The sequence below is a fragment of the Streptomyces sp. AHA2 genome (assembly GCF_036857595.1).
Classification (GTDB): domain Bacteria; phylum Actinomycetota; class Actinomycetes; order Streptomycetales; family Streptomycetaceae; genus Streptomyces.
The window spans coordinates 395,952-451,170 of the sequence record NZ_JAUQWJ010000001.1; the positions used below are offsets into that span (position 1 = coordinate 395,952).

Annotated in this window: 56 protein-coding genes and 1 pseudogene (2 of these 57 only partly in view); 23 read left to right on the top strand and 34 right to left on the bottom strand. The window is 73.8% G+C overall.

Annotated elements, in window-relative coordinates; genetic code table 11:
* Together Q5694_RS01865 and Q5694_RS01870 are read left to right on the top strand one after the other, a co-directional pair.
* A protein-coding gene (locus Q5694_RS01865) for a VOC family protein (protein ID WP_333930559.1) crosses the window boundary here: on the top strand, positions 1–118 show its final stretch. Its footprint begins 275 nt before the window's first position; the window shows 118 of its 393 coding nt (coding positions 276–393); its start codon lies off the left edge, out of view; it ends in the stop codon at positions 116–118.
* 55 nt (positions 119–173) lie between these two features.
* Positions 174–1,253 (top strand): adenosine deaminase, encoded by a 1,080-nt coding sequence (locus tag Q5694_RS01870; RefSeq protein ID WP_333930167.1) that lies wholly within the window; start codon positions 174–176, stop codon positions 1,251–1,253.
* Here the strand turns inward: Q5694_RS01870 and Q5694_RS01875 are convergent.
* Both Q5694_RS01875 and Q5694_RS01880 read right to left on the bottom strand, forming a co-directional pair.
* Entirely contained in the window at positions 1,235–1,750 is a 516-nt protein-coding gene (locus Q5694_RS01875) for a mycothiol transferase (RefSeq protein WP_333930168.1), read from the bottom strand. The two genes, Q5694_RS01870 and Q5694_RS01875, sit on opposite strands and share 19 nt — an antisense overlap.
* A 248-nt stretch (positions 1,751–1,998) precedes the next feature.
* Positions 1,999–2,916 (bottom strand): LysR substrate-binding domain-containing protein, encoded by a 918-nt coding sequence (locus tag Q5694_RS01880; protein WP_333930169.1) that lies wholly within the window; start codon positions 2,914–2,916, stop codon positions 1,999–2,001.
* 115 nt (positions 2,917–3,031) lie between these two features.
* Between Q5694_RS01880 and mgrA the strand changes: the two genes are divergently transcribed.
* Positions 3,032–4,024, top strand: coding sequence for an L-glyceraldehyde 3-phosphate reductase (gene mgrA, locus Q5694_RS01885; protein WP_333930170.1), 993 nt, complete (start codon positions 3,032–3,034; stop codon positions 4,022–4,024).
* Positions 4,025–4,218: 194 nt separating this feature from the next.
* Here mgrA and Q5694_RS01890 read toward each other — a convergent pair whose 3' ends face one another.
* The gene (locus tag Q5694_RS01890) at positions 4,219–4,503 is read right to left on the bottom strand and encodes a DUF1905 domain-containing protein (protein WP_333930171.1); all 285 of its coding nucleotides are present in this window, start codon (positions 4,501–4,503) and stop codon (positions 4,219–4,221) included.
* Positions 4,504–4,952: 449 nt separating this feature from the next.
* Here Q5694_RS01890 and Q5694_RS01895 point away from each other — a divergent pair, with 449 nt between their 5' ends.
* The 4 genes from Q5694_RS01895 to Q5694_RS01910 are packed head-to-tail and all read left to right on the top strand — an operon-like array spanning position 4,953 to position 9,620.
* Positions 4,953–5,363 (top strand): hypothetical protein, encoded by a 411-nt coding sequence (locus Q5694_RS01895; protein ID WP_333930172.1) that lies wholly within the window; start codon positions 4,953–4,955, stop codon positions 5,361–5,363.
* A 55-nt stretch (positions 5,364–5,418) separates the two neighbouring features.
* Positions 5,419–7,749 (top strand): FHA domain-containing protein, encoded by a 2,331-nt coding sequence (locus Q5694_RS01900; protein WP_333930173.1) that lies wholly within the window; start codon positions 5,419–5,421, stop codon positions 7,747–7,749.
* A gap of 9 nt (positions 7,750–7,758) precedes the next feature.
* The gene (locus tag Q5694_RS01905) at positions 7,759–8,619 is read left to right on the top strand and encodes a hypothetical protein (protein ID WP_333930174.1); all 861 of its coding nucleotides are present in this window, start codon (positions 7,759–7,761) and stop codon (positions 8,617–8,619) included.
* Entirely contained in the window at positions 8,616–9,620 is a 1,005-nt protein-coding gene (locus Q5694_RS01910; protein WP_333930175.1) for a serine/threonine-protein kinase, read from the top strand. The genes Q5694_RS01905 and Q5694_RS01910 overlap by 4 nt, the downstream gene beginning before the upstream one ends.
* Positions 9,621–9,755: 135 nt before the next feature.
* Here the strand turns inward: Q5694_RS01910 and Q5694_RS01915 are convergent, their stop codons facing one another.
* Positions 9,756–11,054, bottom strand: a complete 1,299-nt coding sequence (locus tag Q5694_RS01915) for a streptophobe family protein (RefSeq protein WP_333930176.1) — start codon at positions 11,052–11,054, stop codon at positions 9,756–9,758.
* 185 nt (positions 11,055–11,239) lie between these two features.
* Between Q5694_RS01915 and Q5694_RS01920 the strand changes: the two genes are divergently transcribed.
* Entirely contained in the window at positions 11,240–12,421 is a 1,182-nt protein-coding gene (locus Q5694_RS01920; RefSeq protein WP_333930177.1) for a DUF6777 domain-containing protein, read from the top strand.
* Between the two features lie 72 nt (positions 12,422–12,493).
* On the opposite strand, the gene Q5694_RS01925 is transcribed toward Q5694_RS01920, so the two are convergent.
* From Q5694_RS01925 to Q5694_RS01935, 3 genes are read right to left on the bottom strand one after another with little or no spacing between them, the layout of a single operon-like run.
* Positions 12,494–12,910, bottom strand: a complete 417-nt coding sequence (locus Q5694_RS01925; protein ID WP_333930178.1) for a PRC-barrel domain-containing protein — start codon at positions 12,908–12,910, stop codon at positions 12,494–12,496.
* Positions 12,907–13,491 carry a PRC-barrel domain-containing protein gene (locus Q5694_RS01930; RefSeq protein ID WP_333930179.1) on the bottom strand — a complete coding sequence of 195 codons (585 nt, stop codon included), beginning with the start codon at positions 13,489–13,491 and terminating at the stop codon, positions 12,907–12,909. The genes Q5694_RS01925 and Q5694_RS01930 overlap by 4 nt, the downstream gene beginning before the upstream one ends.
* Positions 13,488–13,628, bottom strand: a complete 141-nt coding sequence (locus Q5694_RS01935; protein WP_333930180.1) for a hypothetical protein — start codon at positions 13,626–13,628, stop codon at positions 13,488–13,490. The genes Q5694_RS01930 and Q5694_RS01935 overlap by 4 nt, the downstream gene beginning before the upstream one ends.
* A gap of 189 nt (positions 13,629–13,817) precedes the next feature.
* On the opposite strand from Q5694_RS01935, the gene Q5694_RS01940 reads away from it, so the two are divergent.
* Entirely contained in the window at positions 13,818–14,282 is a 465-nt protein-coding gene (locus Q5694_RS01940; RefSeq protein WP_333930181.1) for an ATP-binding protein, read from the top strand.
* 294 nt (positions 14,283–14,576) lie between these two features.
* Here the strand turns inward: Q5694_RS01940 and Q5694_RS01945 are convergent, their stop codons facing one another.
* Entirely contained in the window at positions 14,577–15,464 is an 888-nt protein-coding gene (locus Q5694_RS01945; protein ID WP_333930182.1) for an RNA polymerase sigma factor SigF, read from the bottom strand.
* 171 nt (positions 15,465–15,635) lie between these two features.
* Here Q5694_RS01945 and Q5694_RS01950 point away from each other — a divergent pair, with 171 nt between their 5' ends.
* Positions 15,636–16,046, top strand: a complete 411-nt coding sequence (locus Q5694_RS01950) for a helix-turn-helix domain-containing protein (protein ID WP_333930183.1) — start codon at positions 15,636–15,638, stop codon at positions 16,044–16,046.
* 18 nt (positions 16,047–16,064) lie between these two features.
* On the opposite strand, the gene Q5694_RS01955 is transcribed toward Q5694_RS01950, so the two are convergent.
* On the bottom strand, positions 16,065–16,667 hold the full coding sequence (locus tag Q5694_RS01955) for a ClpP family protease (protein WP_333930184.1): 603 nt from the start codon (positions 16,665–16,667) through the stop codon (positions 16,065–16,067).
* On the bottom strand, positions 16,667–17,308 hold the full coding sequence (locus Q5694_RS01960) for an ATP-dependent Clp protease proteolytic subunit (protein ID WP_333930185.1): 642 nt from the start codon (positions 17,306–17,308) through the stop codon (positions 16,667–16,669). Before Q5694_RS01960 ends, Q5694_RS01955 begins: the two co-directional genes overlap by 1 nt.
* A 207-nt stretch (positions 17,309–17,515) precedes the next feature.
* Between Q5694_RS01960 and Q5694_RS01965 the strand changes: the two genes are divergently transcribed.
* Positions 17,516–17,998 (top strand): VOC family protein, encoded by a 483-nt coding sequence (locus tag Q5694_RS01965; protein ID WP_333930186.1) that lies wholly within the window; start codon positions 17,516–17,518, stop codon positions 17,996–17,998.
* Positions 17,999–18,060: 62 nt separating this feature from the next.
* Here Q5694_RS01965 and Q5694_RS01970 read toward each other — a convergent pair whose 3' ends face one another.
* Both Q5694_RS01970 and Q5694_RS01975 read right to left on the bottom strand, forming a co-directional pair.
* The gene (locus tag Q5694_RS01970; protein ID WP_333930187.1) at positions 18,061–18,948 is read right to left on the bottom strand and encodes an aminoglycoside phosphotransferase family protein; all 888 of its coding nucleotides are present in this window, start codon (positions 18,946–18,948) and stop codon (positions 18,061–18,063) included.
* Between the two features lie 6 nt (positions 18,949–18,954).
* A complete protein-coding gene (locus tag Q5694_RS01975; RefSeq protein ID WP_333930188.1) occupies positions 18,955–19,875 on the bottom strand; it encodes an SGNH/GDSL hydrolase family protein in 921 nt (306 codons plus the stop codon).
* 197 nt (positions 19,876–20,072) lie between these two features.
* Between Q5694_RS01975 and Q5694_RS01980 the strand changes: the two genes are divergently transcribed.
* Positions 20,073–20,870, top strand: coding sequence for a VOC family protein (locus tag Q5694_RS01980; RefSeq protein WP_333930189.1), 798 nt, complete (start codon positions 20,073–20,075; stop codon positions 20,868–20,870).
* A gap of 41 nt (positions 20,871–20,911) precedes the next feature.
* Entirely contained in the window at positions 20,912–21,637 is a 726-nt protein-coding gene (locus Q5694_RS01985; protein ID WP_333930190.1) for a ribonuclease H family protein, read from the top strand.
* On the opposite strand, the gene melC2 is transcribed toward Q5694_RS01985, so the two are convergent.
* Positions 21,638–22,459, bottom strand: coding sequence for a tyrosinase MelC2 (gene melC2 / locus Q5694_RS01990; protein ID WP_333930191.1), 822 nt, complete (start codon positions 22,457–22,459; stop codon positions 21,638–21,640).
* A gap of 43 nt (positions 22,460–22,502) precedes the next feature.
* Entirely contained in the window at positions 22,503–22,868 is a 366-nt protein-coding gene (gene melC1 / locus Q5694_RS01995) for an apotyrosinase chaperone MelC1 (protein ID WP_333930192.1), read from the bottom strand.
* Between the two features lie 341 nt (positions 22,869–23,209).
* Between melC1 and Q5694_RS02000 the strand changes: the two genes are divergently transcribed.
* Complete coding sequence (locus Q5694_RS02000; RefSeq protein ID WP_333930193.1) at positions 23,210–24,421, top strand: FAD-dependent monooxygenase; 1,212 nt, start codon at positions 23,210–23,212, stop codon at positions 24,419–24,421.
* A gap of 97 nt (positions 24,422–24,518) precedes the next feature.
* Positions 24,519–25,502, top strand: a complete 984-nt coding sequence (locus tag Q5694_RS02005; protein WP_333930194.1) for an aldo/keto reductase — start codon at positions 24,519–24,521, stop codon at positions 25,500–25,502.
* A gap of 57 nt (positions 25,503–25,559) precedes the next feature.
* Here the strand turns inward: Q5694_RS02005 and Q5694_RS02010 are convergent, their stop codons facing one another.
* A complete protein-coding gene (locus Q5694_RS02010) occupies positions 25,560–25,907 on the bottom strand; it encodes a hypothetical protein (protein WP_333930195.1) in 348 nt (115 codons plus the stop codon).
* Between the two features lie 215 nt (positions 25,908–26,122).
* On the opposite strand from Q5694_RS02010, the gene Q5694_RS02015 reads away from it, so the two are divergent.
* Complete coding sequence (locus tag Q5694_RS02015) at positions 26,123–26,548, top strand: DUF6328 family protein (protein ID WP_443040808.1); 426 nt, start codon at positions 26,123–26,125, stop codon at positions 26,546–26,548.
* 132 nt (positions 26,549–26,680) lie between these two features.
* Here the strand turns inward: Q5694_RS02015 and Q5694_RS02020 are convergent.
* The 4 genes and pseudogenes from Q5694_RS02020 to Q5694_RS02035 all read right to left on the bottom strand — a co-directional run.
* A pseudogene (locus Q5694_RS02020) lies at positions 26,681–27,238 on the bottom strand (DUF2238 domain-containing protein); the annotation flags it as partial.
* A gap of 73 nt (positions 27,239–27,311) precedes the next feature.
* Entirely contained in the window at positions 27,312–27,737 is a 426-nt protein-coding gene (locus tag Q5694_RS02025; protein WP_333930197.1) for an SsgA family sporulation/cell division regulator, read from the bottom strand.
* 62 nt (positions 27,738–27,799) lie between these two features.
* The gene (locus tag Q5694_RS02030) at positions 27,800–28,840 is read right to left on the bottom strand and encodes a hypothetical protein (RefSeq protein WP_333930198.1); all 1,041 of its coding nucleotides are present in this window, start codon (positions 28,838–28,840) and stop codon (positions 27,800–27,802) included.
* A gap of 278 nt (positions 28,841–29,118) precedes the next feature.
* Positions 29,119–30,090, bottom strand: coding sequence for an LLM class F420-dependent oxidoreductase (locus tag Q5694_RS02035; protein WP_333930199.1), 972 nt, complete (start codon positions 30,088–30,090; stop codon positions 29,119–29,121).
* Positions 30,091–30,162: 72 nt separating this feature from the next.
* Here Q5694_RS02035 and Q5694_RS02040 point away from each other — a divergent pair, with 72 nt between their 5' ends.
* The gene (locus Q5694_RS02040; RefSeq protein ID WP_333930200.1) at positions 30,163–31,602 is read left to right on the top strand and encodes a serine hydrolase domain-containing protein; all 1,440 of its coding nucleotides are present in this window, start codon (positions 30,163–30,165) and stop codon (positions 31,600–31,602) included.
* Here the strand turns inward: Q5694_RS02040 and Q5694_RS02045 are convergent.
* The 5 genes from Q5694_RS02045 to Q5694_RS02065 all read right to left on the bottom strand — a co-directional run bounded on the left by Q5694_RS02045 (position 31,594) and on the right by Q5694_RS02065 (position 37,782).
* A complete protein-coding gene (locus Q5694_RS02045; RefSeq protein WP_333930201.1) occupies positions 31,594–33,240 on the bottom strand; it encodes a serine/threonine-protein kinase in 1,647 nt (548 codons plus the stop codon). The genes Q5694_RS02040 and Q5694_RS02045 overlap by 9 nt on opposite strands.
* A gap of 281 nt (positions 33,241–33,521) precedes the next feature.
* Positions 33,522–34,481: a threonine/serine dehydratase gene (locus Q5694_RS02050; RefSeq protein ID WP_333930202.1), complete on the bottom strand. Its 960-nt coding sequence runs from the start codon at positions 34,479–34,481 to the stop codon at positions 33,522–33,524.
* A gap of 103 nt (positions 34,482–34,584) precedes the next feature.
* Positions 34,585–35,511 carry a polyprenyl synthetase family protein gene (locus tag Q5694_RS02055; RefSeq protein ID WP_443040793.1) on the bottom strand — a complete coding sequence of 309 codons (927 nt, stop codon included), beginning with the start codon at positions 35,509–35,511 and terminating at the stop codon, positions 34,585–34,587.
* Between the two features lie 365 nt (positions 35,512–35,876).
* Positions 35,877–36,932 carry a tetratricopeptide repeat protein gene (locus Q5694_RS02060; protein WP_333930203.1) on the bottom strand — a complete coding sequence of 352 codons (1,056 nt, stop codon included), beginning with the start codon at positions 36,930–36,932 and terminating at the stop codon, positions 35,877–35,879.
* A 172-nt stretch (positions 36,933–37,104) separates the two neighbouring features.
* Positions 37,105–37,782 (bottom strand): AIM24 family protein, encoded by a 678-nt coding sequence (locus Q5694_RS02065; protein ID WP_333930204.1) that lies wholly within the window; start codon positions 37,780–37,782, stop codon positions 37,105–37,107.
* A gap of 356 nt (positions 37,783–38,138) precedes the next feature.
* Here Q5694_RS02065 and Q5694_RS02070 point away from each other — a divergent pair, with 356 nt between their 5' ends.
* Positions 38,139–39,389, top strand: coding sequence for an SGNH/GDSL hydrolase family protein (locus Q5694_RS02070; protein WP_333930205.1), 1,251 nt, complete (start codon positions 38,139–38,141; stop codon positions 39,387–39,389).
* A gap of 30 nt (positions 39,390–39,419) precedes the next feature.
* Here Q5694_RS02070 and Q5694_RS02075 read toward each other — a convergent pair whose 3' ends face one another.
* The 4 genes from Q5694_RS02075 to Q5694_RS02090 all read right to left on the bottom strand — a co-directional run bounded on the left by Q5694_RS02075 (position 39,420) and on the right by Q5694_RS02090 (position 45,947).
* Positions 39,420–42,353 (bottom strand): helix-turn-helix transcriptional regulator, encoded by a 2,934-nt coding sequence (locus tag Q5694_RS02075; protein ID WP_333930206.1) that lies wholly within the window; start codon positions 42,351–42,353, stop codon positions 39,420–39,422.
* Positions 42,354–42,475: 122 nt separating this feature from the next.
* The gene (locus tag Q5694_RS02080; protein WP_333930207.1) at positions 42,476–42,829 is read right to left on the bottom strand and encodes a UBP-type zinc finger domain-containing protein; all 354 of its coding nucleotides are present in this window, start codon (positions 42,827–42,829) and stop codon (positions 42,476–42,478) included.
* A complete protein-coding gene (locus tag Q5694_RS02085) occupies positions 42,826–44,274 on the bottom strand; it encodes an ATP-binding protein (protein WP_333930208.1) in 1,449 nt (482 codons plus the stop codon). The genes Q5694_RS02080 and Q5694_RS02085 overlap by 4 nt, the downstream gene beginning before the upstream one ends.
* Positions 44,271–45,947, bottom strand: coding sequence for an FAD-dependent oxidoreductase (locus Q5694_RS02090; protein WP_333930209.1), 1,677 nt, complete (start codon positions 45,945–45,947; stop codon positions 44,271–44,273). Before Q5694_RS02090 ends, Q5694_RS02085 begins: the two co-directional genes overlap by 4 nt.
* Before the next feature lie 182 nt (positions 45,948–46,129).
* On the opposite strand from Q5694_RS02090, the gene Q5694_RS02095 reads away from it, so the two are divergent.
* A complete protein-coding gene (locus Q5694_RS02095; RefSeq protein WP_333930210.1) occupies positions 46,130–47,023 on the top strand; it encodes a universal stress protein in 894 nt (297 codons plus the stop codon).
* A gap of 1 nt (position 47,024) precedes the next feature.
* Here Q5694_RS02095 and Q5694_RS02100 read toward each other — a convergent pair whose 3' ends face one another.
* The 3 genes from Q5694_RS02100 to Q5694_RS02110 all read right to left on the bottom strand — a co-directional run bounded on the left by Q5694_RS02100 (position 47,025) and on the right by Q5694_RS02110 (position 49,796).
* Entirely contained in the window at positions 47,025–48,257 is a 1,233-nt protein-coding gene (locus Q5694_RS02100) for a DUF4032 domain-containing protein (protein WP_333930211.1), read from the bottom strand.
* Between the two features lie 38 nt (positions 48,258–48,295).
* A complete protein-coding gene (locus Q5694_RS02105; RefSeq protein ID WP_333930212.1) occupies positions 48,296–49,042 on the bottom strand; it encodes an MBL fold metallo-hydrolase in 747 nt (248 codons plus the stop codon).
* Positions 49,043–49,163: 121 nt separating this feature from the next.
* Positions 49,164–49,796, bottom strand: a complete 633-nt coding sequence (locus Q5694_RS02110) for an alpha-ketoglutarate-dependent dioxygenase AlkB (protein WP_333930213.1) — start codon at positions 49,794–49,796, stop codon at positions 49,164–49,166.
* 113 nt (positions 49,797–49,909) lie between these two features.
* Here Q5694_RS02110 and Q5694_RS02115 point away from each other — a divergent pair, with 113 nt between their 5' ends.
* On the top strand, positions 49,910–50,551 hold the full coding sequence (locus Q5694_RS02115; RefSeq protein WP_333930214.1) for a TetR/AcrR family transcriptional regulator: 642 nt from the start codon (positions 49,910–49,912) through the stop codon (positions 50,549–50,551).
* A gap of 17 nt (positions 50,552–50,568) precedes the next feature.
* The gene (locus Q5694_RS02120; RefSeq protein WP_333930215.1) at positions 50,569–52,242 is read left to right on the top strand and encodes an FAD-binding dehydrogenase; all 1,674 of its coding nucleotides are present in this window, start codon (positions 50,569–50,571) and stop codon (positions 52,240–52,242) included.
* Positions 52,243–52,351: 109 nt separating this feature from the next.
* On the opposite strand, the gene Q5694_RS02125 is transcribed toward Q5694_RS02120, so the two are convergent.
* The gene (locus Q5694_RS02125; protein WP_333930216.1) at positions 52,352–52,702 is read right to left on the bottom strand and encodes a DUF488 domain-containing protein; all 351 of its coding nucleotides are present in this window, start codon (positions 52,700–52,702) and stop codon (positions 52,352–52,354) included.
* Between the two features lie 142 nt (positions 52,703–52,844).
* Between Q5694_RS02125 and Q5694_RS02130 the strand changes: the two genes are divergently transcribed.
* Positions 52,845–53,288, top strand: a complete 444-nt coding sequence (locus Q5694_RS02130) for a DUF6098 family protein (RefSeq protein WP_333930217.1) — start codon at positions 52,845–52,847, stop codon at positions 53,286–53,288.
* A gap of 23 nt (positions 53,289–53,311) precedes the next feature.
* Here the strand turns inward: Q5694_RS02130 and Q5694_RS02135 are convergent, their stop codons facing one another.
* Entirely contained in the window at positions 53,312–53,563 is a 252-nt protein-coding gene (locus tag Q5694_RS02135; RefSeq protein ID WP_333930218.1) for a WhiB family transcriptional regulator, read from the bottom strand.
* A 102-nt stretch (positions 53,564–53,665) separates the two neighbouring features.
* On the bottom strand, positions 53,666–54,883 hold the full coding sequence (locus Q5694_RS02140; RefSeq protein WP_333930219.1) for a saccharopine dehydrogenase family protein: 1,218 nt from the start codon (positions 54,881–54,883) through the stop codon (positions 53,666–53,668).
* Positions 54,884–54,996: 113 nt separating this feature from the next.
* On the opposite strand from Q5694_RS02140, the gene Q5694_RS02145 reads away from it, so the two are divergent.
* A protein-coding gene (locus Q5694_RS02145; protein WP_333930220.1) for a TetR/AcrR family transcriptional regulator crosses the window boundary here: on the top strand, positions 54,997–55,219 show its start. Its footprint extends 488 nt past the window's final position; only the first 223 of its 711 coding nucleotides appear in the window; it begins with the start codon at positions 54,997–54,999; its stop codon lies beyond the right edge, outside the window.

The window sequence follows — 55,219 nt, forward strand, 5'->3', positions numbered from 1 at the left end:
GATGTCCGCCGCCGGCGTGGTCTTCCTGGAGGAGCCCCGGCGCGAGCCGTACGGGACGGTCGCCGTCTTCCAGGACCTGTACGGCAACCGCTGGGACCTGCTCCAGCCCGCCGCCTGAACGCCCCCTCTTCACTTGAATTCACTCGAACCGCCCGAACAAGGAAAGTCCCGCCATGACTGCTACGCGCGTAGACGCCGATGTGATCCGCCGTCTCCCCAAGGCCGTGCTGCACGACCACCTCGACGGCGGCCTGCGCCCGGCCACCGTCGTGGAACTCGCGGACGCCGTCGGCCACACGCTGCCCACCACGGACCCCGACGAGCTCGCCGCCTGGTACTACGAGGCGGCCAACTCCGGCGACCTGGTGCGCTACATAGCCACGTTCGAGCACACGCTCGCCGTGATGCAGACCCGTGAGGGCCTGCTGCGCACCGCCGAGGAGTACGTCCTCGACCTCGCCGCCGACGGCGTCGTCTACGGCGAGGTGCGCTACGCGCCGGAGCTGAACACCCGGGGCGGGCTGACCATGGCCGAGGTGGTGGAGACCGTCCAGGAGGGCCTGGCCGCCGGTATGGCCAAGGCCGCCGCCGCGGGCACGCCCGTGCGGGTGGGCACCCTGCTGTGCGGGATGCGCATGTTCGACCGGGTGCGCGAGGCCGCCGATCTGGCGGTGGCGTTCCGTGACGCGGGTGTCGTCGGCTTCGACATCGCCGGCGCCGAGGACGGCTTCCCGCCCGCCGACCACCTCGCGGCCTTCGAGCACCTGCGCCGCGAGAGCGTGCCCTTCACCATCCACGCCGGCGAGGCGCACGGCCTGCCCAGCATCCACCAGGCCCTGCAGGTGTGCGGCGCCCAGCGCATCGGGCACGGCGTGCGGATCACCGACGACATCCCCGACCTCGCGTCCGGCAAGCTCGGCCGCCTCGCGAGCTGGGTGCGCGACCGGCGCATCGCCCTGGAGATGTGCCCCACCTCCAACCTGCAGACCGGTGCCGCCACGTCGATCGCCGAGCACCCGATCACCGCCCTGAAGGACCTCGGCTTCCGCGTCACCCTGAACACCGACAACCGGCTGGTGTCGGGCACGACGATGACCCGCGAGATGTCCCTGCTGGTCGAGGAGGCGGGCTGGACGGTCGAGGACCTGCGCACGGTCACCGTCAACGCCGTCAAGAGCGCCTTCCTGCCGTTCGACGAGCGCACCGCCCTGATCCGCGACGTCGTGCTCCCCGGCTACGACGCCGCGCTCTGAAGCAGTCCCCGCACGTACGCCGCCTGCCCGACGTGCTGGAGGTCGTCGGACAGGACGCTGACCAGCCGGACGCCCAGGGTGACCGGCGGGTCCCACCGCTCGTCGACGACGCGCTCCAGGTCCTTGGCGGTCAGGCCGCGCAGGGCCTGCACGCTCTGCTCGTGGACGGCGTCGTAGTACCCGGTCAGCAGCTCGCCCGAGTCGACCTTCACCTCGGCGACCTGGGCGGCGCTGTGGCCGTAACCGGTGTCGTGACGGGGCAGGCGCAGCCCGAAGCGCTCGTCCCACCCCTGGGACAGCCACACCTGCTCCAGACCGAAGGCGTCGGCGACGTGGTCGTCCTGGACGCGGGTGAGGTGCCAGACGAGCCAGGCGACGGAGTTGGCGCCCGGGGCGGGCCGGGCGGCCAGCTCCTCGGGCCCGAGTCCGTCGAGCGCGGCGTGGACCTCTTCCCGGATGCGGCTGTAGCCCTCGACGAGGATGTCCTTGGCATGCATACGTCCACCTTCGCGCATCGCCGGGGATCACGCGCCGGGAATCCGGCTCCCGTGGAGCCCCGGCGGCGCCCGCCCGGGCAGGTGGATCCGCGCCACCGCCTCCCCGGTGCGGCCCTGCGCCGCGAGGGTGAGGGGTCCGACACGCCACGGTCGGACCGTGCCCGCACGCGAGCGTGAAACCGTTGCCCTCGTGCCGCCGATCCGGACGGCACGTGACGTCAGGAGGCCGCGGCGCGGGACGGCTCGGGTCAGGAGGGGCGGACGCCCTCCTGGGGTGGTGTCGGACGACCTGTCTCGAGCAGGGCCATCAGGGCCCGGGCCGCCGGGCTGGTCGCCTGGGCCGGCGGCAGGAGGGCGACCGTCTCGTAGCCGGCGTCCCCGAAGCCCGTCACCGGCAGCGCGGTCAGCGAGGCGCGCTTGTGCCGGAAGTGACGCGGCACGACGGCGATGCCCAGGTCCTCGTCCACGAGGTCCAGCAGGCTGTGCACGTCGTTGACCTCCAGGGCGACGCTGCGCCGGACGCCCGCGGCGGCGAACGCCGCGTCCGTGGTGCGCCGGGGCCCCCAGTCCGGGTGGAAGTCGACGAACACCTCGCCGCCCAGGTCCTCCGGCGACACGACGGCCCCCGCCGTCGCGAGCCGGTGGCTCGGATGGCACAGCACGGTCATCGGCTCGCTCGACAGCGGCACGGCCCGAAGCTGGTCGGTCTCCTCCCGGGCGGTGCGCACGGCGAACGCCAGATCCAGCCGCCCGGCCGCGACCTCCTCCGCGAGCGCGCCCGACCCGGCCTGCCGCAGGCAGATCTCCACGTCCGGGTGTCGCCGCCGGAAGCCCGCCAGGAGCCCCGCCACGTTCACTCCGGCGACGCACTGCTCCGTGCCCAGGGCGAGCATCCCGCGCAGCACGCCCTGCACCGCCGCGACCGCCTCGTGCGCCGAGCGCACCTGAGCCAGGATCCGCTCCGCCTCGCCGAGCAGCGCCCGCCCGGCCGGGGTCAGGGTCACCCTGCGGGTCGTCCGCACGAACAGCGGCGTCTGCAGCTCCCGCTCCAGGGCCCGGATGGACGCCGACAGGCCCGACTGGGACACCAGGAGGCGTTCCGCCGCCCGGGTGAAGTGCTGGTCCTCGGCGACCGCGACGAAGTGCTGCAGGTGGCGCAGTTCCATGACTGAGAAGCGTAACCGCTGAATTCCATCGGATTCTTCTGTTGGACGCATGGGCGCAGGTCACGCCAGAGTGGACCCCGGTTCCCCCCGACCGAGCCAACCCCCTGGAGTCGCGTTGTACACCGCACATCCCGACCGCTACGCGGACATGCCCTACCGGCGCACCGGACGCAGCGGCCTGAAGCTCCCCGCGCTCTCGCTCGGCCTGTGGCACAACTTCGGCCCGGACCGCCCCGCCGAGACCCAGCGCGCCATCCTGCGCCGCGCCTTCGACCTCGGCATCACCCACTTCGACCTCGCCAACAACTACGGCCCGCCGCCCGGTGCCGCCGAGTCCGCGCTGGGCGGGTTCCTCAGGTCGGACTTCGGGCGCTACCGCGACGAGCTGGTGATCTCGACGAAGGCCGGCTACCTGATGTGGCCCGGCCCGTACGGCGAGTGGGGTTCGCGCAAGTACGTGCTGTCCTCGCTGGACCAGAGCCTGCAGCGGATGGGCCTGGACTACGTCGACATCTTCTACTCGCACCGCCCGGACCCCGACACCCCGCTCGAGGAGACGATGGGTGCGCTGCACTCGGCCGTGCAGCAGGGCAAGGCGCTGTACGTCGGAGTCTCCAACTACTCGGCGGAGCAGACCCGCGAGGCCGCCCGCATCCTGGGTGAGCTGGGCACGCCGCTGCTGATCCACCAGCCGCGCTACTCCATGCTCGACCGCCGCCCCGAGGACGAAGGGCTGCTGGACGCCCTCGACGAGCTGCAGACCGGGTCGATCGTCTACTCCCCGCTGGAGCAGGGTCTGCTCACCGGCCGCTACCTCGAGGGCATCCCGGAGGGCTCGCGGGCGGCGAGCGACAGCCCGTTCCTGAACTCCGACGCGGTCACGGAGGAGCTGGTCGCACGCCTGCGGGAGCTGAACGGCATCGCCGAGTCCCGTGGCCAGACCCTGGCCCAGATGGCGCTGGCCTGGGTGCTGCGCGGCGGCCGGGTGACCTCGGCGCTGGTCGGGGCGAGCAGCCCACAGCAGCTCCAGGACAGCGTCGGCGCCATCGCCAACCTGGACTTCGACGCGGACGAGCTGGCCCGCATCGACGCGATCGTCAAGCAGTAGGGGTCACGGTGTGCCCGGGGGCGGCCTCCCGCCTCCGGGCACACGCGCGTCCGCCGCGCCGCGCCGCGCCACGCCACGCCGCGCCGCGCGGGCACCCGCCGGGCGCCGGCCGGGACGTACCGCGCCGGCCGAGGCAGGCCGCACCCGCCGAGGCGTACCGCGCCGGCCGAGATACCCGCCGACGTGCGCCGGCGTCAGCCGAGGCGCTCCTCCAGGCGTACGGTCACCGTGTCGCCCTCCTGTTTGCCGACGGCCCTGCGGACGTCCGCCTTGACGGGGAGTTCGTGGGTGCCGTCGCCCAGGGCCATGAAGGAGCTGCGGAACGGGTGTCCGTCGATCGTGCCGCGGACCTTGACCAGGCCCCTGGTGCCGAAGAACGCGACGGACCGGGGCCGGACCAGGTACGTCCAGCCGCCTTCGGCGGGGCTCTTTCGCAGGACGGCGGTGAACTCGGCGTCCAGGGCTGTGGTGGCGGCCATCGGATCCTCCGGTGTGCGGCGGCCTTCTTCCCTCGTGCACACCGCGGTACGCGCGGGAACTCATCGCCCGGCAGCCCTCGATCCGGTCCAGGAAGCCGAGTACGGGCCGGGGAACTGCCGGCGGACCGCGGCGATCAGTCCGGCGATCGCTCGTGATCGGCAGCCGGAATCTCCCGGCGGTAACCGGCACGCACCACCCCGCCCGCCGCCCTCGCAGGGTCGATCACCGCCCGGGTCATGCCTTCCGGAACCGTCTCGCCGGATTTCGGCCAACTCGGGCGGTGAATATGCCAGGGAAGTGGCCAAAAAGTCATGGTGACAGTGTTTCAGCAGTGAACATACTGACACGCGAGAGCGCTTTCACGTCGAGCGACCGCGCCCTCACGCACAGCACGCGAGCCGCACGACACGAGGCCCGGCCGACGGGCGGGGCGACGGGGGAGGGTCACGTGCACGACGAGTTCCTGTGCCACGTCACCGCGTACGGGGTGTGCGACGGACGCCGCATCGGGGTGCCCCTGGGCACCTACCGGGCGCCCACCCTCGCCCTCGCCCTGTGGTGGCTGCGCGACCGGGCCTCCTGGATCGCGCAGCGCCTGGACCCCCGGCCCGAGGCCGAGCACTTACCCCCGGGTGCGCTCGTGCCGGTCGCCGACTCCGTGCCCGACGTGCCCATGCTGCTGCGCGCGTGGTGCGCCGATCCCGCCCAGCAGGAGCGGGTCGCCGAGGAGCTGGCGGCCGGACGGCTGGTGCGCATCGCCACCAGCGACGACACCACCGAGTACGAACTGCTCGCCGAGTCCGTGGACGCCTTGCGGATGCAGCGTGCCGCACCCCTGCTGGGCGTGCCCGTGGCCTGACCCTCCACCCCCGCCCGCCCAGGCGCATACCAGGCCGGATCGGTAGAATCTGACCATGGCGCAGCCATCGGTGGCACCGGAACTCGTCCTGAAGACGGAGACGGGCTCCACCGTGCTGATCCCGGGCCGCGACTACCACCTGGGGCGCGACCCACTGAGCGACATCGTCCTCGCCGACGACCGGGTCTCCTGGCACCACGCGGTGCTCCGGCCCGAGGACGGTCACTGGACCATCGAGGACGAGAACAGCACCAACGGCACCTGGGCCGACGGCGGCCGCGTCCACGCCCGGGACGTCGGACCCGGCAGCGTCATCCGCTTCGGCGACCCGGCCGACGGACCGCGCGTCGTGCTGACCGGCCGTCCCGCACCGGCATCCGAACGCCCCTCGGCGGTCTCCATGCCGGCCATGACCGGCACCTACCGGGCGCCCACCACCGTGCGGCCCCTGCCCTCCCGCACCGTCCGCATCGGCCGCGCCGGGGACAACGACCTCGTCATCGACGACCTCGTGGTCTCCCGCCGCCACGCCGAACTGCGCGCCCTGCCCGACGGCACCTACGAGATCACCGACCTCGGCAGCCACAACGGCACCTACCTCAACGGCAGCCCCGTCACGACGGCACCGGTCGGCCAGGGCGACATCGTCGGCATCGGCCACTCGGCCTTCTGCCTCGTCGGCGACGAACTGCAGGAGTACGTCGACACCGGCGAGGTCTCCCTCGACGTGCAGGACCTCGCCGTCACCGTCGACCGCGGCCGCAAGACGCTGCTGGACCACGTGTCGTTCCCGGTCGGCGAGAAGTGCCTGCTCGCCGTCGTCGGGCCGAGCGGCGCGGGCAAGTCCACCCTGCTGAACGCCCTCACCGGCCAGCGGCCCGCCGGCCACGGCACCGTGCTCTACGACGGCCGCGACCTCTACCGCGACTACGCCGAACTGCGCCAGCGCATCGGCCTCGTCCCGCAGGACGACATCCTGCACGCGCAGCTGACGGTCCGTAAGGCCCTGTCCTACGCGGCGGAGCTGCGCTTCCCGCAGGACACCGCCAAGGCCGAGCGGCGCGCCCGGGTCGACGAGGTGATCCGCGAACTGGGCCTGCAGGAACGCGCCGACCAGCCCGTGCACAGCCTCTCCGGCGGCCAGCGCAAGCGCGTCAGCGTGGCCCTGGAGCTGCTGACGAAGCCGTCGCTGCTCTTCCTCGACGAGCCGACCTCCGGCCTCGATCCCGGCATGGACCGCTCGGTGATGCACATGCTGCGCGGCCTCGCCGACGACGGCCGCACCGTCATCGTCGTCACCCACAGCGTGCTCAGCCTCGACGTGTGCGACCGGCTCCTGGTGCTCGCGCCCGGCGGGAAGATCGCCTACTACGGGCCGCCCGAGGACGCCCTGGCGTTCTTCGGCTTCGAGCACTGGCCGGAGGCCTTCGAGCACTTCGAGCGGGACAGGGAACGGGACTGGGCGGGGGAGTACCTGGCGTCCCCGTGGCACCGCCGGTACGTCGCGGACGCCTCCGCGCAGCCACGGCAGGACCGGTCCGGGCCGGTGGTCATCGCCCCGCCGCCCCGGCCGCGCAGCCGCGGCGCCCAACTCGGCACCCTCGTACGCCGGTACGCGTCGGCGCTCGCGGCCGACCGCACCTTCCTCATCATCATGATCGCCCTGCCGTTCGTGATGGGCGCCATGGCACGGGCCCTGGCCGGCGGCAGACTGACCCTCGACACGGCGATGAACGCCCTGCTCATCCTCTGCGTCGGCGCGGTCCTCACCGGGGCCGCCAACGCCGTGCGCGAACTGGTCAAGGAACGGGTGATCTACCAGCGGGAACGGGCGGTCGGCCTGTCCAGATCGGCGTACCTGATGTCCAAGGTCGTCGTCCTGGGCGTCATCACCGTGCTGCAGGCGGTGGTGCTGACCCTGGTCGCCCTGCTCGGTGTGGACGTCAACGCGCCCGGCGGCGAGGGGGTGCTCATGCCGCCCCTGGTGGAGATCACCGTCGCCGTCGCCCTGCTGGCCTTCACGGCGATGATGCTCGGCCTGCTCGTGTCCGCGCTGGTGCGCAAGGAAGAGGTGACGATGCCGCTGCTCGTGCTCATCGCCATCGTCCAGGTCGTCTTCTGCGGAGCCCTGCTGAAGCTGGCCGGCACCCCGGGCCTGGAGCAGCTGGGCTGGCTCGTGCCGGCGCGCTGGGCCCTGGCGGCGATGGCCGGGACGGTGGGACTGGCCCGCATCGTGCCCGGCGACCTGACCGAGGACCCGCTGTTCGAGCACGCGGCCGGCACCTGGCTGCTGGACGTCGCCATGCTCGTCGTGCTGTCGGTGTTCTTCGGGTTCCTGGTGTCCCGGCTGCTGCGCCGCCACGAACCCGCCGTGATGCGGAAGTAGGCACCGCCCGTGACCACCCCCGGATTCCGGCCCACGCACGTCGTCCCGCAGCACGGGATGCCGGCCTGGGAGGCCCCCGATCCGTCCCGGCCCACCGTGGACCTCGACCCCCTGCTGCCGGTGCAGCTGCTGGAGCGGCAGGGCGACTGGGGGCACGTGCTGTGCTTCAACGGCTGGTCGGCCTGGGTCGACGGGCGCCGCCTGGTGGCCGTGCCGCAGGACCCGCCCACCACCGATGGGCCGCTGACCCGCACCGCCGACCCGCGCCCGCTGCTGGGCCGGGCGCAGCAGGCCCTGGCCCGCTACCGCTCGGCGGTCGAGGACCTCGCGAACGGGCTCGACCTGGAGTCCTTCCGCACGCGCACCCGCGGCACCCGCATCGGCGTGGTCGTGGACGGCGAATCCGTCTGGTTGTACGACTCCGCGCACGGACGCTGGGTGTACGCCGACGGCACCCGCCTGACCACCTACGCCACGGACGACACACCCCGGGCCGACCGCCCGGCGCCCGTGGACGGCCCCGAGCCGTCCCGGCCGCACGCGGCCTCCGCCCACCCGCCGACCAGAGTCGTCGCCGAGACGCCCGCGGCGGCGCAGGACCCCCCTCGGGCCGCCACGGCACCGCCGCCGGCCGGCGCACCGCCGCCGCAGGAACCGACCCGGGTCGTCTCGCCGGGGGCGACGGCGGCGAGCCCCCCCGAACCCACACGCGTCGCCGGCCCCGAGGAGTTCCGGAAGTCCGAACAGCCCGGGCAGCCCGGGGAGGCCGACCAGGCGAAGCAGGCGCCGCCGCCGGCCGCGGCGCCGCCCACCCGGGCGGTCCGGCACCCGCCCACCCGCGTCGTCCCGCCCGAGGGTGACGGGCGGTGAACCGCGAGACCGGCCTCTTCTCGGGACGGCCCTCCGAACTGCTCGGACAGCAGATCGCCGGGTACCGGATCGAGCAGGAGATCGGCCGCGGCGGCATGGCCGTCGTCTACCGGGCCCGCGACCTGCGCCTGGAACGCACCGTCGCCCTGAAGCTGCTGGCACCGGAACTGGCCCGCAACGACACCTTCCGCCGCCGGTTCACGCACGAGTCCCGGGCCGCCGCAGCGATCGACCACCCGCACATCGTCCCGGTCTTCGAGGCCGGCGAGACCGACGGAGTGCTCTACATCGCCATGCGGTACGTCGCCGGCAGCGATCTGCGTCACCTCCTCGACCGTGAGGGCCCGCTGCCGCCGGCCACCGCCGTCCGCGTCGCCGCCCAGGTCGCCTCCGCGCTGGACGCCGCGCACGAGCACGGCCTGGTGCACCGGGACGTCAAACCGGGCAACATCCTGGTCTCCCCGGGCACCGACAGCGATCACCCCGAGCACGTCTACCTCACCGACTTCGGCCTGACGAAGAAGTCGCTGTCCCTGACCGGGTTCACCACGGTCGGCCAGTTCGTCGGCACCCTCGACTACGTCGCCCCCGAGCAGATCTCCGGCAAGCCGGTGGACGCCCGCTGCGACGTGTACGGCTTCGCCTGCGTGGTCTACGAGATCCTGACCGGCCACCCGCCCTTCCAGCGCGACGACGACATGGCCTTGCTCTGGGCCCACCAGTACGACGAGCCGCCGCCGCTCACCGCGGCCCGGCCGGACATCGCAGCAGAGGCCGACCCCGTACTGGCCAAGGCCCTCGCCAAGAGCCCGGACGACCGCTACCCGTCCTGCCTGGCCTTCGTGACCGCGCTGCGCGCCGCCACGACCGGCGCGGCCGCGGGGGCCGTCCGGACGTCGACGCGAGCGGAGCGGCAGGTGCCGGGAGCGGGGCAGGAGCTGCCCGAACCGCCGCCGCGCTGGGCCGAGCCGGTGTTCGTGGAGCGCACGCGCGGGCCGTGACGCGGAAGGGCCGGGCCTCGGCGCGGTCCGGCCCCGACCCGCCCGGGCGGATCGGCCCGGGGGTGCCGCCCGGCCGTCGATGCGGCTCACCCGCCCATCCGGCCCGGCCCTCCCTCCCGCCCGGCTCCGTCCCGGTCAGCTCTCGTTCTCGGGACGTACCTCGCCCCGCCGCCGCACGCGCCGCGCCAGCAGCGCCCCGGCGAACCCGGTCACCAGTCCCCACGGCACGGCCAGACCGATCGCCCCCCACAGCTTCGGCCTCAGGAACAACCGGCCCGACAGGCCGCCGCCGAGGTCGCCGATGCCGAGGACCGACAGGCCGAAGTGCGCGGAGATCCGCCCGACGAGGCAGATCATGAACACGGTCAGCACGAGTGCGACGGCCATGTGCACGGCGTGCTGCCAGGCCCGGATCCGGGCCGGTGACCGCGCCGCCATCACGAACGCGGCCGCCAGCAGCAGCACGACGTCGGCGACGAGCAGCCACCACACCCGCCCGTCGTGCTCGGAGAGCGTGCGCAAGTTCAGCTCGGCGACGTCCGGGGTGCGCAGCACCTCGTCCAGCACGTGCGGCATGGGCAGCCCGAACGGTCCCTCCACGCGCCCGTTCCAGGTGGCGCCGAGGCCGATCGTCAGCGCCAGCCACATCAGGTTCGGCATGCCGAGCAGGATCACGGCGAAGGTCTCGGCCGTGTGGCCCCGCGTCGCCGCGACGACCAGCGCGATCACCACACCGGCGAGGACCCAGGCCAGCAGCACCGCCACCGTCGCGTACGCGGCCGGGCGCACCGACGCCTGGAACCGCAGCAGCCCGCCGGGCAGCGGGGCCCCGCGCGCGACCAGCAGGGCCAGAACGAGCACACCGGCCAGCCACACCACGCCGACGAGCACCGACAGCGGGACGTCGGTGGTGAAGCCGACCCTCGGTGAGGTGCCGAACAGGTCCCCCAGATCCCCGAGCACGTCGTCGCCCAGGGAGATGTCGAAGGTGTGGCGGGCGGCGAGCGTCAGGCCGATCAGCGCGAGCAGCCACAGGACGGCCACCCGCCCGGCCCAGCCGGCCAGTTCCGCGGCACCGGCGACGGCGCGGTGCCGCAAGGGCCGCAGGAAACCCCACGCGATGACCAGGGCCCCGGTCAGCGTGACCGACAGGGGGATCACGGTCAGGCCCGCCTGTGTGTCGGCGAGGTCACCGGCGCTGCCGGAAAGCTCCACCGCGCCGCCCACGGCGGTGACCATCGTCGCCGCGACGACCGGCCCGAACGCACCGTCCGGGAGGTCCGCGGCCCCGGCGGCCCACAGACCGAGCGCGGCCACCACCGCCATCGCCAGCAGCCCGGCGAGGACCGTGAGGAGGGCGTGCACCCAGCCATGGCGGGCGGACGCCCGGCCGGCGAAGGGGCCGGCCCGGCCGGAGGGGGAGCGCGAAGTCACGCAGTCACGCTAAGCAGCACCCCGCCCGCACGCCCGCCGGGCAGGTCCGTCCGCGTCGGCTTGCGGGACACGCGGGGCCGGTGCACACAATGAAGGAGAGTGGAGAAAGGCGGCACGCCAGCACAGGCCGGGCCGAGTGCCCCGAGTGCGCGAGGGCCGCAGGCAAGCACGCGGAAGAAGAGATCGTGAGCGTCGATCCGCCGTCGTCCGGCCGTCCCACGGGTCCTCCGTCGGGCCCGCTGTCGGGTCCCTCCCAGCCTCCGCCGGGCGGCGGGCCGCCGTCCGAACCGCCCACCGGGCGCGGCGGCGGGGAACCGCCGGAACCCCGCCGGCCGTGGTGGGGTTCCATACCCCGGGTCGCCATCGTCGCCACGGCCGTCGTGGCCGCCGTGATCCTGGCCGTCGTGCTGTCCCGGCCCGGCGGCGGTGGCACCGAGGCCTCCGACGCCGGCACGAGCACGTCCAGCGGCGAGGTGTTCCTGGAGCCCGCGGCGGACACCGGCCCCGACCCCTTCACCGACTCCACCGCGAACGAGAAGAACTCCGCCTCGCCCGTACCGCCCTCCGGGGCCAGCGAGTCGGCGGCGCAGAACACCCTCCAGGGCGTGGAGGGTGACGAACCCGGCCTCTACGGAGGCACCCGCAACGTCGCCTCCTGCGACGTGGAGAAGCAGATCACCTTCTTCGAGCAGGAGCCGGACAAGGAGAAGGCCTTCGCCTCGGTCGTCCGCAAGGACCCGTCCGAGGTCCCCGCCTATCTGCGCTCGCTCACCCCCGTGCAGCTGCGGATGGACACCCGCGTCACGAACCACGGCTACAACGACGGCGCCCCCACCGGCTACCAGGCCGTGCTGCAGGCCGGCACCGCCGTCCTCGTCGACGAACGCGGCGTGCCGCGGGTGCGCTGCGCGTGCGGCAACCCGCTCGATACGCCGGTTGCCCAGAAGAACGCGAAGACCACCGGCGAGGCGTGGCCGGGTTACGCGGCCTCGCAGGTCGTGGTGGTCAAGCCCGCGCCGAAGCCGGTCGGCGCCTTCGTGATGTGCGAACCCGACGGCGAGTGGTTCGAGCGCCCCAAGGGCGACACGGGCAAGAAGGACCACAAGACCGAGAAGCCGGACGAGCCCACCCCGTCCACGACCGTGACCACACCCCCGTCACCGGGTGAGACGACCTCCGGTGAAGCGTCGACCAGCGAACCGCCGAGTCCGGGCACCGAGACCTCGTCGGAGCCGCCCACCAGCGACGAACCGCCGCCCCCGTCGTCGGGGCAGTCGGAACAGCCGCAGGCACCCGGCAGCGACAGCGGTTCCGGATCCGGCCCGGACAGCGGCGGCGGCACGACGGAGCAGCCCCCCGCGTCCTGACGGAGCAGCCCCCCGCGTCCCAATAGCGACCTGACGGGCCGAGCGGCCCGGGCCGCCGAGGCTTGACGCGGTTCAGCCGGCCCGGACCACCAGGGCGTAGTCGCCCAGTCCGAGCAGGCGGTCGGCCGGCAGGTCGCCCCGGGCGGTGACCACCGACTCCACCCGGCCCGTCTCCGGCTCGAAAACGACGTCCTGCACCGTGCCGAGCGCGTCGCCCGTGTCGGTGAGGACCCTCAGGCCCTGCAGCTCGTGGTGGGGCGGTGCCGCGGCCGGGGCGGCGGTCGTGCGCACCAGCACGGCGTCCGGGCCGACGGCGTGCAGGGCGCCCCAGGGCAGCACGCTCTCCTTGCGGGAGTGCCTGCCGCCCACCCGGACGTGGGTGACCACGCCGGACGCGGCGTCGACCGTGAGCGACTTCAGGACGCCGATCTCCTCGGCGTCGTCCAGCGTCAGCACGGGCAACCCCCGCGCCTGCGAGAACAGCATCATGACGCCGCCCCCCGGTGCTCCTGCCGGAAGGCGCCGACCCGGGCGGTGAACGCCGGCAGGTCGTCGGCGACGTAACGGGTGGCGTCCGCCGGTATGACCAGGGCCCGGCCGGACACGGCGAGCGTCTCCCCGCGCGGCACGTACACCCGTTGCCTCCTGCGCCGGGAGCCCTGCACCAGGGACTTGTCCGCGGCGATCCGGAAGCCCACCACCCGGCCGCTGGTGCCGCCCTCGACCACCACGTCGAGCACCGTACCGACCTCGGCCCCCTCGTCGGTCAGCACCTTCGCGTGCAGCACCCGGCCCTGCTGCGCCTCGCGCCGCGCCACCACGACGGACGTGTCCTGCAGGGCCTGCGCGTCGCGGACCATGACCGCGTGCGGGCCCAGCGCGTGCACCGCCGACCAGGGCAGGCTCTGCTTCAGCGGGCCCGACAGCAGACCGCGGCCGCTCAGCGTGAAGCCGGTGACGCGGCCGGCCGCGGCGTCGAACACGGTGTCCTTGATCTGGGCCACGGCATCGCCGCCCAGGGTGACCACCGGCAGGGTCGTCAGGCTCCGCGCGGCCAGCAGCTCGTTCATCGCATGCCCTTCCCGCCCGGCCGGCGGCGCACGGCGATGACCGTCCCCGACCGTCTGCCCGCCTGCACGGCGAGCGTCACCACGGCGAGGGCGGCGAGCGCCGCGATCACCACGACAAGCCATGTCCACCAGGCCACCGCGCACCTCCGGCCATCCGGTCCGGCCGCCCCTCGACCGGGCCCTGGTCTCCTCCGGGTGCCCCGTCGAAGGGGGACAATGCCCGGGCCCGCCGGAGGGGCCGGAAAACGTGAGGACTGTGAAGGCCGACTCGGGGTACGAGCACTCTGCAGAGCGTCCGGCCAGTCCGGCTTCCCAGAAAGAAACGTATGATCGACCACCTGGACGGGGCAGTGATACCGACTGGTTTCGACGTGCCCGTGGAACCGCTGCGGCGGGCGGCACACTACTCGGGCGAGCAGGGCTGCATCGCCGAGGCGCGGTCCTTCGCCGCGCTCTTCCTCGAGCAGCTGCGGACCGAGTGGTGCGCGAGCGTCGACGAGCGGGTCGACGGAGCGGTGCTGCTGGTCGTGAGCGAGCTGGTCACCAACGCCGACCGGCACAGCAACGGCCCCTACATCCTGGAACTCACGGGCACCGACAGCGCGGTGACGGTCTCGGTCTACGACAGCAGCTCCGCACTGCCCCGCATCTTCCCCCGCAACCCCGAGCGCATCGGCCGGCACGGACTGGAGATCGTCCACGCGCTCGCGGAGCAGGTCAGCGTCGAGCGGGTGCCGGTGGGCAAACGGGTGCGTGCCGTGCTGCCGCTCACCCGCGCGACCGGCGCGTGAACCGCCGGGCGGACGCGGGCCGTCCGACGGCTCCGGACCCGGCGCGTGGATCACGGAGCCGCGGCGGAGGCCCGGCACAGTACGAACACGGCGATGCACCAGAGCCGCCCGGACACCGGGCGGCTCTCAGTCGGTCGCGGACCCGTCGAGGGCCGAGGGTGGTGCAGCCGCTGGAGTCCGGGGGGAAGCGCGGCCGACCCCGTGCGGGCATGGCCGCCGAAGCCGAGCGGACATGGTCGCGGGTGCCGCCCCACTCCCGCAGGGGGACGGCACCCGCTGGTCCGGCAGGGCGTGTCAGGCGCAGCCCAGCTCGCCCAGCATGCCTTCGCGCAGCCGGGTGATGATCCGCTTGATCAGCCGGGAGACGTGCATCTGGGAGCAGCCCAGCCGCTCGCCGATCTCCGCCTGGGTGGCCTCCTCCACGAACCGCATGTGGATGATCTGCCGGTCGCGCTCGCTGAGCTCCGCCATCAGCGGGGCGAGCGAGTGGAAGTCCTCGACGAGCCGCAGGCCGTCCTCCTCGACGCCGATGAAGTCGGCCAGGACCGCCTCGCCGCCCTCCGGACCGTCCCCGGTGAGCGCGGCGTCCAGCGAGGAGGAGTTGTATCCGTTCGCCGCGATCTGTCCCTCGACGACCTCCTTCTCGGAGATGTTCATCAGGGTGGCCAGCTCGGCGACCGTGGGCTCGCGGTCCAGGCGGCTGGCGAGCTCCTCACGCGCCTTGGCCAGCTCCACGCGCAGTTCCTGCAGCCGCCGCGGCACGTGCACCGCCCACGTCGTGTCCCGGAAGAAGCGCTTGATCTCGCCGACGATGTACGGCAGCGCGAAGGAGGTGAACTCGACCTCGCGCGACAGCTCGAAACGGTCGATCGCCTTGATCAGACCGATCATGCCGGTCTGGACGATGTCCTCCATGTCGTCGCCGCGCCCACGGAACCGGCCCGCCGCGAACCGCACGAGTGACATGTTCATCTCGATGAGGGTGTTGCGCGCGTACTGGTACTCGTGCGTGCCCTCTTCGAGCTCCGTCAGGCGCTGGAAGAACTGGCGGGACAGCGCGCGGGCGTCCCGCGGGGCGACCGACCGCGGGTCCGCGAGACCCGGCAGCGCTCCGTCACCCGTGCCGACCTCGGCGTTCTCTGCGACGACCTCTGCCTTCGACCGGATCACAGCGGTCTCCATTACCTCTCCCGAACGTCGCGGCTGTCCTGTGCATGGGCACTCCCGGGTTGCGGGTACCCGCTCACGCGTGCACCATGCCCACTGATTTTCCGGAATCCTGCTTCCGGTCATTCTCCTCAGGGCGGAACGCCGGAGCCTTCCCCCGGCGTCCCGGATTCCTAGGCTGGGACGGTGAGCAACCGACTGCCGAACGACGCCCGTGTCCTGCCCCTGCGCCCGCCCGGCGGCCGACGCGCGGCCCCCTCGCGCCCAGGGCCGCCGGCCCCCGCCGCGAAGGAGCCGCTCTGGCGGCACCTGGTGGGAGACGTCCTGCGCCGGGAGCGGCTCGCGCAGGAGCGCACGCTGAAGGACGTCGCCGACGCGGCGCGCATCTCCATGCCCTACCTGTCGGAGGTGGAGCGCGGCCGCAAGGAGGCCTCCTCGGAGGTGCTCGCGGCCGCCGCCCAGGCCCTGGGGCTGGGCCTGGGCGACCTGCTGGCCCGGACGCAGGACGAGCTGGTGCGCGTCACCTCCCGGCACGCGGCCGTCGGGCGCCGCGGGGCGCCGGCGACCTCCCACGACGGGATGTGCCTGGCCGCCTGAGCCGTGCCGGCCGGTGCCTCAGGCCATCGCGAGGCGCCGGCTGAGCACCTCGTCGGCCAGCCCGTACGCCACCGCCTCCGGCGCGGTGAACACCTTGTCGCGGTCCATGTCGGCCCGCAGGGTGGACACGTCGTGGTGGGTGTGCCGCGCCAGCACCTCCTCCACCTGGCCGCGGATGCGCACCATCTCCTTGGCCTGCAGCGCCAGATCGGAGACCATGCCGCGCTGCCCGCCCGAGGCCGGCTGCCCGAGCAGCACCCGCGCGTGTTCCAGCACGAACCGCCGGCCCGGGTCGCCGCCCGCGAGCAGCACGGCGGCGGTGGAGGCCGCCTGCCCCACGCAGCACGTCGAGATCGGCGCCCGCACGTAGGACATGGTGTCGTAGATGGCCATCAGCGAGGTGAACGAGCCGCCGGGGGAGTTGATGTACACCGAGATCTCGCTCTCGGGCGCCGACGACTCCAGGTGCAGCAGCTGGGCGATGACGACGTTGGCCACGCCGTCGTCGATCTCGGTCCCCAGGAAGATGATCCGCTCGTTGAGCAGCCGGCTGAAGACGTCGAAGGACCGCTCGCCCTGCGGGGTCCGCTCGATGACGTTCGGGATCGTGTAGCTCCCCATCACTGCAGCCCCATCCTGCGTCGCGTGGTCGCCGGGCGGACGTCGGCGAGGGACTCCACGACCCGGTCCACCATGCCGTACTCCCTGGCTTCCTCGGCCGTGAACCAGCGGTCCCGGTCGCCGTCCCGGGAGATGGTCTCCGGGCTCTGGCCGGTGTGCTCGGCGGTGATCCGCTCGATGGTCCGCTTGGTGAACTCCAGGTTCTCCGCCTGGATCTCGATGTCGGCGGCGGTGCCCCCGATGCCCGCCGAGGGCTGGTGCATCATGATCCGCGCGTGGGGCAGGGCGTAGCGCTTGCCCGGCGTGCCGACGCTCAGCAGGAACTGCCCCATGCTGGCGGCGAAGCCCATCGCCAGGGTGGAGACGTCGTTCGGGACGAGCCGCATCGTGTCGTAGATGGCGAGCCCCGCGTGCACCCCCCCGCCCGGGCTGTTGATGTACAGGCTGATGTCGGTGTGCGGGTCCTCGGCGGACAGGATCAGCAACTGGGCGCAGACCCGGTTGGCGGAGACCTCGTCGACCTGGGTGCCGAGCAGCACGATGCGCTGCGCGAGCAACTGGGCGGCCAGGTGGTCGTCGAAGCGGGTGGGAGGGGTGTCCCCCTCCTCGGCCCGCGGGGCGGGAGTCGCAAGTGGAGTCATCGGTTCTCCTCGTCGTGGCGAGAGCGCCGCGGAGCTGCCGCGGACGTGCCGTCGAGTCCACTGTCGGCCTCCGGCGAGGCCCGCAGGCGGTTTCTCTGCCCTGGGCAGATCCGCTGCCGGCAGATCCGGGCGGGCGCCGGCCGATGAGTTTCGCCGCGCGGACCGGTCGACATGGATGACAGCGACGAACGCCCCCGGGAGGAACCCATGGCATCCGACGGCTTCACCACGTGTCTCTGGTTCGACGGCCGGGCCGAGGAGGCCGCGCACTTCTACGTCTCGGTCTTCAAGAACTCCGGCATCGGCGAGGTGGCCCGCTACCCCGAGGGGGCGCCGCAGCAGGCGGGCACGGTCATGACCGTCGAGTTCACGGCCAACGGCCAGCGGTTCCTCGCCCTCAACGGCGGACCGCAGTTCACCTTCACCGAGGCCGTCTCCTTCATGATCTTCTGTGAGGACCAGGAGGAGATCGACCACTACTGGGCCGAGCTGACCGCCGACGGCGGCGAGCCCGGGCCCTGCGGCTGGCTCAAGGACCGCTTCGGAGTGTCGTGGCAGGTCGTGCCCGACCGGCTCCAGTCGATGATCACGGACCCGGACCCGGCGAGGGCGGCCCGGGTGACCGAGGCGTTCATGGCGATGAGCAAGTTCGACCTCGCCGCGCTGGACAGGGCCTACGCCGGCGAGTGACGCCCCGTCCCGGGGGGCGGGCAGGCTCTCCGCGGGGAGCCCACGGCCCCCGGGCCCGCCCCCTATACCGGCTCGGCCAGGATCTCGCGGATCACATGCCGGGAGTTCTCGGCCACCGGCGGGTTGGTGTCCCAGTAGTACGGCAGCGCCATCACCGCGATCGACAGCGCCCAGCCCCTGCCGCGCGCCCACTCGTCCGCGCCGGCGCCCACCTCCTCGCGGAAGGCTCCCCGGGCCCGGGCGGGCAGCAGACACCAGGCACCGATCAGGTCCACGGCCGGATCGCCCACCCCGACCGTGCCGAAGTCGATCACGGCGCTCAGCCGTCCGCGCCGGACCAGCAGGTTCCCGGCCATCAGGTCGCCGTGCGCCCAGATCGGCGGCCCGCTGTGCCCGGGCGCCCCCAGGGCCTCCTCCCAGCGGGCGGTGACCGCCCCGGTGTCGACCCGGCCCGCGAGCCGTGCGAGCGCCCGGCGCACCTCGGCGTCACGGGCCGCGAGCGGCACGCCCCGGCCGGGAGGGCCGCCCACGGCGTCGACACGGCGCAGGGCCCTGACGTACGCGGCGAGGTCCCCGGCGAGCAGGTCCGGCTCCTCGAGCCGCCCGGGCACGGGGTTGCGGCCCTCCAGCCAGCCGTAGACCGCCCAGGGCCACGGGAAGTCCTCGCCCGGCTCCCCCTCGCCCAGGGGCTCGGGGGAGGCGGCGGGCAGTGCCGGGCCCAGCCGCGGCAGCCAGCGCAGCTCGTGCGTGATGGCGTCGACGGCCCGCGGATGCCGGGGAAGCCGTACGACCTTGTCCGCGCCGAGACGGAACATCGCGTTCTCCGTGCCGGAGGACGAAAGGCGCCTCAGGGGCAGGGAGGCCCACCGGGGGAACCGCCGGGCGATCAGCCGGCCGACGAGCGCGGTGTCGATGTCCCGTTCGTCCTCGTGCATGCGTGTGGCGCCCATGGCGCTCTATTGCAGCGGCCGGGCCGTGCCGTGTCGAACGGTTTCCGTGATCGCCCGGGCGATGCGCAGGATCCCGGGGGAGGGCACCGGGCAGGGCCTCGGCCGGGACGTGGTGGGGGCGAGGCAGAAGTGGAGGGGGTCGTCGGCGCGGTGCAGGGCGGTGCGGCCGCGCCCCGGCTGCGTGCAGTACCCGGGCCGGGCACGCTCCTGTGCCGTGCAGGGCAGGTACCGGGTCCAGGTGTGGCGGGCGCCGGCCGGACTCACCGCCTTCCCGGCGTCGGCGACCAGGTCGCCCGAGGTCCCCGCCCGCTCCTCGTAGAGGGCGTTGACGCGCCGCACGCGGTCGGGGGTGATCGGGTCGGGCCCCTGCGCCACCCACACGATCCTCGGGCGCCTGCCGGCCCCGGCCGCGGCGATCTGCTCGGTGAGCCTGCGCGCGTCGGCGGCGTACCGCGTGAAGTACCGGCTCCGGGACGCGGTGTAGGTGAGGCCGTCCATGCAGGGCGTGTAGCCCCAGGAGTTGCCCCAGAACTGCAGGACCACGACGTCGGGCCGGAGCCTGCGCACCAGGGCGGCGGCCTTGTCCGCGGCCGGGACCAGGGACCGCTCGCCCGTGCCCTCCAGATAGTCGCAGAGGGTGGTGCCGGAGTACGGGGCGCTGGTGTATTCCGCCTTCAGTTCCCGCCGCAGTTCCTGCCCGAGGACCTTCTGGGCCTCCATCGCCAGGGAGTCGCCGAGGTACAGCACCCTGGGCGCCCGGACCGCCGGCGGGCTCGGGGAGGCGGCGGGGGCACGCTGACGGGTGGGGGAGGGGGACGATGCCTGCGGTGCGGCCGGTGCCGGCTCCGCCGGCGCGGACCGCGGGTCCCCGCAGCCCGCGAGCAGTACCCCGGCCAGCACCGCTCCCACGACCCACAGTGTGCGCATACGGCGACTCCCGCCCCCGGCATCCCCGACGGCCGTCAGGCAAGCACAGCCGGGCCGCTGCCGGAAGGCGAACTCCGGACGTCCGGGCACGCCGCCCGGACGCGGACGTCCGGCGCCGCCGTCCGGCGCGCGGGTCCGCCCCGGGGTGACTAGCGTGGGGAAACGGACGCTCCACCCTGCCGGAGGGGGCCGCAGTCATGGCCGTGCAACCTGAGGGAACCCCCTGCTGGGCCGACGCGATGTCCAGCGACCTGGAAGGGGCCGAGAGCTTCTACGGGGAGGTCCTCGGCTGGACCTTCGCCCAGGCGCGCAGCGAGTTCGGCGACCGCACCGAGGCCTACGCCGACGGCCGTGCGGTCGCCGCCGTCGTCCCGCCCGTGCCGGGGCAGGAAGGGCGGTCCCCGTGGTGCCTGTACTTCGCGGCCGAGGACGCCGTCGCCACCGCCGAGCGGATCCGCGCCCACGGCGGCGAGATCCTCACGGGACCCGTGCGGGTCGTCGACCTCGGCAGCATGTGTCTGGCCCGTGACCCGGGCGGGGTCGTCTTCGGTCTCTGGCAGGCCGGGACCCACGAGGGCTTTCAGGCCGTGGCCGAGCCGGGTGCGTACACCTGGGCGGAGATCTTCACCCGCGACCCCGCGACGTCGGACGCGTTCTTCTCCTCCGTCTTCTCCTACCGGCAGCGGCACATGGAGGACGAGGAGGGCGACTTCCGGATCTACGACCTCGGCGAACGGACCGTGCTGGGCCGGATGGAGATGGGGGAGGAGTTCCCGCCCGAGGTCCGGCCCCACATCAACGTGTACTTCGGGGTGGGGGACTGCGACGAGGCGGTGGCGCGGGCGGTGGGGCTCGGCGGGGAGCTGCGCTTCGGCCCGATGACCACGCCGTTCGGCCGGTTCGCGGCGATCGGCGACCCGCAGGGCGCGAGCTTCTCCGTGATCGACACCGGCACGACCGAGGGCGAGATGCCGGAGCTGACCGACGTGTCCTGAGCTCCCCGCCCTCCCGGCGGGACGGTCCGTGCGGCCATGGCATGATCGAGCCCATGCGTGAACGTGTGGTGGCCGCGTGCGACGGCGCCTCGAAGGGGAATCCCGGACCCGCCGGCTGGGCCTGGGTCGTCGCCGACGCGTCCGAGGCGCCGCAGCGGTGGGAGGCCGGGCCGCTCGGCAGGGCCACCAACAACGTCGCCGAACTGACGGCACTCGAACGCCTGCTGGCGGCGACCGACCCGGCCGTGCCGCTGGAGATCCGCATGGACTCCCAGTACGCCATGAAGGCCGTCACCACCTGGCTGCCGGGCTGGAAGCGCAACGGCTGGAAGACGTCCGCCGGCAAGCCGGTCGCCAACCAGGAGCTCGTCGTCCGCATCGACGAGCTCCTCGACGGCCGCTCGGTCGAGTTCCGCTACGTCCCCGCCCACCAGGTCGACGGCGACCGGCTCAACGACTTCGCCGACCGCGCCGCCAGCCAGGCCGCCACCGTCCAGGAACCGGCGGGCAGCGGCCTCGGTTCGCCGGAGCCGCCCCCCTCCCCGGACACCCCGGCCAAGGCGCCGCGCGCCCGGGGCGGTTCGTCCCGCACGGGCAGGACCTCCGCCGCGAAGGGAACCGCCGCGAAGGGCGGCTCCGCGCGCACCATCAAGGCCAAGTTCCCCGGCCGCTGCCAGTGCGGCCGCCCCTACGCGGCAGGCGAGCCGATCGCCAGGAACGACAGCGGCTGGGGCCACCCCCAGTGCCGTGCGGGTGCCGGCGTCTGATCAGACGTCGTAGGTGTAGTGCGGCGTGTGGTCCAGCAGGTCCGCCGGGCTCATGTCGTGCCACGGCCGCATCGTCTCGTTCAGGTCGATCACGTTCGGCGTGCCCGCGGCCGGCAGATACCCGGAACGGGGGTGCCGGCGCTGCCAGTCGGCCCACAGCTTGTCTATGTAGGCGTGGTGCAGCCAGAACACCGGGTCGTTGGGGGAGGCGCCGGTGGCCATGTGCCCGCCGACCCAGACGTGGACCCGGTTGTGCAGATTGACCCCGCGCCACCCCTCCAGGTGGTTGCGGAAGCCGTCCGAGCCGCTGTTCCAGGGCGCCATGTCGTAGGTGGGCATCGCCAGCACGGAGTCGACCTCGGCGCGGGTCGGCAGCTCGCGCACCCCGGCGCCGAGCGCGCGCCGCAGGAACGTACGCCCGTCGACGCGCACGTTGATGGGCCAGTTGCCCCCCGACGCGGAGAACGGCCCGTCCGTCACCCGGCCGTCCCGGTCCCGGCCGGTGCCCCCGAGGAAGTCGGGTGCCCACAGCGAGGCACGCGGCGTGCGGTCGACGGTCCAGTCCCAGTAGGGCAGGGACACCGACGCGTCCACCGACTGCAGGGCCCGCTCGAACTCCAGCAGGAATCTTCGGTGCCAGGGCAGGAACGACGGCGAACGGTGCCCGGTCCGCTCGCCGTTGTCGGTGTCGGACACGATGAACGAGTTGTGTGTCGTGACGAACTCGTCGTACCGGCCGCTGCGCTTCAGCTCGATCAGCGCGGCGAGGAAGCGCCGCTTCTCGTCGGGGGTCAGGGCGGACTGGTTCTTGCGGACTGCCATGTGCGGGTGCTCCAGGTGCCGTGCTGGCGGGTCAGTTGGCGGGTCAGTTGGCGGGGAAGGGCAGCAGCGGTGCGCCCTGCAGTTCGTCCACCGCCGCCCGGGCGGCGGCGCGCGGGGTGGGCACCGGGGCGTAGTGGCTGACGACGCTGATCCAGCTGCCGTCGGCGTTGCGCATCACGTGCAGCTCCACGCCGTCCACGAACACCGCGTAGCCGGCGCCGTGGTGGTGGTGCCCGGACCCGCCGGCCGGTCGGCCCTGTATCCGGCGGCCCTTGTAGACCTCGTCGAAGCTGCCGGGGGCGTCGTGGTGCCCGGCGGCCTGCGCCGGTACGGCGGCCGGCAGGGTCGTCACCGCGGTGGCGAGGGCGGCCGCGGCGGTGAGCGCGCGGCGACGGCTGAGTTCCGGCATACGGACCTCCTGTGATCGGTTCGGCTGCTGACCCCGCATGCCTACCGGGCCGCCCGGGAGCGGGAGAAATCCCCGGGAGCCGGTTGGCTGCGATCCGGGCAATTCCCCTCATGTCATGCAGGATTGAACGAAGATGATCTTGCTCTCGGGGTGTGCGGCCGTACGCACGGAGGGGGAAATTCCGCCCGCGGCGGGTGGCGCGCCTGATGTTTCTCCCCGCGCCCCGTGCGGCCCGTGGCGCGCGTCACGCCGTCAAACTGGCGCGATCCGGCCGCCCCGTCACCGACTCCGCCGACTGCTACTCTGCGTCCGCAATCGACAGCTCTCAGTGATTCCCAGGGGTGTGCGTGAAGGTCGCCTGTGTCGGCGGCGGGCCCGCCGGTCTGTATCTCTCGATCCTGCTCAAGCGGCAGGACCCGTCCCACGACATCACCGTCCACGAACGCGACCCGGAGGGCTCCACCTACGGCTGGGGCGTGACCTACTGGCGCGGACTGCTCGACCGCCTCCACGAGGAGGACCCCGAGTCCGCGCGGGCCCTCGGCCAGGGCTCCGTCCGCTGGCGCGACGGGGTCGCGCACGTCGGAGACCTGACGACCCGGCACCGCGGCGACGAGGGCCACGGCATCGGCCGCCACCGCCTGCTGGAGGTCCTCGCCGCCCGCGCCCGCGCGCTCGGCGTCCGCCTGGAGTACGCGCGCGAGGTCACGGCCGGCGACCTGCCCGGCGACGCCGACCTGGTCGTGGCGGCCGACGGCGTCCACAGCGCCCTGCGCGACCAGCACGCCGCGCACTTCGGCACCCGGCTCACGGCCGGGCGCAACCACTACGTCTGGCTCGGCACCACCAAGGTCTTCGACGCCTTCACCTTCGCCTTCGTCGAGACCGGCCACGGCTGGATCTGGTGCTACGGATACGGGTACGGCCCCGGCCGCAGCACCTGCGTCATCGAGTGCGCGCCCGGGACCTGGACCGGCCTCGGCCTGGACCGGGCGAGCGAGGCCGACGGACGGGCCCTGCTGGAGAAGATCTTCGCCGCCGTCCTGGACGGCCACCCCCTGCTGGGCCGCCCCGGCGGCAGCCCGTGGCAGACCTTCCGCACGCTGACCAACCGCACCTGGCACCACGGCAACCTGGTCCTGCTCGGCGACGCCGCCCACACCACGCACTACTCGATCGGCGCCGGCACCACCCTCGCCCTGGAGGACGCGATCGCCCTGGCCACCGCGCTGCGCGAGCACACCCGCCTGCCCGAGGCCCTCGCCCGTTACGAGACCGAGCGCAAGGCCGCCCTGCTCCCCGTGCAGAGCGCCGCCCGCTACAGCGCCCAGTGGTACGAGAACCTCCCGCGCTACATCCACCTGCCCCCCGAGCGCATGTTCGCCCTGCTGGGTCAGCGCCATTCGCCGCTGCTGCCCCACATCCCGCCGCAGGTCTACTACCGGCTCGACCGGGCCGCCGGACAGCTGGAATCGCTGCGGCGCTTCAAGCGCTGGCTGGGCCCGAAGGTGGCCCGGACCGTGCACGCCCGGACGCTGACCACCCGCGACTGACGTCCCCCGCCCGGACCCGAGGGGGCGGGGGACGAGGGCGACCGGGCCGGAGCCCTCGGTTCCGTGCCCGGCGGGGACAGGTGACAGACTGACGCCCATGGACGAGCGCACATTCGACAGATCGGGCCGGCACGCCTCCGTCATCGGCCTCGGCACATGGCAGCTGGGTGCCGACTGGGGAGACGTCGACGACAAGGAGGCCCTGGCGGTGCTGGAGGCGGCGGCCGAGGCGGGGGTGACCTTCTTCGACACCGCCGACGTGTACGGCGACGGCCGCAGCGAGCAGACCATCGCGGCGTTCCTCAGCGGACGCCCGGACCTGCACGTGATGGTGGCCACCAAGATGGGCCGCCGGGTCGAGCAGATCCCCGAGAACTACGTCCTCGACAACTTCCGCGCCTGGAACGACCGTTCCCGCCGCAACCTCGGCGTCGACCGGATCGACCTCGTGCAGCTGCACTGCCCGCCGACGCCCGTCTACTCCACGGACGAGGTGTTCGACGCCCTCGACACCCTGGTCGAGGAGGAGCGGATCGCCTCGTACGGCGTCAGTGTGGAGACCTGCGCGGAGGCGCTGACCGCCATCGCCCGGCCGAACGTGGCCAGCGTGCAGATCATCCTCAACCCGTTCCGCATGAAGCCCCTGCGCGAGGTGCTGCCGGCCGCGCGTGAGGCGGGCGTCGGCATCATCGCCCGCGTCCCCCTGGCCTCCGGACTGCTCTCGGGCAAGTACACCAAGGAGACCGTCTTCCCGGAGAACGACCACCGCGCCTACAACCGGCACGGCGAGGCCTTCGACGTGGGCGAGACCTTCTCCGGCGTCGACTACACCACCGGGGTCGAGGCCGCCGCCGAGTTCGCCGCGCTCGCACCCGAGGGGTACACCCCGGCCCAGCTGGCCCTGCGCTGGATCATCGAGCAGCCCGGTGTCACCACCGTCATCCCCGGCGCCCGCTCGCCCGAGCAGGCCCGCGCCAACGCGGCCGCGGCCCGGCTGCCGGAGCCGCCCGCGGCGACGCTGGAAGCCATCCGGGACCTGTACGACCGGCGCATCAAGGACCAGGTCGAGCACCGCTGGTAGCCGGGCCCGGGCGCCGGGGTCACGCCCGCCCGGCACCAGCCGCTCGCCGGGCCCGCGTCACGGCATCAGGTGCAGCTCCCTCTCCTGCTCCTGGTCGCCGGAGGCGGCCCCGTCGTCTCGGGCCGTGAAGACCCGGGCGAGCGTCTCGCTCGCCCGGCGCACGGCCTCCGGGCTGCCCTGCACGGTGACGGTGACCGGCGCGGACAGCCGTCCCGCGCCCTCACCGCCGCCGTCGGCGGCACTGCCGTCCGTCTCGCCGGCGAAGGTCGCGGTGTGCACCGTCGCATTGCCGTCGCCCGGGCGTTCGTCGGGGGCCCCGAAGGTGCCCTCCAGGGCCCGGACGACCGTGCGCGCGTCGTCCGCGCCTCCGCCGCTGAGCGTCACGGTGGGCTGCGTACCGGACATGCGTCCACGACCTCCTCGGGATGTGCTGCGTTCGAGCCGTCCGTGTAACCGTCACCCGGTGGTTCAAACCGGCGCGACCGGGGACGACGGCTCGCTACGGGGCACACGGGAGGGAGGGCCATGTCGACCACCGGGAGGAACCTGTGCCGGACACGTCCGAGGGCGCGGCCCCGCGCCGCGGGCGCAACGAGACCGAGGAGGAGCGCGCGGACCGGATGTGGCAGGAGCTCATCCAGGAGGTCCGCGTCGCGCAGATGGGCGTGCAGATCCTGTTCGGCTTCCTGCTCACCGTGGTGTTCACCGACAAGTACGACGATCTGTCCGGCACCGACCAGACGATCTACCTGGTCACGGTCGTCCTCGGCGCCTGCGCCACCGGGGCGCTGATCGGGCCGGTGTCCCTGCACCGCCTGGTCGCCGGGCGGCGCATCAAGGCCCAGGCCGTGCGGGTGGCCTCCCGGCTGACCCTGCTCGGCCTCCTGCTGCTGCTCGCCACGACGACCGCCTCACTGCTGCTGATCCTGCGCGTGGCGACGCACGACGGCTTCGTGCCCTACCTGGTCGCCGGGGTGGTCGGCTGGTACCTGCTGTGCTGGTTCGTCCTGCCCCTGTGGACCCGGCACCGCTACACCGCCCGGTGACGGCGACCGCGCCGCGAGTCGCCGGTCGTGCAGCCGGCCGAGCAGCAGCAGCGAGACGGTCGCGCCGATCAGCGCGCAGAACATGTCCCACTGGGTGTCCCACACGTCGCCCTGCGTCGCGAGGAAGGCGTCGGCCGCGTGCCCCCCGGCCACCGCGGCCGCCCACTCCAGCATCTCGAAGACGGCGCTGAAGGCCAGGCACGCGCACACCGTCAGCGGTGCGAGCCAGCGGCTGCCCCGCAGCGGCGAGGTCCGCACCAGCAGCTCACGCACCAGCACGGCCGGCACGAAGCCCTGCATCAGATGCCCGAACCGGTCGTACGGGTTGCGGTCCAGGCCGAAGGCGTCGCGGACCCAGTCGCCGAGCGGCACCTCGGCGTAGGTGTAGTGGCCGCCGACCACCAGCACCACCGCATGGGCCGCCAGCAGGCAGCACAGCAGGTCGGTGAGCGGGAAGCGCCGCCACACCAGCACCAGCAGCGGCAGGCCGGCGATGACCCACACGGTCTCCAGGAACCAGGTCATGCGGTCGTGCGGGTTCCAGGCGGACAGCGCCAGCACCGCGACGACGCCCAGGGCGAGCGCGGCGGGCAGGGACGGGCGCGGACCGGAACGCACCTCGGACAGGGCGGACATGATGGGCTCCTCTCGTGGCAGCCCATCGTCGCGGCGCGCAGCGCGCGGTGCCATGAGTACGGCTACTCAGCCCGGCACCGGTTGTTCGACTCCTACGGCCCGGCTCCCGTGGCCGGGGCGCCGCGGTTCAGCTTCCCGCGAGGATGTCCGCCAGGAAGTCGTCGACGCGGACCTCCTCGCGGCCCGGCGGAACCAGCTCGTGCGTCTCCCGCAGGAACGCCGCGAACGCCGGGGCCCAGGCGAACACCACCGCGTGGTGACGGCCGCCGTCGGAGCGGACGTCGCCGAGGAACTCCATGCGCAGCTCCTGCCACATGCCCCGGGACTCCGGGCGCATCCGTACGTCGCCCAGCCCCACCGGGCGCCGCAGCGCGTCCGCGAGCATCTCCCGGTCCAGCTGCCACCGGGCCAGAACCCGGCCGTCGTGGCTGAAGACGACGGTGACGGCGAACGGGTCCCCCGCGTCGTAGCTGAGGTGGGCGAGCACGGAGAAACGTTCCGTGTCACCCGACTGCAGCTGCACCACCACGGTCTTGTGGACGAACGAGTTCACGAGAGGGCCTCCGGGAAGAACCGACGTAGAGCCCTCTTGTACCCCCGATTCCGCAGTGATGCTCAGCTCAATGGGTGATTCCCGCGAGCACCGCGCAGCGACTCGATGCATACGGCAACGGCCCGCTGGAGCTCCTCGAGCCGCTGCACCATGTCGTCCTCGTAGAACTCGCCGGCGTCGTCGAAGGTCAGCTCCTCGAAGACCTTGGTCGCCTTCTCCAGGCTGCTGTAGAACCTGGTGCGCCGTTCCTGCACCCGCAGCCCCGGGTCGGCCTCCACGGCCCCGACGACCAGCGACTTCATGGTGCCGTAGGCCTCGGCGGCCCACTCGCCGGCGTCCTCGCCCTCGTCGAGCTCGTCGATGAGCGACAGATGCCGTTCGGCTTCCTGACGCAGGTCGGCGGGCGCCTCCACGGTCTGGCCGGCGGGCGTCCTGATCTGCCCCGACTCGGCGATCTGGCGCACGTAGCCGATCCGGTCGGCCGCCCTGCTCTCCCCGGCGACGGCCTTCTTCAGCTCATCGGTGCGCACCACGTCACGGGCCAGCTCGGACTGCAGCTCCGGGTCCTCGCGGACCCGGTCGAGCAGGGCCTGGCGGGCCGCGCGGGCGGTGGAGGGGTCGGCGAGGATCGCGGCGCGCAGCGCCGTGGGGTTCTCCGCGACCTCCAGCGCCTTCGTGGGCCGGATGCCCTCCGCCTCGGCGGCCTCGGCGATGGCGGTGCCGCGCTCCGAGCCGGCGCTGCTGCGGGAGACGTAGTAGGACGGCCACGCGTCCGCGTCCGGCAGCTGCACCTCCTCACCGGGCGTCAGGACCTCGAAGTGCGGCACCAGTCCGTCGTCGGCCGCCCGGTCCCACGCCTTGTAGTAGCGCATGACCCGCTCCGGGGAGCACCCGGCCAGCTCGGCGAACTCCTTCGCGGACACCTTCGGCGTCTCGTCCGCCGCCTGACCGCCGGGCCGCACGCTGCGCGCCACCTTCAGCCCGAAGGCCCACCCCCCGGTCCGGGCGTATGCGCCGAACTCCCGCGCGTCGCGCGCGACGAGGTCGGACACGGGCTCCGGCGACGCGGGGGACGTCTCGGGCGGGGTGAGGGCTACGGTCACGGACGACTCTCCCGGGTGGGGGGCGGGCTCCTGCGGACGGAAGCCTATCGGCACCCGCGGACGCCGCCGCTCCCCGCTGCCGTCGCCCGCCCGCTGCCGCCGCGGCGGGCATCCGCTTTTCCGCGCACCGCGTCCGGGCGCCGAGAAACGCACCCCGGCCGCCGCGGTCGTGTCCGGGAAGAGACCGACACGGCTGAGCGCGCCTACGAGAAAGAGCCCCCCTGGGCGGAGGGCTCGACTCGTCGAACAGGCCGGCCGTGCGCAACCGGCGCCGGACCTCAGGCGAACGCGTCGCGCAGTGCCGGCAGGAGCGTCTTCTCCGACCAGTCCAGGTACGCCGGCTGCGACTCGCCGCCGATCTGGACCAGGGCGACCTCGGTGAACCCGGCCTCCACGTAGGGGCGGACGGCCTCGACGAAGGCCTCCGGGTCGTCACCGCACGGGATGGCCTCGGCCACGTCGTCCGGGGTGACGAACTGGGTCGCCGCCTCGAAGGAGTCCGGGTGCGGCAGTTCCGCATTCACCTTCCAGCCGCTGCCGAACCAGCGGAACTGCGCGTGGGCGCGCTTGACGGCCGCGTCCCGGTCCGGGTCGTAGCAGACGGGCAACTGGCCCACGCGCGGCTTGCCCTCGCCGCCGTGCCGGTCGAACGCCTCCAGCAGGCCCGCCTTGGGCTCGGTGGCGATCACCAGGTCGCCGAGCCGGCCCGCGAGTTCGCACGACCGCTCGCCGGAGACCGCGATGCCGATGGGCGGCGCCTCGTCCGGCAGGTCCCACAGCCGGGCCGACTCCACGTCGAAGTGCGTCCCGCGGTGGTTGACGTGGCCGCCCTGGAAGAGGGCCCGGATGATCTTCACGGCCTCCTCGAACATCTCGTGCCGCACGTCGACGGAGGGCCAGCCGCCGCCCACGACGTGCTCGTTCAGGTTCTCGCCCGAGCCCAGGCCCAGCCGGAAGCGGCCCTCGGAGAGCAACTGCACCGTCGCCGCCTTCTGCGCCACCACGGCCGGGTGGTAGCGGAACGTCGGGCACGTCACGTACGTCATCAGCGGAATACGCGACGTGGCCTGGGCGGCCGCTCCGAGCACGGCCCACGCGTAGGGCGAGTGGCCCTGCGAGCGCAGCCACGGGAAGTAGTGGTCCGAGGTCACCGAGAAGTCGAAGCCCGCCTCCTCGGCGCGCACCACGTGGTCCACGAGGTCGCGGGGGCCGGCCTGCTCGGTCATCATCGTGTATCCGATTTGCACCATACCCACCGGGTCCCCGGGGAGCGGCTCCGGAAACGGGCGATCACCGGCCGGGGACGCGGGCAGGATGCCCCCATGAGTCCTGTCCCGCTGTCCCCTTCCGACCCCGCGGCCCAGGGCGTCGACGCGTCCGGCGTGCACGCCTTCCTCGACGCGCTCGAGGCCGCTCCCGAGATCGAGCCGCACAGCCTGATGATCGTGCGCCACGGCCGTGTGGTCGCCGCCGGCTGGTGGGCGCCGTACACCCCCGACCGCCCCCAGCTGCTGTACTCGCTCAGCAAGAGCTTCACCGGGACCGCCGCCGCCCTGGCCGAGGCCGAGGGCCTGCTCGACTTCGACGCCCCGGTGCTCTCCTACTTCCCCGAGTTCGAGGCCGACATCACCGATCCGCGCAGCCGGGCCCTGCGCGTGCGGCACGTGGCGTCGATGGCGAGCGGCCACGACCACGAGACCCTCCAGGAGGCGTACGCCCGGGACCCGGTGGAGCCCGTGCGCGGTTTCCTGCTGGTGCCGCCGGACGCCGATCCCGGCACGGTCTTCGCCTACAACCAGCCGGCCACGTACACCCTGGCCGCCATCGTGCAGCGGGTGACCGGGCAGCCGCTCACCGCGTACCTGAGGCCCCGGCTGCTGGATCCGCTCGGCATCGGTGAGGCGGTGTGGCGGCGGGACCGCACCGGCCGCGAGATCGGCTTCAGCGGCCTGCACGCCACCACCGACGCCGTCGCCCGGCTCGGGGAGCTGTACCTGCGCGACGGCGTCTGGGACGGCGAGCGGCTGCTGCCGGAAGGGTGGGCCGCCCGGGCCGCGCATCCGCGGACACCGACCGCCGGAGCCATGGGGACGGCGGACCGCGACGACTGGGACCGGGGTTACGGCTACCAGTTCTGGACCTCCCGCCACGGCTACCGGGGCGACGGCGCCTACGGTCAGTTCTGCCTGGTCCTGCCCGAGCAGGACGCCGTGATCGCCACGACGGCGGCAACCGAGCAGATGCAGCGGTACCTCGACCTCGTCTGGGAGCACCTGCTGCCGTCCTTCGGCCCCGGGCCGCTGTCCGGTCGTGAGGGCGCCGACGCGGAGCTGCGCGAGCGTCTGGCCGGCCTCGCGCTGCCGCCCGCCCCGGGCAGGGCCGCACCGCCCGGCCCGGCCGGTCACCGGGACGCCGCGGAGTACCGCGCGGCCGACGGGACGGGCCCCGTCCGGGCGGCCTCGGTGGCGCGGGACGCGCGGGGCTGGACGCTGTCCCTCACGGGCCGCGACCACGACGACCGGCTCGACCTGCGGATCGGCGAGCCGGGGTGGGCGGTCGCCGGGGGGCCGGTCCCCACGGCGGTCAGCGGCGGCTGGAGCGACACCGGCACGCTCGCGGTGGAGGTGCAGTTCCTGGAGACCCCGCACCGCCTGGCGGTGACCTGCTCCCCGGCGGACGGGACGGTCGTCTCGCGCTGGCGGACACAGCCGCTGCACCCGGGGCCGCTCACGTCCCTGCGCGCCCCGCGCGACTCAGGCTGAACCCGGCCGGAAGGTCCTGAGGAAGGTGCGCAGGGCCTCCTGGTTCTCCCCGTCGCGCCAGTCGGCGTCCGGTGTCGTCCAGCGCAGGGAGAAGCTGCGGCCGCCGCCCAGCAGGAAGCCCCGGCCGAAGGTGTGGAACCGGGTGCCGTCGGCGTACGCCGTCCACTCCATGTCGGCGGCCCGCCGCCCCTGGTACGTGGTCGCGCGGATCTCGCCGATCCTCCGGTAGCGGCCGGACTCCTTCAGGTCCGGTTCGACGTCCTCCCGCCACACCGCCACCGGGTCGGGCCCGACGCGCGCGCTGTAGGTCACGGCCAGGGTGCGTCCGGCGCCGTCGGCGCCGAAGACGATCCGGTACGCCAAGTCGCCCTGCCGGTCGGTGTCGAGCCGCTCGAAGTCCTCGGGCAGCGCGACGGAGAAGCCCTCCGGTGCCCGGTAGCGGTGGAAGCCGGGCGGCAGGGCCGTGGCGGGAGCGGACGGCGGGGGCGGCGCGGCGGACGAGGACGGCGGGCTCGGGGTGGGGGAGGGGGGCCGCGTCGGGGCGGGCGTCCCGCCCGGGGCGGTACCGGCCGCGCCGTCGCCGGGCGACGCGGCCGAGGCCGGCGGCCCGGCGGGCGCGTCGGCGGCGTCGCCGCCCGCGCCGGTGCCGGGCAGCCCCTGCGTGGCGGCCAGCACGGCGACCGTGACGGTGACGACGGCCAGGGCCGTGCCCGCGACCATGGTCCGTCTGCTCCAGGGCGGCCCCCCGGGCCGCACGGCCGCGTACACACCGCGCAGCCGGGGAGCCGGCACGGCCGCCGTCGCCGCGTCGGAGCCGCCGCCGAGCGCGCGGGTCAGCGCCTCGCGGACCACCGGGCGGGTGAGCCGCTCCCGCGAGTCCTTGCGCAGCAGCCCCTGCACGACCTGCGTGAGGGGACCCGCGCGCACCGGTGTGCGCAGCGGCAGCCGGTCCACGGCCCGGAGCGTGGTCTCCGGACGTCCCCGGTCCCGGAAGGGCGGACGTCCCTCGACCATCGTGTACAGCAGCGCCCCCAGCGTCCACAGGTCGGCCGCCGGTCCGATGCGCTGGTCGCGTGCCTGCTCCGGGGAGGCGTACGCGGGGGCCGTCAGGCGGGGGGCGAGGGTCGCGCCGGCCAGTCCGTAGCCGGTGACGACGACCGACTGGTCCTCCCGGACGAACACCTGGCCGGGGCTCAGTTCCCCGTGGGTGATGCCCTCGGTGTGTGCCGCGTCCAGCACGTCGAGCAGTTCCAGCCCGATGCGGGCGGCGCGCACGTAGTTGAAAGTGCCCTGCTCGGCGAGGAGTTCGCCGAGAGGGGTGCCGTCGATCCACTCGTTGACCGTCCACAGGGTGCCGGGTTCCTCGACGGCGTCGACGACCGCGGCGATCCGGCCGGGACACAGCACCGCCATGGTCTCCGAGGTGCGCAGCAGGCGGGCGGCGGCCCGGCGCCCCGTGTCGGGCGTCCCCTGCGGGAGCCCCGTCCGGGTGACCAGACAGGGACGGGAGATCTCCCCGGCGCCGAGGTCCTCGGCGTACCAGCAGATGCGGTTGGTCTCGCGCTGGATGATCTCGAGCAGTCGGTAGCGGCCGGCGACCGGCTGGTGTGTGGAGACGTGCGCCCTGCCCATGGCCATCCCTCGCTGGAAACCCGGCTCTCGCCTTTTCCAGGGGTACGGGAAGCGGGGCCGCCGGTGTTCAATCCGATCGCAACTCCGGCGCTGTTTCCGTCTTCTGTTCACATGGTCGAGCAGGCGTGCGAAATGCGGCCGTCGGGGGCCGCCTCGACGCGGTCCACCTCGGGCGACGGCGGCCCGGCACCGGGGCCGGAATTCCCCGGTGCCGGGCCGCGGATTCGGCGAAACATCTCCGGCCTTGCGGTAACCGCCGGTAAATGCCGGGGCCTTCGTGCCGGATCTCAGCGCAGGCCGAAGCGTTGCGACCAGGCGATCATGTCCTGCGTGGTCGCGTTGCCCCCGCACACCACCAGTCCCAGCCGGGCGTCCTGGCCCACCCGGTCCAGGACCTGCCGCGCGGCGGGCAGCAGACAGCCGGCCGCCGGCTCGGCCCACACCTTGGCGTGGTCGGCCAGATCCAGCGAGCCGCGCACGGCCTCCCGGTCCGGAACCACCAGCACCTCGGTGACCAGGGCGCGGACATGGTCGTACGTCAGCTGCGACACGGCCGGGGCGCTGAGCGTGGAGACGATCGACGACAGGGCGACGGGCAGCGGGCCGCCCGCCCTCAGCGCCTCGGACATCGCCTGCGCGCCCTCGGTCTCCACACCCCACACCCGCACCCCGGGCCTCAGCGCCCGCAACGCGGCGGCCACCCCGGAGATCAGCGCCCCGCCCCCGACGCTGACGAGGACGTCGGTGAGGTCGCCCGCGTCGGCGGCGAACTCCAGGCCCACCGTGCCCTGCCCGGCGAGCACCACCGGGTCGTCGAAGGGGTGGACCAGGGTGAGCCCCTCCTGCTGCAGCCGGGTCATGAGGGCGAAGGCGCCGTCCATGTCGTCGGTCAGCCGCACCGACGCCCCGGCCTCCTCCGCGATCTGCACGGCCCGGGCGGGCGCCGAGCGCGGCATCACCACCGTGGCCTTCACGTGCAGGGCGGCCGCCATGACCGCGAGTGCGATCCCGTGGTTGCCGCCGCTGACCGCGACCACCCCGGCGGCCCGTTCGGCCTCGTCCAGCGACAGCAGTTTCGCGGCGGCACCGCGCGCCTTGAACGAGCCGGTGCGCTGGAGCAGTTCCAGCTTCGCGGTGACCGGGACACCGAGCAGCGCCGACAGCCCCGGGCTGTCCACCGTCGGGGTGTGCACGACGTGCCCGGCGATCCGGTCGGCCGCGGCTTCCAACTCCGGGATGCCGATCACGGCAGCCATCCTTCCGGCGCGGGTTGCGAGAACGCGCCGTGACGCACCCTGACCCGCGAAGGTGCTCCAGGTCAACGGGGTCGGGTGCGCCTGCCGTGCTGCCTCAGAGGTCCCGGCGCACCAGGTGACCGAGCAGGGCCCGCAGGTCGGCTGCCGCCCCGGCCGCCAGCGGCACACCGGCGAGGGACGTCTCCACGGCGGAGACCTGCCGCCGTGCCTCGGCCAGGGCCGCCGTGCGCCCGCCCGCCTCCTCGATGAGCGCCGCGGCCGCTTGGGGCGCCTCGCCCGTTTCCAGCAGGGCGGCGAGGTGCCGGCCCTGCGGTGAGCCGAGCGCGACCAGCACCGGGAACGTCTTCTTCCGCTCACGCAGATCCCCGTGCACGGGCTTGCCGGTGACCTCCGGGTCGCCCCAGATGCCCAGCACGTCGTCGACGATCTGGAAGGCGACACCGAGGTGCCGCCCGGCGCGGTCCAGGGCGGCCGCGGTCGCCGGATCGCCGCCGCCCAGCACGGCACCGAGCGCGGCGGCGCAGCCCAGCAGCGCACCCGTCTTCCGCTCGGCCATCACCCGGTACTCGTGCGGGCGCACCCGGTCCGGACCGGTCCAGGGCCGGCCGGTGAACAGCAGGTCGTCGGCCTGCCCGCACACCAGGTCGCCGAGCGCCGCCGACAGGGCCCGCACGCCCCCGGCGCCGCCCGGCCGCGTGGCCAGCGTGTCCACCGCCAGGGCGAACAGGGCGTCTCCTGCGAGGACGGCCGGTCCCGTGCCGTACGCCTTCCACACGGCCGGGCGGCGTCGCCGGTGCGCGTCGCCGTCCATGATGTCGTCGTGCACCAGCGAGAAGGCGTGCACCAGTTCCACCGCGACCGCCGCGGCCACCCCGTCCCGCCCGTCGGCGCCCGCCGCCTCGGCGCCCAGCACGGCCAGGGCCTGCCGTACGCCCTTGCCGCCGGGGGCGGCGACGGGCGCGCCGCCGACCTCGCACCAGCCGAAGGAGTACGCGGCCATCTCGGCGACCCAGGGATGCATCCGGCCGACGGCCTCGCCGAGAGCGGGACGCACCAGCGCCCGACAGCGACGGAGGATGCCGGGGGCGTCCGCGGGCCGGGCGGGGGGATCGAATCCACGTTCCGGAGCGGTGCCGGGAGCGACCGCGGCCGGACTCGGACCCGGACGCGGGGAACCGGGACCGGCCCACGTCCAGGGCGGGGGGCCCGCCTGGGCCGCCGGACCGGTCGGCATCGGGCCCGGCCCGGCCTCCCGGGCCGGTGAGTCCGGCCCGGCCTGCTCAGCCGAAGGGCCGGTCACCGGCGGGCCCGGCCGGCCCCCCGGGGCTGCGGGGGCGGTCACCGGGGCGCCGGGGGACCGGGTGTCGGGCCGGGCCGGGAGGGTCGTCACCGTGTCGCCTCCGTCGAAGCGGCGTGCGCCGGTATGCCGAGTTCCTCGTGCGCCCGGGCCACCATCGCGCGGGCGTGCTGGAGACCGATGCGCTCCAGCGTGGCCGCCAGATCGGCGAGTTCCGCTGCCGTCCCGGCCCGGTCGCGCCCGAGCCGGGCCAGGGACTTGGCCAGGCCGAGGCGGGCCAGGGCCTGCCCCCGCGGCTCGCTCATCTCGCGGAACCCGGCGAGGGCCCGCTCGTACCAGGCCCGCGCCTGCTCGTAACGCCCGGCCCGGTAGAGGACGTTGCCGCGCATCTTGTGGTTATAGGCCAGCGCGCTCGACAAGCGCATCGCCCGGCAGGTCGTCTCCGCCTCGCTCAGCAGCGCGAGGGCCCGCTCGGTGTCCCCGTCCCGCGCGGACACCACGTCCGCCAGTCCGCGCAGAGCCCAGGCGTGGCCACGCCGGTCCTCGGCGCGTGCCGCGATCTGGGCGGCCTCCGCGAACAGGGCGTACGCGCGATCGTATTCGCCGGTGTTGCGGTGCATCTGCGCGATGCCCTCCAGCGCCCAGACGGTGTGCCGTGCCTCGCCGCGCCGCCTGGCCTCGGCGAGCAGTTGCTCGTGCAGCCGGCCGACGGCCTCGTAGTCGCCCTGGATGCGGCCCGTCTCGGCCAGTCCGGCGAGCGAGTAGCCGCGCACGACGACGTCTTCGCCGCGTTCGCCCAGCTCGGCGGCGAGCTGCAGGAGCCGGCGGGCCAGCGGGAACGCGCCCCGCTGGCGGGCCAGGGTGCCGCCGCTCCACAGGGCCCACGCCATCGCCGCCGCGTCGCCCGCCTGCCGGGCCGCCCGGTAACTGGCCTTCCACGCCCGGTCCGCCTCCTCGACCCGGCCGAGCCGGCGATGGGCCTCGGCCACCGCGAGTCCGGAGCGCGCCGCCTCCCGGGGCTTCCCGGCCCGCTCGGCGGCCTCCAGCTGCTCGGTGCCGGCGGCCAGCACGTCGGTGAGCGAGGAGTTGACGGACAGGGTGGTGAGGGCGCCCTGGTACTCGGGGGCGAATGCCTTGCCGTACATCGATGCCTTTCGGTCCGTATGCACACCGTCTCTACACATTGCGTATACACGGTGCGTATAGAGGGGTGGAAAGCAGCCCTGGCCACCAGGGCCAGGGCATCGTCTGTCGCCGGTCAAGACGTCGGCGGAGCGGACCGGGTTGTCTGTGAGGCGCAGATCACTTCACGCGCGATCAGTGCTGCCCCGCCTTCTGCGGTGTCGCTTCGCTGGGCCGCACGACCACGAACCCCTCGCCCTGCAGCACCAGTTGCACGGCTTCGCCGGAACCGCCGCGCAGCATCGAGCCGATGGACTGCGAGCGGTGCAGGGACGTCTGCAGTCCGTTGGTCCACCCCACCACCGCGTCGGTGTCGACGTACACCGGGTACTGCGGCGACACCGGGATGACCAGCGGGCTGCCCTCACAGACCAGGCCCAGCTTGCCCTGCCCGGTGAAGACGCTGTTGAACAGGCCGCCGCCGGTCATGCCGGCGCCCTTCACGGTGGAGATGCGGTACGACAGTGTGGCGTCGAAGCACAGGACGTTGCGGCCGTTGACCGTGAACTCGTCACCCGGCTCGACATCGACGATGAAGCAGTTCTGCGCCTCGTGCGCGAACCACGCCTCGCCCTGCCCGCGTACCGCCATCAGCGGCAGGCCCTCGCCGGTGACCGCGCGCTTCAGCATGCCGCCCACGCCCTGCCCCTTGCGCTCGAACTGCAGATTGCCGCGATAGGAGATCATCGCGCCCTGACGCGCCAGCATCTCGCCGTTCACCGTGTAGCGCAGGCACTTGGCGTTCTCCACCGTCATGCCCGGCGCCACGGCCGGCCGGACCACGTGCTCACTGGAAAAGAGGTCACCCTTCATCCCGGCATCCTCACCCGGACCCTCCCGCTCCGCCAAGATCGCGGAGATCGGCCCGGAAATGCTGCCCGCCCCCCCGCAGACCTGGGCGGACCAGGTCGGCATCCGCGGGGCCGGCGTGCGCGGCGGTCCCCTCCCCGGCCCGAACCGGCGGCAGGGGGCCCGTCGGGGCCACCCCGCACAGCGTCGGCGGCCGTACCACTACGGTGGCGTACGCCGGGACGACCCGGCAGGTCCGCCTCACTCCCGGCGGCTCGGTGACCTTGCGGGACCTCGCCCCGTGAGCCCGTCCGCACGCACCGGCCCGAGGCCGTCCACGTCCTCGCCGGCGAACCGACCGGCCCGAAGGAGCTCCGACGATGCCCCGCACCGCACGCCCCCGCCGCCCAGGTGCCGCCCTCGCCGCCCTGTCCTGCTGCGTCGCGCTGGGCTGCGGCACGGGCACGGTCCCGGCGGGCGCCCGGCCGACCCAGCCACCCGGCGTGCCGGCCGGGTCCGGCCAGGACGTCGTCACCTGGGCGGCATCCGCCGACCGCGTCGGTGAGGCGGCCCGCGCGGACCGCGGCTACCGGCTGATGGTGCGCACCAGCGTCGGCGGGAGCGGCCTGAGGGTGCGGCTGTCGAACGCCTTCGGCGACCAGCCGGTCACCTTCGGCAGCGTCCGCGCGGGCCTGCGACGGGACGGGGCGGCCCTCGTCCCCGGCAGCAACCGGCCCGTGACCTTCGGCGGCGCGACCGGCGTCACCGTCCCGGCCGGCGGCCTCGTCCTCAGCGACCCGCTGCCCGGGCACGTCCCCGGCGCAAGCGACCTCGCCGTGAGCCTGTACGTCACCCGGGCCGGCGGCACGCTCACCGGGCACGGCATGGCCCTGAAGACCTCGTACATCAGCGACGGCGACCACACCGCCGAGGAGGGCGCGACCCACTGGACACAGCGCACGGGCTCCTGGTTCCACCTCGACGCCGTCACCGTACGGCCCCGCAAGGGCACGGCAGCCGTGGCCGCCCTCGGCGACTCCCTCACCGACGGCCGGCAGTCCACGGCCGAACGTGACCGCCGCTGGCCCGACTACCTGGCCCGCCGGCTGGCGAAGTCCACCTCCGGCACGGTCGAGGGCGTCGCCAACGAGGGCATCTCCGGCAACCGCGTCCTCACCGACGGCCCGGAGCAGAGCGCCCTCGACCGCCTGAGCCGGGACGTGCTGTCGCTGCCGGGCGTGCGCACCGTCTTCCTCTTCCAGGGCGTCAACGACATCAAGGCCGACCCCGCCCCCACGGCGGCCCGGCTGATCGCCGGGTACCGCACCCTCATCGACCGTGCGCACGCGGCCGGCAGGTGCGTGGTCGGCGCCACCATCGCGCCCTTCAAGGGCTGGCCCGAGTGGGACCCCGCGGCGGAGGCGGTACGCCGCGAGGTCAACGCCTTCATCCGCGACGGCGGCGCCTTCGACGCCGTCACCGACTTCGACTGCGTGCTGCGCAGCCCCTCCGACCCGGAGCGGATGCTGCCCGTCTTCGACGGCGGTGACCACATCCACCCCAACGACAAGGGGATGCGGGCGATGGCCGACGCGGTCGATCTCGACAGTCTCGAATGCCGCCCCGGCTGACGCGGCCCCGGGCCGGCGGGAGCGCGGCCCTCACCCCGGCGAGGACGGCTCCGGGGTGATCAGGCCCTCCCGGTAGGCCACCGCCACCGCCTCGCCGCGGCTGGAAGCGCCCAGCTTGGCGAGGATGTTGGAGACGTGCACGCTCGCCGTCTTGCCGCTGATGAACAGTTCCTCGCCGATCTGCCGGTTGCTGCGCCCCCGGGCCAGCAGCCGCAGCACGTCCTGCTCCCGGGCGGTCAGCGCACCGGCCCGGTCGCCCGCTTCCGGAGCGTGCGACAGCCGTCCGCGGCGGACCAGGGCGTCCACCTGCTCGCGCAACGGCACCGCACCGAGCCGGTCCGCACTCTGCCGCACCTCCCTGGCCTGCGCGACCGCCTCCTCGCGTCGCCCGGCCGCGACCAGGGCCTCGGCGTGGCGCAACCGGCACCGCGTCCGCTCGTACACGTCGCCGTAGCCGAACGCCGCCACCGCCCGCGACCAGGCCGCCGGATCGGGCCCGGACGCGGCGCGCAGCCACTCCGCCTCGGCGCGTGCCAGCCAGGCCTGGCCCTCCGGGCCCTGCGGCGCGGCGTCCTCGCCGTGACCGGCGATGTCCCGGGCCAGTTCCACCAGTTCCGTCGCCGTGGCCACCCAGCGGCGCTCCCCGGCCGCGTCACCGGTGAGCCGTGCCTCGGCGGCCGCGTCGGACACCGCGGCCAGTGCCAGGGCGGCCAGCCGGACCGCCGCATCGGGACGGGTGCCCGCCTCGTCGGTCAGGGCCGCCACCGTGGAGCGGGCCCACCGCACGGCCTCCTCCGGGTCCCGGCGCAGCGCCGCGGCGTCGGTCAGCACGATGCCCGCGACCAGGGTGGCCATCCAGTCGAACGGACCCTGAAGCAGGGCGTGCGCCCGGTCGGCGGCCGAGAGATCGCCGCGGGCCAGGGCCACCTGCAGCGCGGGACCGACCGTGTACCCGCCGGCCGCCGGCAGCACCTCGGCGTCGGCGGCGGCCGCTCGCACGCACTCGTCCCAGCGGCCCAGCACCTGTAGCACCACCAGCCGCAGGTACCGCATCTCCAGCGGGTACGGCGACGACAGCAGACCGGCGCGCCGGGCCCGGTCCAGACCCTCCGTCAGCCAGGGCAGGCACTGCGCGAGGTCCCCGTTCTCGTAGCAGCCCATGGCGAGGTTGAACAGGGCCCGCAGCTCCACCGCCGCGTTGCCCGAACGCGCCGCCAGGTCCCGGGCGGCCAGCAGCCGCTCCCGGCCCGGTGCCCCCCGCCGCCCGCCCGGGTCGAACCCGGCCAGGGAGATCAGCAGGTCCGCCTGCGCGTCGGTCACGTGCAGCCGCTCGGCCACCTCCACCGCGCGCCGGGCCACCTTCAGCGCGGTGTCGTTCTCCCCGACGTAGCGGGCGGCCATGACGTGGGTGGCGGCCGCCCACACCCAGGTGCGCGACGGCGGGTCCTGCGGGATCATCGCCAGGGCCTCGCTGCTGTAGGCGAACGCCGCCGTCAGGCTGTCCACGCTGAGCAGGTTGCCGGCGAGGGTGTAACGCACCCGCGCGGCCAGTTCGGAGTCCGCGTCCTGGCCCAGCTCCGCCAGCGCGGACCGGGTGAGCGAGACCGCCCGGTGCAGCTCCCCGGCGTGCGCGGCCGCCGCCGAGGCGCGCAGGGTCAGCGGCACCCGGCCCACGGCCGCGCCGGCCGGCCGCGCCTCGGGCGGCACGGCCGGCCACAGGTCCAGGGCCGTCTCGAGATGCCGCTGCTCCTCGGCCGGCGCCCCCACCCGCTGGGCGTGGTCGGCGGCCTCCAGCGAGGCGGCCAGCGCCTCGGCCAGGTCGTGGCTCTCCCGGTAGTGGTGGGCCCGTTCGGCGGCGCTCCCGGGCCGCCCGCGCCCGGCGAGCAGACGCGCGAACGCCCCGTGCAGCCGGGCCCGTTCCCCGGGCAGCAGATCGGCGTAGACGGCCTCGCGGGCCAAGGCATGCCGGAAGGAGTAGGTGTCGTCGTCCCCGGCGACGAGCAACTGCCGTCCCACCGCCTCCCGCAGGGCGGACTCCAGCTCCGCCTCGGGCAACCCGACCGCCTCCCGCAGCAGGTCGTGCTCGACCCGGCGCCCGGCGACGGCGGCGGTCCGCAGCACCTGCTGCGCGGTGTCGGACAGCTGCTCGAAGCGGATCAGCAGCACGTCGGCGAGCCCGCTCGGCACCCCGCCGGAGCCGGTGTCGGTGGCCGCGAGCAGTTCCTCGGCGTAGAAGGCGTTCCCCTCGGCCCGCTCCACGATCCGCCGGACCGTGGCCTCCGGCAGGGGCCGGCGCTCCAGGGCCCGCACCAGGCGGCTCACGTCCGGGTCGGCCAGCGGGCGCAGCTCCAGCCGTTCCACGGCGGGCAGCCGGACCAGCTCCGCGAGCAACGGCCGCAGCGGGTGCCGGCGGTGCAGGTCGTCGGCCCGGTAGGAGGCGAACACCGCGAGCCGCCGTCCCAGCACACCGCGGCCGAGCAGGAAGCGCAGCAGATCCCGCGACGACTGGTCGGCCCAGTGCAGATCCTCCAGCACGAGCAGCAGCGGGGCGGCGTCGGCCACGTCGGCGAGCAGGGACGCCATCTGCTCGAACAGCCGCAGCCGTCCGTCCACGTCCCGCGCGGAGTCCGTCCCGGCGCCCAGCAGCCGCTCCACGACCGGACGGGCCGCCAGGGCGTCGGAGAACCGCGGGTCGGCGGCGAGCACGCCCAGGACCTCGGTGAACGGCAGGTAGGGCAGACCGACGTCACCGAGGTCCACGCAGTGCCCGGTGACGACGGTCATGCCCGCCTCGGCGGCCCGCTTCCCGGCCTCGTCGAGAACCCGGGTCTTGCCGACACCGGCGTCCCCGGCGAGGAGCACCGCCCGTGCCTCACCGGCGCGGGCACGCTCCAGCACACCGGAAAGGCGCGCGAGTTCGGCGTCCCGCCCGACCACGGGCGCGACCGATGAAGCCTGGGACACACGACCAACTTTCTCTTTGCTGCGGGGTGCGGGGTTGTGGGTCCGTGGAGCGGGGGTGTGCGGCCGTGCCGCGAGACGCGAACGGCCACGGACGGTCCCGGCCGCCGGCGGGTCCCGGCCGGCTAGCCGCGCAGCACCTTCGCCCAGTCCGCCGGGACCCGCCCGGCCGGGCCCGGCGCGGGCTGGTCGTCCGGGTGGCTCACCGGCGCGGCCAGTTCGGGCCCCTCCTCGTACAGCTCGTTCGTCTCGAAGTTCCAGAACCAGGTCTCACCCGGCTCGTAGCTCTGCACGAAGGGGTGCCCGGTCTGCCGGAAGTGGGCCGTGGCGTGCCGGGAGGGGGAGCTGTCGCAACACCCCACGTGCCCGCACTGCGCACACCGCCGCAGGTGGAACCACCACCCCCCGGCCGTGTCGCACTCCGCGCACCCGTCGCCGCTCGGCGGCACGTTCGGGTCGATGCCGTTCGCCTCGCTCATGCCGGCTCCTCCTCCTCCGCCGCTGTCAGCGGCAGCAGCACCTGAAATCGCGTGTCCCCCGGTTCCGACTCCACCTGGATGCTCCCGTGGTGCTTGTCCACCACGATCCGCCAGGAGATGTCGAGTCCCAGTCCGGTCCCCTCACCCACCGGTTTCGTCGTGAAGAACGGGTCGAAGATCCGCTCGCGGTGCTCGGCCGGGATGCCGACGCCGGTGTCCCGGAACTCCACCAGCAGCCGGTCGTTCTCCCGGGCCGTGCGCACGGTCAGCGTCCCGCGCCCGCCCGCGCTGTTCATCGCGGCGACCGCGTTGTCGACGAGGTTCGTCCACACCTGGTTGAGCTCCGCCGGGTAGGCCGGGATCCTCGGCAGGGTCCGGTCGTAGTCCTTGACCACCTGGATGTCCCGCCCGATCTTGCCCGAGAGCATCACCAGGGTGGAGTCGAGGAGTTCGTGCACGTCGGCGCGGCGGAAGGGCGCCCGGTCCAGCTGCGAGTACTGCTTCGCCGCGTCCACCAGGTGGGAGATGCGGGTGGTCGAGTCGCTGATCTCGTCCATCAGCAGCTCGGTCTCGACGGTGTAGCTGAGCCAGCCGACCGCGCTGGGCAGCATGTCCTCGTCCACCGCCGTGACGACCTGCTCCAGCCAGTCCATGTCCAGCCCCGCCTGCACGAACGTGGGCGCGATCCGCCAGCCCTCGGGGATCCCCCGGTCGTCGAGCCAGTCGGTCAGTTCGTCCTCCCGGTCGGCGGCCTCCAGCGGGCTGAGCGTGGGGGCCTTGGCGACGCGTTCGGCGGTCCGCTCCTGGATGTCGATGAGTTTCGCCATCACCTCGGGGGAGTACGAACCCTGGGCGATGACCGCCAGCTTGTGCCGCATCTTGCCGACCCGCTCCCGCAGGGTCGCCGTCGCCCGCACCGCCGCGGCCGCCGGGTTGTTCAGCTCGTGCGTGAGACCGGCGGACAGCGAGCCGAGCGCCAGCAGCCGCTCGCGCTGGCCGATCATCCGCTGGGTGTTCTTCGAGCCGAAGAACAGCCCCTCCAGCAGGTGCACCGCCATCGGGAACCACTCCTGCATGACGCCCGCGAAGGTGTCGGCGGGCAGCACGAAGAACCGGGTCGGCTCCGTGACGCGCATCGAGTTGTTGTAGACCTGCCGCACCCGGTCGCCCAGGTACGCCTGCATGGACCCCGCGTACACCCCGCGCTGGGAGGTCCGGCTGACCTCCACGTCGTCCCCGCCGACCCGCCGGTACAGCACGACCGTGCCTTCGAGCATCACGTAGAAGCAGGTGGCGGGCTCACCCTCGGTGTACACCGGTCCGGGTTCGAACCGCTCCACCCGTCCCTCGGCGCACAGCCGGCCGAGCTGTTCGGGTGTGAGCTTCTCGAACAGGAACAACGCCCCGATCTCCGCGGGGTTGCACGGCAGGCACTCCCCGCTCACGACTGCTCCAGGTACCGGTGGACGAGCATCACGGCCATGGCTCCCTCTCCGACGGCGGACGCGACCCGCTTCGCGGACTCCGAGCGGGCGTCGCCCGCCACGAACACCCCGGGCACGTTGGTCTCCAGGTGGTACGGCGGCCGGTCCAGCTCCCAGCCCTGCGGCGGCCGCCCGTCGGGGGTCAGGTCCGGCCCGGCCAGGATGAACCCGCGCTCGTCGCGCAGCACCGTCCCGTCCAGCCAGTCCGTCAGCGGGGCCGCGCCGATGAACACGAACATCCACTGCGCGTCGACCTGTTCGGACGCACCGCTGTCCACGTCGCGCAGGGTCAGCCGCTCCAGGTGACCGTCGCCGTGCGCCTCCTCGACGACCGTGCGGGTGCGGACCTGGATGTTGGGGGACTCCTCGATCTGCTGGATCAGGTAGTGCGACATGGACGCCGTCAGCGACTCACCGCGCACCAGCAGCGTCACCGACTTGGCGCCGCGCGAGAGGTACATCGCCGCCTGCCCGGCGGAGTTGGCGCCGCCGACGATGTACACGTCCTGGTCCTGGCAGGCGGGCGCCTCCGTCAGAGCCGATCCGTAGTACACGCCGCAGCCCGTCAGGTCCGCGCAGCCCGGTGCCGCCAGCTGGCGGTAGGAGACGCCGGTGGCGAGGATCACGCTGTGCGCGGCGACCGCCGAGCCGTCGGAGAACCGGACGATCCGCGCGGCGCCGCCGGCCTCCAGCGCCGTCACCTCGCGTGCCGTGAGGATCTCGGCGCCGAACTTGGCCGCCTGCCGCCGGGCCCGGTCGGTGAGCTGTGCGCCCGACACACCGTCGGGGAAGCCGAGGTAGTTCTCGATGCGGGAGCTCTGTCCGGCCTGGCCGCCCGTCGCCGACCGCTCGACCAGCACGGTCCGCAGTCCTTCGGAGGCGCCGTAGACCGCGGCGCCGAGGCCGGCCGGGCCGCCGCCGATCACGACGAGGTCGTAGAACTCGGCGGCCGGCGTGGTGGCCAGCCCGACCTTCGCGGCCAGGTCGACGGCCTCCGGCTCCACCAGTGGCGTCCCGTCGGGGGTGACGACCACGGGCAGCCGCAGCCCGTCCTCGCCGGCCGCGGCCAGCAGCCGCCGCCCCTCCGGCTCGTCGGCGGAGTACCAGCGGTAGGGCACCTGGTTGCGTGCGAGGAACTCCCGCACCTGCGAGGAGCGGGCCGACCAGCGGTGCCCCACGACCTTCGTGGCAGGCACCGGCCGGAAGTCGCTGGAGCGCCACGCCCGGAGCAGGTCGTCCAGCACCGGGTACAGCTTCTCCTCGGGCGGGTCCCACGGCTTGAGGAGGTAGTGGTCGAGGTCCACGACGTTGATCGCGTCGATCGCCGCGCTGGTGTCCGCGTACGCCGTCAGCAGCACGCGCCGGGCGCCCGGGTAGACGTCCAGGGCCTGTTCGAGGAACTCAATGCCGTTCATCTGAGGCATCCGGTAGTCGGCGAGGATCACGGCGACCAGGTCGCCGCGCAGCTTCAGCTCCCGCAGCGCCTCCAGCGCGGACTCGCCGGACTCCGCCCGCACGATCCGGTACGTCGCGCCGTAGCGCCGCCTCAGGTCACGGGCCACGGCCCGTGAGACCCCCGGATCGTCGTCCACGGTCATGATGACGGTCCGCGCCGTTTCGGCGGCCTGTGTCATGCGTCCCCCAGCACCGGGCGGTCGACTCACGGCACGGCGACCCGGGGCACCGCGCCGGCCTTCGCCCATCGTATGTTCGATCGCCGCCTTGCGCTCCGATACCGAGATCCGCTCCACGCGGCCACGGCGGGGTGGGGGAGACTGATCGCCATCGTCCGACGCTCACCCCAGGAGGCAGCCGCATGACACGCCCGATCACCGCAGGGCTCGACGGATCGCAGGAGAGCCTGGCCGCCCTCGGCTGGGCGGCCCGCGAGGCGGTACGGCGCGACCGGCCGCTGCACGTGGTGCACGCCTGGCGGGTGGAGGACCGGGAGGCGCTCCCGGCGGCGATCCAGGGTGACGCGGACCGGCAGGCCCGGTGGGTGCGCGGCGCCGTGGACGAGGCGGTCGCGACCGTCACCGAGCGCCATCCCGGCCTGAAGGTCACCACGGACGTCGTCCAGGGCGAGGCCGTCGGCACCCTGGTCGCCGCCGCGTCGGGCGCCGATACGCTGGTGCTCGGCTCGCGCGGGCACGGTCCGATCGTCGGCTTCCTGCTCGGTTCGGTCGGCCAGCAGGTGATCGCCGAGGCCACCCGCCCGGTGGTGCTGGTCCGGGCCGCCGACCGGCCCGCGGGCGAGGCGGCCGGACGCGAGATCGTCGTCGGGCAGCAGGGCGACCCGCAGGACAGCGCCGAGGTGCTGCGCTTCGCTTTCGAGACGGCCGCCGCGCGCGGGGCGACCGTGCGGGTCGTCCGCGCCTGGACGCTGCCGCCGCTGTTCACCTACAGCCCCGGCTCGCTGAAGCTCCTCGACGAGGCCGGTGGGCTGGAGCCGTACGAGAAGAAGGGCCTGGCCGACGCCGTACGGCCCTGGCGGGAGCGGTTCCCCGAGGTGCACGTGGTGGAGCACGTGGAGATGGGCAGCGCCGGCCAGGTGCTGCTGTCGGTGGCCGGGACGGCCCAGCTGATGGTCGTCGGCCGCCGGGCGCGCCGCACTGCCGTCGGCGCGCGGATCGGCTCGGTCGCCCACGGGGTGCTGCACCACGCGGACTGCCCGGTGGCGGTGGTGCCGCACCCCGCGTCGGCGCGGTAGCTCAGTCCCGCGCCGGCTGCAGGGTCCCGCCCGTCCCGGGCAGGACGTTCTCGATGTAGTCCCGGACGGCCGTGTCCAGGCCGATGTCGTGCTGGGCCCGCTCGGACAGGTACCAGCGGTGCTCCAGGAGCTGGTGGTAGATCTCCGCCGGGTCCATGGCACCGCGCAGTTCGGGCGGCACGGCCCGCACGGTCGGCCGGAACACCTCCCGCACCCAGCGGTGGGCGAGCACCTCCGGCCTGGCGGCGAGGGGATCCGCCGGGTCGTAGTCGTCCTGGGTCGCCATCCAGCTCTCCAGGTCGTTCAGCAGCCGCCGGGCCTGGTTCTCCTCGGTGTCCAGCCCGGTCAGGCGCAGCAGCTGGCGCTGGTGGTGGCCCGCGTCGACGACCTTGGGCACGAAGGTGACGGTGTCGCCGTTCGAGGCGTGCTCGATCTGCATCTCCGCGACGTCGAAGCCCAGGTCGTTCAGGCGGCGGATGCGGCGTTCTATGTAGTGGTACTTGCCGGCCGGGTACACCGAGGTGCGGGTCAGCTCGTCCCACAGGCCGCGGTAGCGGGCGCAGATCTCCGTGCCGAACTCGATCGGGTCCACGGACGGGTGCAGCGCCCCGGAGGCCTCCAGGTCCAGCAGCTCCCCGCTGATGTTGACCCGGGCGAGATCGAGGTCGTACTCCCGCTGCCCCTGGCTCAGTTGCGGGTGCAGGTCACCGGTCTCGGCGTCCACGAGGTAGGCCGCGTAGGCACCCGCGTCGCGCCGGAAGAGGGTGTTGGACAGCGAGCAGTCGCCCCAGGCGAACCCGGCCAGGTGCAGCCGCACCAGCAGCACGGCGAGGGCGTCCATCAGCCGGTGCATGGTGGCCGGGCGCATGGTCGTCTCGAACATCGAGCGGTACGGCATCGAGCCGCCCAGGTGCCGGGTGACCAGGACGCTCTCCAGCGGGGCGCCGTCCGCGTCGGTGCGGCCGGTGACCACGGCCAGCGGGTCCACCGCCGGGATGCCGATGCGGTCCAGGTCGCGCAGCAGCTCGTACTCGCGCAGCGCGGGCCGCTCGGCCAGCTCCTTGACGGCGATCACCTCGTCCCCGGCCCGGGAGTAGCGCACCACGTGCCGGGAGATGCCGCGCGGGAGGGGGACGAGGTACTCCTCGGGCCACTCCTCCAGGGGTAGGTCCCACGGCAGTTCCAGCAGGAGCGCGGGGTGCTCCGGGTTGGTCGCGCTGATCTGCAGTGCCATGGGCCGGTCGTCCTCGTCTCGCCGATCGTCGCCTCACTCTAAAGGGCGCGTTCCCGGGCCCGGAGCGCGGCGTCGCGCACCGGACCGCGGTGCACCGGGCCATGCCCGGGCAGCAGCACCTCGGCCTCCAGGACCGCCAGCGCGTCGAGGGAGGCCGCGGCGCGGGAGCGCTCGCGGTGGAACATGTCCGGCAGGAGCTGCGGCCCCTCGGTGCGCGAGGTGGGGTGTCCGGTGACCAGGGCGTCGCCGGAGACGAGCACGCCGGTGCCCGGCAGGTGGTAGGCGCAGTGCCCGTCGGTGTGGCCCGGGGTGTGCACCGGGACGGGCCGTCCGGGCACGTCCAGTGCGCCCGGCCCCGGGAAGGCCAGCGGAGCGGTGACGGGGACGTGGGCGGTGCCGCCCGAGCGCAGCGCGTGCACCGCCCACGGCAGCACGCCCGGCCGCCAGCCGTTGCGCAGCACCGTGCCGACGGACACCTGGTGCAGGAACTCCCGCCGGGCGTGCGGCACTTCGGCTTCGTGCAGGTACACGGGAGTGCCGTGGGCGGCGCTCAGGTGCTCGGCGGCTCCCAGGTGGTCGTTGTGCGCGTGGGTGATCAGCACGGCCGTGACGGCCTCCGGCGCGCTGCCCACCTGCGCGAGGGAGGCGAGGACCTGTTCCCGGTCACCGGGGTAGCCGGTGTCGATCAGCGTGACGGCGTCCCCTTCGGTGAGGATCACCCAGTTCGTGTGCGAACCGTGCACCAGATAGGTGCCGTCCGCGACGTGGTGCACGTCCGCCTGCATGATCGCCTGCCCAGTGTCCGTGTGATCGCTGCTCCCGACGGGGACAGGAAAGCAGACAGCGGCGGGGGCGCGGGCGGCGGGTCCGGTCGACGGGGCCGGGGCGGCCGCCGGCGGGCGTGAGTCAGCGCACGCCGTGCGGGCGGAACTGGATGCTGATGCGCGGCCCCGTCGCCCGGGTGCTCTTGGGGATGGCGTGCTCCCAGGTGCGCTGGCAGGAGCCGCCCATCACCACGAGGTCGCCGTGGCCGAGCGGGCGCCGCACGGTGCCCCCGCCGCCGCCCAGCGGCCGCAGCAGCAGGTCCCGGGGTGCGCCGACGGACAGGATGGCGACCATGGTGTCCTCGCGGGCACCGCGCCCGATGCGGTCGCCGTGCCAGGCGACGCTGTCCCGCCCGTCGCGGTAGTAGCACAGGCCGGCCGTGGTGAAGGGCTCGCGCAGCTCACCGGCGTAGTGCGCGCCGAGCGCGTCGCGGGCCTCGGTCAGCACCGGGTGCGGCAGCGGGTCGTCCACGCCGTAGAAGGAGAGCAGCCGGGGGACCTCGACGACGTGGTCGTACATCGTGCGCCGCTCCGCCCGCCAGGGCACCTGCGCGGCGAGGTGCTCGAACAGCGTGTCCGAGCCGCGGAGCCAGCCGGGCAGCACGTCCAGCCAGGCGCCGGAACCCAGTTCGGTGCGGCGGATCCCGTCGAGCGGACCGAGGCTCAGCTCGTCCGCCTGGTCGAACAGGGAACCCTGGAGGTGGTGCGCGGTCATGGGCCCCAGTGTACGACTATTCGAATGCCTGTTCCATTGATCGCGAAGTGCCCTCCCGGCCCTTCCGATGCGTTCGCGTATCGGATACGTTCCCGTATCGAACGGAGGCGGGCATGGTGAGGACACCGGGGACGACCGGCCGTGTGACCAGGCGCCGGGTCCGTACCCGTGCCAACCTCCTGGACGCGGCGTTCGCCGTCTTCGCGGCCAAGGGCTTCGGGCGCGTCTCGATCGAGGAGGTCTGCGAGGCCGCCGGCTACAGCAGGGGCGCCTTCTACTCCAACTTCTCCAGCCTGGACGAGCTGTTCTTCGCGCTCTACCAGGCGCGGGCCGACCTCATCGCCGAGCAGGTGGCCGGAGCCCTCGCACTCGACGGTCCCGGCCTCGACGTGCCGGCCGCCGTGGACCGCGTGACCGACGTGCTGCTCCTGGACCGTGACTGGCTGCTGGTCAAGACGGACTTCCTGGTGCACGCGGCCCGCGACCCCGAGGTGGCGCGCAGCCTGCTGCTGCACCGCGCCCGGCTGCGGCGGGCCATCGCCGACCGGCTCGCCCGGGCCCGCGGCAGCGCCCCGCTGCCCGCCGTCCTCGGCGGCACCGACGGCGCCGCCCACGCCGTGGTCGCGGCCTACGACGGCGTCACCGTCCAACTGCTGCTGGACCGGGACGCCGGGCACGCCCGGGCCTGGCTGAAGCAACTGCTCACGGCCCTGCTGACCGACGGCAGCGGCACCCCCGACCGCGCGCGGAACTGAAGAAGGGAACGGTCGCCATGGACGCCGATGTCATCGTGGTCGGAGCGGGCCTCGCCGGCCTGGTCGCGGCACACGAACTGACCAGCAGGGGCAGGAAGGTCGCGCTCGTCGACCAGGAGAACGCCGCCAACCTCGGCGGCCAGGCCTTCTGGTCGTTCGGCGGGCTCTTCCTCGTCGGCTCGCCGGAGCAGCGGCGCCTGGGCATCAAGGACTCCTTCGACCTGGCCTGGAGCGACTGGCGGGGCAGCGCCGGCTTCGACCGGCTGGACGACGAGGACTCCTGGGCGGTGCGCTGGGCCCGCGCCTACGTCGAGTTCGCGGCGGGGGAGAAGCGGTCCTGGCTCGACGGTCACGGGATCACGTTCCTGCCCACCGTCGGCTGGGCCGAGCGCGGCGACCTCACGGCACACGGGCACGGCAACAGCGTGCCCCGTTTCCACGTCGCCTGGGGCACCGGCACCGGCGTCGTCGAACCCTTCGTCCGCCACGCCGAGCAGGCCGCCCGGGACGGGCTGCTCGCCTTCCACCACCGGCACCGGGTCGACGCCCTGGTCACCGAGGAGGGTGCGGTGCGCGGCGTGCGCGGCACGGTCCTGGCCGAGGACCGCTCGCCGCGCGGTGTGGCCTCCAGCCGCGAGGCGGTCGGCGAGTTCGAACTGACCGCCCAGGCCGTCGTCGTCACCAGCGGCGGCATCGGCGCGAACCACGACATCGTCCGCCGGTACTGGCCCGAGCGCCTGGGGACCCCGCCGAAGCGCATGGTCACCGGCGTCCCCGCCCACGTCGACGGGCGGATGCTGGACATCAGCGCCGAGGCCGGCGCGCGCCTGGTCAACCGCGACCGCATGTGGCACTACACCGAGGGCCTGCGGAACTGGGACCCGATCTGGCCCGGCCACGGCATCCGCATCCTGCCCGGCCCGTCCTCGATGTGGTTCGACGCCCTCGGCCGCCGGCTGCCCGGCCCGTACCTGCCCGGCTACGACACCCTCGGCACGCTCAAGCACCTGCGCACCACCGAGGACATCGCCGGGTACGACCACTCCTGGTTCATCCTGACGCAGAAGATCATCGAGAAGGAGTTCGCGCTGTCGGGCTCCGAGCAGAACCCCGACATCACCGCCAAGGACCGCGCCGGGTTCCTCAAGGAACGCATCCTCGGCAAGGGCGCACCCGGACCCGTCGACGCGTTCCTGCGCAAGGGCGCCGACTTCGTCACCGCGCCCGGCATCGAGCAGCTCGTGGAGAAGATGAACGCCCTCACCGACGAGCCGCTGCTCGACGCCGAGGCCATCAAGCGCCAGATCGAGGCCCGCGACCTGCAGACAGCCAACCCCTACGCCAAGGACGCCCAGGTGCAGGGCATCCGCAACGCCCGCCGCTACATCGGCGACCGCCTCGGCCGGGTCGCCACGCCGCACCGCATCCTCGACCCCGCGGCGGGCCCGTTGATCGGCGTCAAGCTGCACATCCTCACCCGCAAGACCCTCGGCGGCATCCAGACCGACCTCGACTCCCGCGCCCTGGGGGCCGACGGCAAGCCGGTCGAGGGCCTGTACGCGGCGGGCGAGGTCGCCGGGTTCGGCGGGGGAGGCGTGCACGGCTACAACGCGCTGGAGGGCACCTTCCTGGGCGGCTGCCTCTTCTCCGGCCGCGCGGCCGGACGGGCAGCGGCGAAGGTGACCGCCTGACGGTGGCGCGGAGGCCCTCTCACCTCGCGGGGACCGCCCCCGAGTGCCTCGCCCAGAACCGTGCGGCGGCGGGCGCGGCCGTCAGCTCGCGACGAGGCGGGCGCGGCTCTCAGCCGGTGAGGAGGCGGGCCAGGACCGCGGCGTGGCTCCGGTCCGGCGTCTTCGACGCCGTCAACAGGGTCACGTCGCCCTCGCGGACCAGTTCGCGCACCCTCTCGAGGGCCTCGGCCGCCTCGCCGGCGGCCAGCTCCGCCTCGTACCGCTCGGCGAACTCCTCGTGACCGCCCTCGCCCGCGTGGTACCAGCGCCTCAGCCCGGTCGACGGGGTGAGCGCCTTCGGCCAGACGTCGACCCGCGCCGCGTCCTTCGCCAGCCCGCGCGGCCACAGCCGGTCGACGAGGATCCGGACCCCGTCCTCCGGCTCGGCGGGGTCGTAGACGCGGCGCACACGGACACTCATGGCCGGCTCCTTCCGGCAGGGCGACGGTGCCGTGAGCGTAACCCGGTCCGGCCGCCGGCACCGCCCGGACCGAAACGGCAGATTCCGCGCGCGCCGGGCGGGTACTCCGACCGCCGACAGCGCCGAACGAGGAGGTCACGACATGAGCGCGACGGACGACCTGCCGGTCGTGCGCACACTCGACGAACTCGCCGAACTGGTCGAACAGCACGACGGCCTGTACGTCCGCTGGTCCCGCGGCCCGGAGACCGACCTGCGCAGAGTGTCCAGCAAGGACGATCTGACCGGCGTGCAGATGCCGGGTCTGTCCGCCAACCCGCTCGGCGTGGAGGAGTGGTGGGAGGACCGGCCGGTCCGCCTGTGGGTGGCGCGCCGCCTGTTCGACTACGCCCATCTGCCGCACGAGAAGGGCCCCGGGGTCCAGCCCTGGGTGCTCGCGGGGCGGGAAGCGGCCCGGGGGCCGGACAACGAACCGCTGGTCGTCGAGGCCCGGCCGCTGTGCCGGATCGACCGGAAGGTGATCGACGAGGCGAAGGCGGAGGTGGCCCGGCAGGAGAACCCCTGGGGGACGCTGCGGCGCAGCTGACCCCCAGGGGGAAGGGGCGGGAGTCAGCCGGAGCGGCGGCGGGCGGCGGCGCGCCGCTTCAGCGCGCGGCGTTCGTCCTCGCTGGTCCCGCCCCACACTCCGATGGACTGCCCGCTCTCCAGTGCCCACTGCAGGCACTGCTCCTGCACCGGGCAACGCCGGCACACCCCCTTGGCCTGTTCCGTCTGCAACAGGGCCGGGCCGGAGGTGCCGATCGGGAAGAACAGCTCGGGATCCTCGGTCCGGCAGGAAGCGTGGTGTCGCCAGTTGTCCATCGAAGTCACCTGCATCGCGGTAGAAATGTGCAGTTTCGGATGCTCACTTCTCTTCGGGTCACCTGTCGATGCGCGGTGAAACCGGGGTTTCCGGACGAACCGTCACTGCACGCGCACGCCCCAGGGGGAACCGTAGGCCGTCAGCAGGTCCAGGAACGGGCGCGCGGGGAACGCCTCGGGGCCGAGCACCCCCGTCCCCGACCAGGCGCCCGTGGCGAGGAGTTCGAGCGCGACCACCGGGTTGACGGCGGTCTGCCACACCACGGCCTGGGAGCCGTACTCGGCCATCGACCACTGGTTGTCGACCACGTGGTAGAGGTACACCTCCCGCGGCTCGCCGTCCTTGACGCCCCGCACCCAGGTGCCCGCACAGGTCTTGCCGTGCATCCGCTCGCCGAGTGTCGCGGGATCGGGCAGGCACGCGGCGACCACGTCCCGGGGGGAGACGGCCACCGGGCCGTCCGGCCCGGGCACGGTCACCGGCTCGGTGCGGTCCAGCCCCAGCAGATGGAGCGTCTTCAGCGTCTCGACGAACTCCCGGCCCAGGCCGTACTTGAAGGTCACCCGGCGCGCGTCGACCCAGCGCGGCACGAGCAGCACCTCCTCGTGCTCCACGTTCACGCACTCGACTTCCCCGATGCCCTCGGGGAAGTCGAACACCTCGGGCTCGCTGAAGGGTTCGGTGGTGAACCAGCCCCGGTCGCTCTCGTAGACCACCGGCGGGTTGAGGCACTCCTCGATGGTGGTCCAGATGCTGAAGGACGGGGCGAAGTCGTACCCGTCGACGGTCAGGTTCGCGCCGTCGCGGATGCCGATCTCCTCGATCTCGTCGAAGAGTTCGTCGGCGGCGTACCGGGCGAACACGTCGGACAGGCCCGGCTCCACGCCCATGCCGACCAGGGCCAGCAGGCCCTCCTTCTCCCAGTCGGCCGCCTGCTCGAACTGCTCGTCGCCCAGCTTGACCCCGCACTGGGCGTAGGGGCGCTCGGCGTGCGGGCGGGACAGTGACATCGCCATGTCGAGGTAGGTGGCACCGGCCGCGCGGGCGGCGCGGAAGAGCGGCATCACGAAGCGCGGGTCGGTGGCGTTGAGCAGGACGTCGCAGCGGTGCCGCGCGAGCAGCCGGGAGACGGCCGTCTCGTCGCTCGCGTCCACCTGCTCCGAGGTGAAGCGGGCGTCCCCGCCGAGCGCGGCGACGGCCGTCCGGGCCCGGTCCGGGTCGTAGTCGGCCACCACCATGGCCTCGAAGAACGGCCGCCGGGCCGCGATCCGGGTGATCGCGCCGCCCACACCGCCGGCACCCACGAGCAGTACACGCATGACAGAAACTCCCTATTCGCGAAGAACGTGACGCGCCTTGGGAGAGATACAACGCCGCCCCGTGGCTTAAGGTCAATGTCGTTGGCATAAGGACACCAGGAGGGAGTACCGCCGTGCCCAAGCCCGTGGTGCCCGAGGACAAGCGCCGCCGGCGCAGGCCCACCAAGAGCGGGACCGTGCTGTCCGAGGAGCTGATCGTCGCGACCGCGCTGCGCATGCTGCGCGAGCACGGCAGCGCCGGCCTGACCGCCCGCCGGCTCGGCCTCGCGCTGGACGCCGACCCGAGCACGCTCTACCGGTACTTCCGCGGCATGGACGACCTCACGCTCGCCATCG

Bases quoted from the DNA above. Each gene is read 5' to 3' on its own strand.
- Q5694_RS01870 (WP_333930167.1), top strand. From the start codon at position 174: ATGACTGCTACGCGCGTAGACGCCGATGTGATCCGCCGTCTCCCCAAG.
- Q5694_RS01875 (WP_333930168.1), bottom strand. From the start codon at position 1,750: ATGCATGCCAAGGACATCCTCGTCGAGGGCTACAGCCGCATCCGGGAA.
- Q5694_RS01880 (WP_333930169.1), bottom strand. From the start codon at position 2,916: ATGGAACTGCGCCACCTGCAGCACTTCGTCGCGGTCGCCGAGGACCAG.
- Q5694_RS01890 (WP_333930171.1), bottom strand. From the start codon at position 4,503: ATGGCCGCCACCACAGCCCTGGACGCCGAGTTCACCGCCGTCCTGCGA.
- Q5694_RS01900 (WP_333930173.1), top strand. From the start codon at position 5,419: ATGGCGCAGCCATCGGTGGCACCGGAACTCGTCCTGAAGACGGAGACG.
- Q5694_RS01925 (WP_333930178.1), bottom strand. From the start codon at position 12,910: ATGATGCTGTTCTCGCAGGCGCGGGGGTTGCCCGTGCTGACGCTGGAC.
- Q5694_RS01930 (WP_333930179.1), bottom strand. From the start codon at position 13,491: ATGAACGAGCTGCTGGCCGCGCGGAGCCTGACGACCCTGCCGGTGGTC.
- Q5694_RS01940 (WP_333930181.1), top strand. From the start codon at position 13,818: ATGATCGACCACCTGGACGGGGCAGTGATACCGACTGGTTTCGACGTG.
- Q5694_RS01945 (WP_333930182.1), bottom strand. From the start codon at position 15,464: ATGGAGACCGCTGTGATCCGGTCGAAGGCAGAGGTCGTCGCAGAGAAC.
- Q5694_RS01955 (WP_333930184.1), bottom strand. From the start codon at position 16,667: ATGGGGAGCTACACGATCCCGAACGTCATCGAGCGGACCCCGCAGGGC.
- Q5694_RS01960 (WP_333930185.1), bottom strand. From the start codon at position 17,308: ATGACTCCACTTGCGACTCCCGCCCCGCGGGCCGAGGAGGGGGACACC.
- Q5694_RS01965 (WP_333930186.1), top strand. From the start codon at position 17,516: ATGGCATCCGACGGCTTCACCACGTGTCTCTGGTTCGACGGCCGGGCC.
- Q5694_RS01970 (WP_333930187.1), bottom strand. From the start codon at position 18,948: ATGGGCGCCACACGCATGCACGAGGACGAACGGGACATCGACACCGCG.
- Q5694_RS01975 (WP_333930188.1), bottom strand. From the start codon at position 19,875: ATGCGCACACTGTGGGTCGTGGGAGCGGTGCTGGCCGGGGTACTGCTC.
- Q5694_RS01980 (WP_333930189.1), top strand. From the start codon at position 20,073: ATGGCCGTGCAACCTGAGGGAACCCCCTGCTGGGCCGACGCGATGTCC.
- Q5694_RS01985 (WP_333930190.1), top strand. From the start codon at position 20,912: ATGATCGAGCCCATGCGTGAACGTGTGGTGGCCGCGTGCGACGGCGCC.
- melC2 (WP_333930191.1), bottom strand. From the start codon at position 22,459: ATGGCAGTCCGCAAGAACCAGTCCGCCCTGACCCCCGACGAGAAGCGG.
- melC1 (WP_333930192.1), bottom strand. From the start codon at position 22,868: ATGCCGGAACTCAGCCGTCGCCGCGCGCTCACCGCCGCGGCCGCCCTC.
- Q5694_RS02005 (WP_333930194.1), top strand. From the start codon at position 24,519: ATGGACGAGCGCACATTCGACAGATCGGGCCGGCACGCCTCCGTCATC.
- Q5694_RS02010 (WP_333930195.1), bottom strand. From the start codon at position 25,907: ATGTCCGGTACGCAGCCCACCGTGACGCTCAGCGGCGGAGGCGCGGAC.
- Q5694_RS02015 (WP_443040808.1), top strand. From the start codon at position 26,123: ATGTGGCAGGAGCTCATCCAGGAGGTCCGCGTCGCGCAGATGGGCGTG.
- Q5694_RS02035 (WP_333930199.1), bottom strand. From the start codon at position 30,090: ATGGTGCAAATCGGATACACGATGATGACCGAGCAGGCCGGCCCCCGC.
- Q5694_RS02040 (WP_333930200.1), top strand. From the start codon at position 30,163: ATGAGTCCTGTCCCGCTGTCCCCTTCCGACCCCGCGGCCCAGGGCGTC.
- Q5694_RS02045 (WP_333930201.1), bottom strand. From the start codon at position 33,240: ATGGCCATGGGCAGGGCGCACGTCTCCACACACCAGCCGGTCGCCGGC.
- Q5694_RS02055 (WP_443040793.1), bottom strand. From the start codon at position 35,511: ATGCATCCCTGGGTCGCCGAGATGGCCGCGTACTCCTTCGGCTGGTGC.
- Q5694_RS02060 (WP_333930203.1), bottom strand. From the start codon at position 36,932: ATGTACGGCAAGGCATTCGCCCCCGAGTACCAGGGCGCCCTCACCACC.
- Q5694_RS02065 (WP_333930204.1), bottom strand. From the start codon at position 37,782: ATGAAGGGTGACCTCTTTTCCAGTGAGCACGTGGTCCGGCCGGCCGTG.
- Q5694_RS02070 (WP_333930205.1), top strand. From the start codon at position 38,139: ATGCCCCGCACCGCACGCCCCCGCCGCCCAGGTGCCGCCCTCGCCGCC.
- Q5694_RS02080 (WP_333930207.1), bottom strand. From the start codon at position 42,829: ATGAGCGAGGCGAACGGCATCGACCCGAACGTGCCGCCGAGCGGCGAC.
- Q5694_RS02090 (WP_333930209.1), bottom strand. From the start codon at position 45,947: ATGACACAGGCCGCCGAAACGGCGCGGACCGTCATCATGACCGTGGAC.
- Q5694_RS02095 (WP_333930210.1), top strand. From the start codon at position 46,130: ATGACACGCCCGATCACCGCAGGGCTCGACGGATCGCAGGAGAGCCTG.
- Q5694_RS02100 (WP_333930211.1), bottom strand. From the start codon at position 48,257: ATGGCACTGCAGATCAGCGCGACCAACCCGGAGCACCCCGCGCTCCTG.
- Q5694_RS02105 (WP_333930212.1), bottom strand. From the start codon at position 49,042: ATGCAGGCGGACGTGCACCACGTCGCGGACGGCACCTATCTGGTGCAC.
- Q5694_RS02110 (WP_333930213.1), bottom strand. From the start codon at position 49,796: ATGACCGCGCACCACCTCCAGGGTTCCCTGTTCGACCAGGCGGACGAG.
- Q5694_RS02115 (WP_333930214.1), top strand. From the start codon at position 49,910: ATGGTGAGGACACCGGGGACGACCGGCCGTGTGACCAGGCGCCGGGTC.
- Q5694_RS02120 (WP_333930215.1), top strand. From the start codon at position 50,569: ATGGACGCCGATGTCATCGTGGTCGGAGCGGGCCTCGCCGGCCTGGTC.
- Q5694_RS02125 (WP_333930216.1), bottom strand. From the start codon at position 52,702: ATGAGTGTCCGTGTGCGCCGCGTCTACGACCCCGCCGAGCCGGAGGAC.
- Q5694_RS02130 (WP_333930217.1), top strand. From the start codon at position 52,845: ATGAGCGCGACGGACGACCTGCCGGTCGTGCGCACACTCGACGAACTC.
- Q5694_RS02135 (WP_333930218.1), bottom strand. From the start codon at position 53,563: ATGGACAACTGGCGACACCACGCTTCCTGCCGGACCGAGGATCCCGAG.
- Q5694_RS02140 (WP_333930219.1), bottom strand. From the start codon at position 54,883: ATGCGTGTACTGCTCGTGGGTGCCGGCGGTGTGGGCGGCGCGATCACC.